General features: G+C 60.3%; 51 protein-coding genes and 4 tRNA genes. 32 read left to right on the forward strand and 23 right to left on the reverse strand.

What is annotated here, in order from left to right; translation table 11 throughout:
- Positions 1-103: 103 nt before the first annotated feature.
- Together DCC24_RS12675 and DCC24_RS10965 are read right to left on the reverse strand one after the other, a co-directional pair.
- A complete protein-coding gene (locus DCC24_RS12675) occupies positions 104-583 on the reverse strand; it encodes a zinc-ribbon domain-containing protein (protein WP_110099949.1) in 480 nt (159 codons plus the stop codon).
- Between the two features lie 99 nt (positions 584-682).
- Complete coding sequence (locus DCC24_RS10965) at positions 683-1,246, reverse strand: hypothetical protein (RefSeq protein WP_110099950.1); 564 nt, start codon at positions 1,244-1,246, stop codon at positions 683-685.
- 117 nt (positions 1,247-1,363) lie between these two features.
- On the opposite strand from DCC24_RS10965, the gene DCC24_RS10970 reads away from it, so the two are divergent.
- The gene (locus DCC24_RS10970) at positions 1,364-2,263 is read left to right on the forward strand and encodes an IS982 family transposase (protein ID WP_110099951.1); all 900 of its coding nucleotides are present in this window, start codon (positions 1,364-1,366) and stop codon (positions 2,261-2,263) included.
- Positions 2,264-2,283: 20 nt separating this feature from the next.
- Here the strand turns inward: DCC24_RS10970 and gabT are convergent, their stop codons facing one another.
- The gene (gene gabT, locus DCC24_RS10975; protein ID WP_110099952.1) at positions 2,284-3,585 is read right to left on the reverse strand and encodes a 4-aminobutyrate--2-oxoglutarate transaminase; all 1,302 of its coding nucleotides are present in this window, start codon (positions 3,583-3,585) and stop codon (positions 2,284-2,286) included.
- A gap of 104 nt (positions 3,586-3,689) precedes the next feature.
- Here gabT and DCC24_RS10980 point away from each other — a divergent pair, with 104 nt between their 5' ends.
- The 5 genes from DCC24_RS10980 (at position 3,690) to DCC24_RS11000 (ending at position 9,347) form a co-directional block, all read left to right on the forward strand.
- Positions 3,690-4,580: a LysR family transcriptional regulator gene (locus DCC24_RS10980; RefSeq protein WP_158278403.1), complete on the forward strand. Its 891-nt coding sequence runs from the start codon at positions 3,690-3,692 to the stop codon at positions 4,578-4,580.
- A 6-nt stretch (positions 4,581-4,586) separates the two neighbouring features.
- Positions 4,587-6,083, forward strand: a complete 1,497-nt coding sequence (gene lysS, locus DCC24_RS10985; RefSeq protein WP_110099954.1) for a lysine--tRNA ligase — start codon at positions 4,587-4,589, stop codon at positions 6,081-6,083.
- 2 nt (positions 6,084-6,085) lie between these two features.
- Complete coding sequence (locus tag DCC24_RS10990) at positions 6,086-6,277, forward strand: hypothetical protein (protein ID WP_110099955.1); 192 nt, start codon at positions 6,086-6,088, stop codon at positions 6,275-6,277.
- A gap of 158 nt (positions 6,278-6,435) precedes the next feature.
- Positions 6,436-6,738 (forward strand): Lsr2 family protein, encoded by a 303-nt coding sequence (locus tag DCC24_RS10995; RefSeq protein ID WP_110099956.1) that lies wholly within the window; start codon positions 6,436-6,438, stop codon positions 6,736-6,738.
- Between the two features lie 83 nt (positions 6,739-6,821).
- Entirely contained in the window at positions 6,822-9,347 is a 2,526-nt protein-coding gene (locus DCC24_RS11000) for an ATP-dependent Clp protease ATP-binding subunit (RefSeq protein ID WP_110099957.1), read from the forward strand.
- 33 nt (positions 9,348-9,380) lie between these two features.
- On the opposite strand, the gene DCC24_RS11005 is transcribed toward DCC24_RS11000, so the two are convergent.
- A complete protein-coding gene (locus DCC24_RS11005) occupies positions 9,381-11,141 on the reverse strand; it encodes an HNH endonuclease signature motif containing protein (protein WP_110099958.1) in 1,761 nt (586 codons plus the stop codon).
- A gap of 205 nt (positions 11,142-11,346) precedes the next feature.
- Between DCC24_RS11005 and DCC24_RS11010 the strand changes: the two genes are divergently transcribed.
- Positions 11,347-11,838 (forward strand): SRPBCC family protein, encoded by a 492-nt coding sequence (locus tag DCC24_RS11010; protein ID WP_110099959.1) that lies wholly within the window; start codon positions 11,347-11,349, stop codon positions 11,836-11,838.
- Between the two features lie 67 nt (positions 11,839-11,905).
- Here DCC24_RS11010 and DCC24_RS11015 read toward each other — a convergent pair whose 3' ends face one another.
- On the reverse strand, positions 11,906-13,090 hold the full coding sequence (locus DCC24_RS11015; RefSeq protein ID WP_110099960.1) for a glycosyltransferase family 1 protein: 1,185 nt from the start codon (positions 13,088-13,090) through the stop codon (positions 11,906-11,908).
- Positions 13,091-13,319: 229 nt separating this feature from the next.
- On the opposite strand from DCC24_RS11015, the gene DCC24_RS11020 reads away from it, so the two are divergent.
- The 3 genes from DCC24_RS11020 to DCC24_RS12105 all read left to right on the forward strand — a co-directional run bounded on the left by DCC24_RS11020 (position 13,320) and on the right by DCC24_RS12105 (position 15,828).
- Positions 13,320-14,645 carry a UDP-glucose/GDP-mannose dehydrogenase family protein gene (locus tag DCC24_RS11020; RefSeq protein WP_110099961.1) on the forward strand — a complete coding sequence of 442 codons (1,326 nt, stop codon included), beginning with the start codon at positions 13,320-13,322 and terminating at the stop codon, positions 14,643-14,645.
- Entirely contained in the window at positions 14,642-15,592 is a 951-nt protein-coding gene (locus DCC24_RS11025) for a UTP--glucose-1-phosphate uridylyltransferase (protein ID WP_110099962.1), read from the forward strand. Before DCC24_RS11020 ends, DCC24_RS11025 begins: the two co-directional genes overlap by 4 nt.
- Positions 15,593-15,690: 98 nt before the next feature.
- A complete protein-coding gene (locus DCC24_RS12105) occupies positions 15,691-15,828 on the forward strand; it encodes a hypothetical protein (protein ID WP_158278402.1) in 138 nt (45 codons plus the stop codon).
- Between the two features lie 95 nt (positions 15,829-15,923).
- On the opposite strand, the gene DCC24_RS11030 is transcribed toward DCC24_RS12105, so the two are convergent.
- Positions 15,924-16,682 (reverse strand): fructosamine kinase family protein, encoded by a 759-nt coding sequence (locus DCC24_RS11030; protein WP_110099963.1) that lies wholly within the window; start codon positions 16,680-16,682, stop codon positions 15,924-15,926.
- A complete protein-coding gene (locus DCC24_RS11035; RefSeq protein ID WP_233492074.1) occupies positions 16,679-17,146 on the reverse strand; it encodes a low molecular weight protein-tyrosine-phosphatase in 468 nt (155 codons plus the stop codon). Before DCC24_RS11035 ends, DCC24_RS11030 begins: the two co-directional genes overlap by 4 nt.
- Before the next feature lie 68 nt (positions 17,147-17,214).
- Here DCC24_RS11035 and DCC24_RS11040 point away from each other — a divergent pair, with 68 nt between their 5' ends.
- On the forward strand, positions 17,215-17,751 hold the full coding sequence (locus DCC24_RS11040; RefSeq protein WP_110099965.1) for an amino-acid N-acetyltransferase: 537 nt from the start codon (positions 17,215-17,217) through the stop codon (positions 17,749-17,751).
- 84 nt (positions 17,752-17,835) lie between these two features.
- Positions 17,836-18,051 carry a CsbD family protein gene (locus DCC24_RS11045; RefSeq protein ID WP_110099966.1) on the forward strand — a complete coding sequence of 72 codons (216 nt, stop codon included), beginning with the start codon at positions 17,836-17,838 and terminating at the stop codon, positions 18,049-18,051.
- A 56-nt stretch (positions 18,052-18,107) separates the two neighbouring features.
- On the opposite strand, the gene DCC24_RS11050 is transcribed toward DCC24_RS11045, so the two are convergent.
- Positions 18,108-19,004 (reverse strand): A/G-specific adenine glycosylase, encoded by an 897-nt coding sequence (locus DCC24_RS11050; RefSeq protein WP_110099967.1) that lies wholly within the window; start codon positions 19,002-19,004, stop codon positions 18,108-18,110.
- A gap of 32 nt (positions 19,005-19,036) precedes the next feature.
- On the opposite strand from DCC24_RS11050, the gene DCC24_RS11055 reads away from it, so the two are divergent.
- Positions 19,037-19,690 carry a hypothetical protein gene (locus DCC24_RS11055; RefSeq protein WP_146206323.1) on the forward strand — a complete coding sequence of 218 codons (654 nt, stop codon included), beginning with the start codon at positions 19,037-19,039 and terminating at the stop codon, positions 19,688-19,690.
- Here DCC24_RS11055 and radA read toward each other — a convergent pair whose 3' ends face one another.
- Entirely contained in the window at positions 19,691-21,172 is a 1,482-nt protein-coding gene (gene radA / locus DCC24_RS11060) for a DNA repair protein RadA (protein ID WP_110099969.1), read from the reverse strand.
- A 33-nt stretch (positions 21,173-21,205) separates the two neighbouring features.
- Complete coding sequence (locus tag DCC24_RS11065; RefSeq protein WP_110099970.1) at positions 21,206-22,357, reverse strand: aromatic acid exporter family protein; 1,152 nt, start codon at positions 22,355-22,357, stop codon at positions 21,206-21,208.
- A gap of 275 nt (positions 22,358-22,632) precedes the next feature.
- On the opposite strand from DCC24_RS11065, the gene DCC24_RS11070 reads away from it, so the two are divergent.
- From DCC24_RS11070 to pstB, 4 genes are all read left to right on the forward strand, one after another.
- Entirely contained in the window at positions 22,633-23,745 is a 1,113-nt protein-coding gene (locus tag DCC24_RS11070) for a phosphate ABC transporter substrate-binding protein PstS (protein WP_110099971.1), read from the forward strand.
- Between the two features lie 204 nt (positions 23,746-23,949).
- Entirely contained in the window at positions 23,950-24,951 is a 1,002-nt protein-coding gene (gene pstC, locus DCC24_RS11075) for a phosphate ABC transporter permease subunit PstC (RefSeq protein WP_369860306.1), read from the forward strand.
- Entirely contained in the window at positions 24,951-26,114 is a 1,164-nt protein-coding gene (pstA, locus tag DCC24_RS11080; protein ID WP_110099973.1) for a phosphate ABC transporter permease PstA, read from the forward strand. Before pstC ends, pstA begins: the two co-directional genes overlap by 1 nt.
- A 44-nt stretch (positions 26,115-26,158) precedes the next feature.
- The gene (gene pstB / locus DCC24_RS11085; RefSeq protein WP_110099974.1) at positions 26,159-26,938 is read left to right on the forward strand and encodes a phosphate ABC transporter ATP-binding protein PstB; all 780 of its coding nucleotides are present in this window, start codon (positions 26,159-26,161) and stop codon (positions 26,936-26,938) included.
- Between the two features lie 28 nt (positions 26,939-26,966).
- Here pstB and DCC24_RS11090 read toward each other — a convergent pair whose 3' ends face one another.
- The 4 genes from DCC24_RS11090 to DCC24_RS11105 all read right to left on the reverse strand — a co-directional run bounded on the left by DCC24_RS11090 (position 26,967) and on the right by DCC24_RS11105 (position 30,230).
- Positions 26,967-27,683, reverse strand: a complete 717-nt coding sequence (locus DCC24_RS11090) for a TVP38/TMEM64 family protein (RefSeq protein WP_233242770.1) — start codon at positions 27,681-27,683, stop codon at positions 26,967-26,969.
- A 198-nt stretch (positions 27,684-27,881) separates the two neighbouring features.
- Positions 27,882-28,904 carry an inorganic phosphate transporter gene (locus tag DCC24_RS11095; protein ID WP_158524671.1) on the reverse strand — a complete coding sequence of 341 codons (1,023 nt, stop codon included), beginning with the start codon at positions 28,902-28,904 and terminating at the stop codon, positions 27,882-27,884.
- Positions 28,905-28,908: 4 nt separating this feature from the next.
- Positions 28,909-29,535 (reverse strand): hypothetical protein, encoded by a 627-nt coding sequence (locus tag DCC24_RS11100; protein WP_110099976.1) that lies wholly within the window; start codon positions 29,533-29,535, stop codon positions 28,909-28,911.
- A gap of 56 nt (positions 29,536-29,591) precedes the next feature.
- Positions 29,592-30,230: a hypothetical protein gene (locus DCC24_RS11105; RefSeq protein ID WP_208392210.1), complete on the reverse strand. Its 639-nt coding sequence runs from the start codon at positions 30,228-30,230 to the stop codon at positions 29,592-29,594.
- 140 nt (positions 30,231-30,370) lie between these two features.
- Here DCC24_RS11105 and DCC24_RS11110 point away from each other — a divergent pair.
- Positions 30,371-30,446, forward strand: a tRNA-Lys gene (locus DCC24_RS11110).
- Between the two features lie 126 nt (positions 30,447-30,572).
- Here the strand turns inward: DCC24_RS11110 and DCC24_RS11115 are convergent.
- A complete protein-coding gene (locus DCC24_RS11115) occupies positions 30,573-30,908 on the reverse strand; it encodes a CHY zinc finger protein (protein ID WP_110099978.1) in 336 nt (111 codons plus the stop codon).
- A gap of 62 nt (positions 30,909-30,970) precedes the next feature.
- On the opposite strand from DCC24_RS11115, the gene DCC24_RS11120 reads away from it, so the two are divergent.
- Positions 30,971-31,978, forward strand: coding sequence for a siderophore-interacting protein (locus tag DCC24_RS11120; protein ID WP_110099979.1), 1,008 nt, complete (start codon positions 30,971-30,973; stop codon positions 31,976-31,978).
- A 5-nt stretch (positions 31,979-31,983) separates the two neighbouring features.
- On the opposite strand, the gene DCC24_RS11125 is transcribed toward DCC24_RS11120, so the two are convergent.
- Both DCC24_RS11125 and DCC24_RS11130 read right to left on the reverse strand, forming a co-directional pair.
- Positions 31,984-32,352, reverse strand: coding sequence for a branched-chain amino acid transporter permease (locus DCC24_RS11125; RefSeq protein ID WP_233492075.1), 369 nt, complete (start codon positions 32,350-32,352; stop codon positions 31,984-31,986).
- A complete protein-coding gene (locus tag DCC24_RS11130; RefSeq protein WP_110099980.1) occupies positions 32,330-33,064 on the reverse strand; it encodes an AzlC family ABC transporter permease in 735 nt (244 codons plus the stop codon). The genes DCC24_RS11125 and DCC24_RS11130 overlap by 23 nt, the downstream gene beginning before the upstream one ends.
- A gap of 165 nt (positions 33,065-33,229) precedes the next feature.
- Here DCC24_RS11130 and DCC24_RS11135 point away from each other — a divergent pair, with 165 nt between their 5' ends.
- The 5 genes from DCC24_RS11135 to DCC24_RS11155 all read left to right on the forward strand — a co-directional run bounded on the left by DCC24_RS11135 (position 33,230) and on the right by DCC24_RS11155 (position 40,236).
- On the forward strand, positions 33,230-34,159 hold the full coding sequence (locus tag DCC24_RS11135) for a DMT family transporter (RefSeq protein ID WP_110099981.1): 930 nt from the start codon (positions 33,230-33,232) through the stop codon (positions 34,157-34,159).
- Positions 34,160-34,204: 45 nt separating this feature from the next.
- On the forward strand, positions 34,205-36,097 hold the full coding sequence (locus tag DCC24_RS11140) for a hypothetical protein (protein ID WP_110099982.1): 1,893 nt from the start codon (positions 34,205-34,207) through the stop codon (positions 36,095-36,097).
- The gene (locus DCC24_RS11145; RefSeq protein WP_110099983.1) at positions 36,090-37,826 is read left to right on the forward strand and encodes an HAD-IC family P-type ATPase; all 1,737 of its coding nucleotides are present in this window, start codon (positions 36,090-36,092) and stop codon (positions 37,824-37,826) included. Before DCC24_RS11140 ends, DCC24_RS11145 begins: the two co-directional genes overlap by 8 nt.
- Positions 37,827-37,993: 167 nt before the next feature.
- Positions 37,994-39,307 (forward strand): endonuclease/exonuclease/phosphatase family protein, encoded by a 1,314-nt coding sequence (locus DCC24_RS11150; RefSeq protein WP_110099984.1) that lies wholly within the window; start codon positions 37,994-37,996, stop codon positions 39,305-39,307.
- Positions 39,308-39,342: 35 nt separating this feature from the next.
- Positions 39,343-40,236, forward strand: a complete 894-nt coding sequence (locus DCC24_RS11155; RefSeq protein WP_110099985.1) for a hypothetical protein — start codon at positions 39,343-39,345, stop codon at positions 40,234-40,236.
- On the opposite strand, the gene DCC24_RS11160 is transcribed toward DCC24_RS11155, so the two are convergent.
- Genes DCC24_RS11160 through pta form a run of 3 tightly spaced genes read right to left on the reverse strand, consistent with a single transcriptional unit; the run spans position 40,150 to position 44,678 of the window.
- On the reverse strand, positions 40,150-41,400 hold the full coding sequence (locus tag DCC24_RS11160) for a DUF445 domain-containing protein (RefSeq protein WP_233492076.1): 1,251 nt from the start codon (positions 41,398-41,400) through the stop codon (positions 40,150-40,152). The two genes, DCC24_RS11155 and DCC24_RS11160, sit on opposite strands and share 87 nt — an antisense overlap.
- Positions 41,400-42,581: an acetate/propionate family kinase gene (locus tag DCC24_RS11165; RefSeq protein ID WP_110099986.1), complete on the reverse strand. Its 1,182-nt coding sequence runs from the start codon at positions 42,579-42,581 to the stop codon at positions 41,400-41,402. The genes DCC24_RS11160 and DCC24_RS11165 overlap by 1 nt, the downstream gene beginning before the upstream one ends.
- A gap of 33 nt (positions 42,582-42,614) precedes the next feature.
- Positions 42,615-44,678 (reverse strand): phosphate acetyltransferase, encoded by a 2,064-nt coding sequence (pta, locus tag DCC24_RS11170; RefSeq protein WP_110099987.1) that lies wholly within the window; start codon positions 44,676-44,678, stop codon positions 42,615-42,617.
- 156 nt (positions 44,679-44,834) lie between these two features.
- On the opposite strand from pta, the gene DCC24_RS11175 reads away from it, so the two are divergent.
- Genes DCC24_RS11175 through DCC24_RS11190 form a run of 4 tightly spaced genes read left to right on the forward strand, consistent with a single transcriptional unit; the run spans position 44,835 to position 47,743 of the window.
- Positions 44,835-45,221 carry a thiamine-binding protein gene (locus DCC24_RS11175; protein WP_110099996.1) on the forward strand — a complete coding sequence of 129 codons (387 nt, stop codon included), beginning with the start codon at positions 44,835-44,837 and terminating at the stop codon, positions 45,219-45,221.
- Positions 45,222-45,827: a GNAT family N-acetyltransferase gene (locus tag DCC24_RS11180; RefSeq protein WP_110099988.1), complete on the forward strand. Its 606-nt coding sequence runs from the start codon at positions 45,222-45,224 to the stop codon at positions 45,825-45,827. It abuts the gene before it with no gap.
- Positions 45,820-46,770: a spermidine synthase gene (locus DCC24_RS11185; protein ID WP_199446279.1), complete on the forward strand. Its 951-nt coding sequence runs from the start codon at positions 45,820-45,822 to the stop codon at positions 46,768-46,770. Before DCC24_RS11180 ends, DCC24_RS11185 begins: the two co-directional genes overlap by 8 nt.
- The gene (locus DCC24_RS11190; RefSeq protein ID WP_110099989.1) at positions 46,763-47,743 is read left to right on the forward strand and encodes a universal stress protein; all 981 of its coding nucleotides are present in this window, start codon (positions 46,763-46,765) and stop codon (positions 47,741-47,743) included. The genes DCC24_RS11185 and DCC24_RS11190 overlap by 8 nt, the downstream gene beginning before the upstream one ends.
- A 138-nt stretch (positions 47,744-47,881) precedes the next feature.
- Here DCC24_RS11190 and DCC24_RS11195 read toward each other — a convergent pair whose 3' ends face one another.
- The gene (locus DCC24_RS11195; RefSeq protein ID WP_110099990.1) at positions 47,882-49,546 is read right to left on the reverse strand and encodes a C40 family peptidase; all 1,665 of its coding nucleotides are present in this window, start codon (positions 49,544-49,546) and stop codon (positions 47,882-47,884) included.
- A 298-nt stretch (positions 49,547-49,844) separates the two neighbouring features.
- Entirely contained in the window at positions 49,845-50,213 is a 369-nt protein-coding gene (locus DCC24_RS11200) for a metallopeptidase family protein (protein ID WP_233492077.1), read from the reverse strand.
- Positions 50,214-50,287: 74 nt separating this feature from the next.
- Between DCC24_RS11200 and DCC24_RS11205 the strand changes: the two genes are divergently transcribed.
- From DCC24_RS11205 to DCC24_RS11220, 4 genes are all read left to right on the forward strand, one after another.
- Positions 50,288-50,360, forward strand: a tRNA-Glu gene (locus tag DCC24_RS11205).
- 72 nt (positions 50,361-50,432) lie between these two features.
- A tRNA-Asp gene (locus tag DCC24_RS11210) sits at positions 50,433-50,506 on the forward strand.
- Between the two features lie 61 nt (positions 50,507-50,567).
- Positions 50,568-50,643, forward strand: a tRNA-Phe gene (locus DCC24_RS11215).
- A gap of 229 nt (positions 50,644-50,872) precedes the next feature.
- Entirely contained in the window at positions 50,873-51,865 is a 993-nt protein-coding gene (locus tag DCC24_RS11220; RefSeq protein ID WP_110099991.1) for a M23 family metallopeptidase, read from the forward strand.
- 154 nt (positions 51,866-52,019) lie between these two features.
- Here DCC24_RS11220 and DCC24_RS11225 read toward each other — a convergent pair whose 3' ends face one another.
- Positions 52,020-52,226 (reverse strand): hypothetical protein, encoded by a 207-nt coding sequence (locus DCC24_RS11225; RefSeq protein WP_110099992.1) that lies wholly within the window; start codon positions 52,224-52,226, stop codon positions 52,020-52,022.
- Between the last annotated feature and the right edge of the window lie 475 nt (positions 52,227-52,701).

The raw sequence follows: 52,701 nt of genomic DNA on the forward strand, positions 1-52,701 counted from the left end.
CAACGGACGACTCGAACACCTGCGCGGATCCGCCCTGGGCTTCCGGAATCTCACCAACTACATCGCCAGGTCCTTGCTCGAGAGCGGAGGATTCAAGCCCCGTCTACACCCTCGATTGTGAAGAGCCATTAAACCCAGGCCACGCCTTGCTGCCCGTACAATATGGGCACTTAGTGCCATTCCGAGTTCGATTCGAAGGGGTGGCTTTCCAGGTATGGCCGTGCTCTAGACAACGCCACCAATAGTTTTTCGTAGTCCCAGGGATGACATCACAGGCTCTTGTGTCACCATTCCATGTCGGGTGCCATTCTTTAGCAATCTCAGGGAACCTCAGCTCAAGGTCGTTGAATCCTGGCAACGCTTTTCGGCCAGCGCAATACGGGCACCCCGCGCCCTTGACCCGTGAAATCACATAGGCAGCCCACGCGTGTCCGTGCTCTGTGCACTTCCACCACGCTTTTAGTGCGGCACCTATATAGCATTCGCTAGCTGGAAAGCCATTTCTCTCCTCGTCCCACTCTGCGGCGACATCGGGGCAATGTCCCTCCAGATTGGGGTGCGTCCCCTTTTTGCCTCTTGGCACTGGTTTGCATTCCTCTCTATCCTGTAGAACTACACAGTGCCGGCGGCATGAGAAAACCCCCGACGCAGTATTGCTGCTTCGGGGGTTTAGTTTGGGGAGTTAAATCTCCTGGTCGATGTCAAGGTCGTATACCGTCATGCCGGCATTATCCATCCAGTCACCATCACCACCCGGGGTGATCAGGAAAACCCACTTTTCCGGGTCTTCCTTCGGCGGAACGGGATTGAAGTAACCGTCGGTGACGCAAACTACGGCGTCGTAGTCGTGGTTGAGTTCGTCCTCGAGGTATCGTTCCACGTCAACGATAGACGTGCCTCCGCCTCCACGGAAGGTATCGCCTGGCTGGAACGGGTAGCACTCACTGTCGAAGGCCACCCAGACAATTTCCAAGTCCTCCTCTTCTCCCACCAAGTCAGCGATGTAGTTCAGCACAGAGGTCTGCATGGAACCAGAGGTATCCACAGCAATTACAACCTTCTGTGTCTCTTCGTCTCCTACGCGTCCAAGACGAATATCCCACCAGATCGCAGTGCGAAGCTCGAGACGCTCTCCTGGGACAAGCCGCGTGTGCAGCGCCTCCTGGAGGTACTGCTTCCAGAACTCCACCTTCCGCGTCTCCGTGGCCTTACCACGAAGCTGGTTGGCACCGATGTCACCCCACATAGATGAGTAATTCCTAATTGCCATTGCGGTGCGGTGGGATGTTCATGCTCGGATAGTTCGTCGTGCTTGAGGCGGTGGGGCCTGTTAAAGCGGGTTGGAGGGTGTTAAGCATATGTTGTGAACAAACAACTCAACACCCTCCTGATAACACTGTACGTTTTTATCACCGATAAAGTCATCCCGGCCTATGATCCACCGGTTCGGCGTGGCCGCAAACACCAGCTCACGGATGCCGAGCTGTTGTGTTTGGCAGTGGCCCAGCACCTGACTCGAGGAGAGTCCTCGGAAGCCAAATGGGTCCGCTACGCCCGAGAACATCTGCGCGATATGTTTCCGTATATCCCCTTGCAATCTGGATATAACAAACGGATCCGGGCCGCTTTTGGGCTCATCCAGACCACCCTGGTGGCCTTGGCCAAAGACACCGACACCTGGCACGAGGTGCTGCGTCTGTTGGATGCCACCCCGATCCCGTGTGGCCGGTCCAAACAAACCGTGCAACGCTCAGGATTAGCCGGCCATGCCGGTTACGGATTTAGTGCGGCACATAACGAATACTTCTGGGGCATGCGCCTGGTATTGATCAGCACCCCCGACGGGATGCCGGTCATCTGGGGGCTGGGCAATCCCAAACTGGGCGAACGCGCCATCACTCAAACCCTGCTGGATGGCAGCCGCCACTTACTGACCGAGGGCCAAGTGATCCTGGGCGATAAAGGCTTCTCCGGCAAGGCCTTTGAAACCTTCATCACCGACGACTTGCACGCCAGGCTGCTGTGGCCAGACCGCAAAGACGAAACCCCACGATTCGGTAATCTTGGTGGCATCCGCCAATGGATCGAATCCATCTTCGACACGCTCAAAGGCCAACTGGGCTTAGAACACCACGGTGCCCGCACCATCCAGGGACTCTTAGCCAAAATCGGGGCCAAACTGCTGGCCATGGCCGCCGGCATCTGGCACAACTGGAAAATCGGAGCACCCAACAAACGATCCCTGATCGCTTATGACCACTAAAATCAATAGGAATTAATCATCTAGGCGTTCTTCAGCGCGTCGGCGACCACGCCCAGGCCTTCACGCAATAGGTCTTCATCAATCACCAGTGGAGGCAGGAACCGCAGGACATTGCCGTAGGTGCCACAGGTCAGGGCCACCACACCCTGCTCGCCGGCTGCAGTCAGCACCCTCTTGGCCAATCCGGCATCCGGCTCCCCGGTCTGCGGGTGCACCAGCTCAAGAGCCATCATCGCCCCGCGACCACGGATCTCACCGATCCGCGGATCATCGAAGAACGCGGTGATGATCTCCTCGATCCGTTGTGCCTTGGCGGCCAGCTGTTCCTCTTCGTACACCTCGATCGCGGCCAGCGCTGCTGCCACGGCCGGTGGGTTCCCACCGTACGTGCCACCCAGACCGCCGGCGTGGACCGAATCCATAATCTCCGCCCGACCGGTCACCGCCGACAGCGGCATACCTCCGGCAATACCCTTGGCCATGGTGATCAGGTCCGGCTCAATCCCTTCGATCTCCGAGGCAAACATCGCCCCGGTGCGAGCAAACCCGGTCTGCACCTCATCGGCAATAAACACAATGCCGTGATCCCGACACCACTGCACGATCCGAGGCAAAAAGCCCTCGGCCGGCACAATAAATCCGCCCTCACCCTGGACCGGTTCCATTATCACCGCGGCCAGATTCTTCGCGCCCACTTGGGTCTCCAGACGTGCGATAGCCTGCTCGGCCGCCTGGGCGCCATCGAGTCCATCCCGATACGGATAAGACCCGGGCACACGGTAGACCTCCGGGGCGAACGGGCCGAACGAATCCTTATAGGGCATATTCTTCGCCGTCAGCGCCATGGTCAGCGTGGTGCGACCGTGATAGGCGTGATCAAACGCCGCCACCGCCTGACGGCCGGTGTGCGCCCGGGCAATCTTGACCGCATTCTCCACCGCCTCAGCACCGGAATTGAGCAACACCGTCCGAGTCTGTCCCGCAATCGGCACCAGCTGATCCAGTTTCTCCGCCAGCTGCACATACCCCTCATATGGAGTCACCATGAAACAGGTGTGGGTGAAGTGGGCGACCTGATCTTGCACGGCGCGAACCACTTTCGGATGCGCAGCACCCACCGAGGTCACCGCAATACCGGCGCCCAAGTCGATCAAGCGGTTGCCGTCAACGTCTTCAATGATTCCGCCAAAGGCTTGCGCAGCGAACGTCGGGGTCGATGAGGCCACAGCAGGTGAGACGTACTGAGCCTGACGGGCAGCTAATTCTTTCGCCTTCGGACCGGGCAACTCGGTCACCAGACGACGGGACTGTTCAATAGACATAACACTTCCTTTCCGTGATGTGGTACTAGTTTTGTGTCTATTGTCACCCCGGGTAGCTATGCATGTCTAATAGATCGGAAACATATCAATTATGCTTAACGTGCATGACTGGTCTTGATCTGTCCCATGTCCACGCCTTTGTCGCCGTGGCCGATGCCGGCTCGGTCTCCGAGGCCGCCGACCAGCTGTCGATCACCCAACCGGCTCTGACGCGCCGGTTGCAGAAATTACAACGCGACCATGAGATTCAGCTGTTGGAACGCCGTGGCCCAGGCTTGGCACTCACCTCAGCGGGTCGGGCTTTCCTGCCCACCGCCCGTCACCTGTTAAGAGAACACGATCAGGCCGGACATCATCTGGCCTATCTGCGTGACGGCACTCTTCGCGAGTTGTCCGTGGTCGCCCCGGGCACCACACTGATCGACATCATCATTCCGTTTGTGGCCACCCTCGGCCCGGATCGCCCGCGCACCTCGGTCACCGAAGCCGCCCTGGATTTACGCATCCGTGAGGCGGTGGAAACCCACGACGTGGTGATCTTCCCGGCCGAACCCGATGACACTGTCACCAGTACCGAGTTGCTGAACCTGCCGGTCTGGGCCCATGTGGCAAGCACCCATCGGTGGGCCTCGCGCACCGAGATTGAGCTGGCCGAACTGACCGAAGAATCCCTGTCGGTCCCCACCCGGAATTTCGCCGCTCGCCGGAAACTCGACGCCGCCTTGGAACTGGAGAACCTCGTGCTCCACCAGGTACAAGAGACCAACTCGGGACAGGTCGCCCAAGCCCTGGTCGCCACCGGCGGTGGTGTCGCGGTCGTCACCGATGACCCAGCCTTCGGGCTGAAACCGTTGCGGATCATCCACCGGGGCCAACCGTTGTCGATGGAATTGTGTGCCATGGTGAAACCCGATCATTATGCCCGCCGAGAGATCGCAGAATTCGTTCACCAATTAGCCGTATTCTGCACACAGAAATACCCTTCGCTAGACTGAACACCTGTGAGCACCCCTTCAGATACCCGTGACCAGCGCCAGGTGCGTCGCAATAAGCGCGCAGAACTTCTGCAGGCCGGGGTTCCGGCCTATCCGCACCAGGTGCCTCGCACGCATACCCTGGAATACATTCGCGACCACTACAGCGACTTGGAAGCCGGTGCCGAAACCGGCCAGATCGTCTCGGTCGCCGGTCGCGTCGTCTTCCAGCGCAACTCCGGCAAGCTGTGCTTTGCGGCGTTGCAGGAAGGCGGATCTGACGGATCCGGTGTGCGCCTGCAAGTGATGCTCTCCCAAGCTAGAGTCGGCGCAGAAGCGCTGGCTGATTATAAGCACCTGGTCGATCTGGGCGATCACCTCGCGGTCACCGGTGAGATCATCTCCTCTCGCCGCGGGGAACTGTCGATTATGGTTGACACCTGGCAGATGGCCTCTAAGGCACTGAACCCTCTGCCGGTACTCTTCGCCGACCTGAACGAAGAGACCCGAGTCCGCCAGCGTTACGCGGATCTGATCGTGCGCCCCGAAGCCCGCGAAATGGTGCACAAACGGGCGGCGATTACCCGCGCGGTGCGCCGGACGCTTGAAGATGCCGACTACACCGAGATCGAAACGCCCATCTTGCAACTGGTCCACGGTGGCGCCCAGGCTCGCCCCTTCGAAACCCATCTGAACGCTTTTGATCAAAACATGACCCTGCGCATCGCCACCGAGCTCTACCTCAAGCGTGCTGTGGTCGGTGGTATCGATCGGGTTTTTGAGATCGGAAAGGTCTTCCGCAACGAAGGTGTCGACTCGACCCACTCCCCGGAATTCACCACCGTCGAGGCCTATGAGGCCTACTCCGATATGTATGGAATGGCCGAACGGATTAAGACCATCATCCTGCGTGCCGTGGACGCCGTCGGTCTGGGCCACCACATCGAGACCCCACGTGGTACTGCCGATCTGTCAGGCGACTGGAACTGGATCGAGGTCTACCCCGGCCTGTCTGAGGCCGTCGGTCAGCAGATCACCCCCGATACCGATGTGGCGACCTTGCGTGAGATCGCCGAAAAACACCAGGTCTGCATCGATGAGAAGTGGGACGCGGAGAAGCTGGTGATTGAACTCTTCGGTGAGATCGTCGAACCCACACTGATCAATCCCACCTTCGTCTATCACTACCCGCCCTCGGCCCAGCCACTGGCCTCCCCCCACCCGGAAGAGCCCCGCGTTATCGAAGCATGGGACCTGATTATCGGCGGGACCGAGATCGGCACGGCCTTTTCGGAGCTGATCGACCCGGTGATTCAGCGCGAACGCTTGACCGCCCAATCCTTGGCAGCTGCAGCCGGTGATGAAGAAGCCATGCAACTCGACGAGGATTTCCTGCGCGCCTTGGAATATGGTGCGCCCCCCATGGGTGGCTTGGGTATGGGCATTGATCGATTGGTCATGTTACTGACCGGTGCGGGAATTCGAGAGACAATTTTGTTCCCTCTGCTGAAACCTGAGGCCTAAAAATGGAAACTTTCTGGGAGTATTTCTCAGTTCTGGCCCCGTCGATCGGGGTGGGGCTGATTTTTTGGCTCGTCATGCATTCATTATTTCGTGGCGACGCCAAGGAACGCTCTGCCAAAGCGCGCGCTGAAGAAGAAGAGGCCCAGGAGTGGGCACGTGCTAAGGCTGAGAAATCCGATACCGGGCAGAACTGAGCCAGTCTTCGTCACGCCTGTCCTGGGAACGATATTCCATGTGAATCCGGTGAAATATTAGACATAAATTACTTTTCAAGGTTTATCCAGAGCAATAACTGCTCTAGACTTATTCTCAACAGCTGTCAAACACCATTTACGGCGAATTGAGGATACAAATGGCACGCAAAACCGAAGTTGTTTTGATCGATGATTTAGATGGTTCACCGGCCGATGAGACCTTAATCTTCGGATTTGACGGTCGCCATTATCAAATTGATCTGTCGAAAGAGAATGCCGACGCTTTCCGAAAATTGCTGAAGCCCTATATCCGCAAAGCGGAATCGATTGCGCCACCGGCTCCTGGAAATGAAGCAGCAAAAATTCGGGAATGGGCCAGAAAGAACGGTTATAACGTCTCCCGTCGTGGTCGCCTCCATCGGGATATTGAAGAGGCCTACCGGAACGCGCATAAACGTTAGGTTCCCCCACACGCGAACAGCCATCAACGAACTGGTTATTGGACAGTAGGATCGAGAGCAATAGTCAGCAAGGAGATGTGCACATGTTTGAGAGATTCACCGACCGCGCTCGGCGCGTGGTTGTGCTCGCACAAGAAGAAGCGCGGATGCTCAACCACAGCTACATCGGCACCGAGCATATTTTGCTGGGTCTGATCCATGAGGGCGACGGCGTCGCCGCCAAGGCCCTGGAATCGATGAGCATTTCCCTGGGCGCAGTGCGCGAACAAGTTCAAGAAATCATCGGCCAGGGGCAGCAAGCCCCTCCGGGACATATTCCCTTTACTCCCCGTGCCAAGAAAGTCCTGGAACTGTCTTTGCGTGAGGCCTTGCAGCTGGGGCACAACTACATCGGCACCGAGCACATTCTGCTGGGTCTGATCCGCGAGGGTGAAGGCGTGGCAGCCCAGGTACTGGTCAAGCTCGGTGCAGATCTGAACCGCGTACGCCAAACGGTGATCCAGTTGCTGTCCGGTTACCAGGAAGGTGGCCAAGGAAAAGAAGCCCAAGGCGTTGGTGTTGCCGGCCCCGGTGGCGGATCCGACGGATCCCCGTCCGGCTCGGTGGTGCTGGACCAGTTTGGTCGGAACCTGACCGCTGCTGCTCGCGAATCTCAGTTGGATCCGGTCATCGGTCGTGCCCACGAGATGGAGCGCGTCATGCAGGTCCTTTCACGGCGCACCAAGAATAACCCGGTCCTGATCGGTGAGCCCGGCGTTGGTAAGACCGCCGTGGTTGAGGGACTGGCCCAAGCCATTGTGCGTGGCGATGTACCTGAGAGTCTGACCGACAAGCAGCTCTACACCCTGGACTTGGGCTCACTGGTTGCCGGCTCCCGCTACCGTGGTGATTTCGAAGAGCGGCTGAAGAAGGTCCTGAAAGAAATTCGCACTCGCGGTGACATCATCCTGTTTATCGATGAGATCCACACGCTGGTCGGCGCCGGTGCCGCTGAAGGTGCCATTGACGCAGCTTCCATCTTGAAGCCCATGTTGGCTCGTGGTGAGTTGCAGACGATCGGTGCGACCACCTTGGATGAGTACCGCAAGCACATTGAAAAAGACGCTGCTCTGGAACGTCGTTTCCAGCCGATCCAGGTGGACGAGCCATCGGTCGCAGATTCCGTAGAGATCCTGCGTGGTCTGCGCGACCGCTACGAGGCACACCACAAGGTCTCCATCACCGAAGATGCGTTGCAAGCAGCTGCTACTTTGGCCGATCGCTATATTTCCGATCGCTTCCTGCCGGATAAGGCGATCGATCTGATCGATGAAGCCGGTGCCCGGTTGCGCATTCAACGGATGTCGACTCCTGACGAGATTAAAGAATTCGACGCCAAGATTGCAGAAGTCCGCAAGGAGAAAGAAGCCGCCATTGACGGCCAGGACTTCGAAGGTGCTGCCAGCCTGCGCGATAAAGAACAGAAATTGCAACAGGAGCGCAATGAGCGCGAGGATCAGTGGCGCAAGGAAGCAACCGACGGTATTGCCGAAGTCGATGAAGATCTGATCGCCGAGGTTCTGGCGAAATCCACCGGTATCCCGGTCTTCAAGCTCACCGAGTCCGAAACCGACCGGTTGCGCAATATGGAAGCCGAATTGCACAAGCGCGTCATTGGCCAAGACGAAGCGGTCAAGTCGCTATCTCGGGCGATCCGTCGCACCCGTGCCGGCCTGAAGGACCCCAACCGTCCGTCCGGTTCGTTTATCTTCGCCGGACCTACCGGGGTGGGTAAGACCGAGCTGGCCAAGGCCCTGGCCGAATTCCTTTTCGGTGACCAGGACTCGCTGGTTACTCTGGATATGTCGGAGTTCCAAGAAAAGCACACCGTGTCTCGCTTGTTCGGCGCCCCTCCGGGATATGTCGGTTACGAAGAAGGTGGCCAACTCACCGAAAAGGTTCGTCGCAAGCCGTTCTCCGTGGTGCTGTTTGACGAGGTGGAAAAGGCCCACGCCGACCTATTCAACTCGTTGTTGCAGATTCTGGAAGATGGTCGTCTGACCGACTCCCAGGGCCGGGTCGTGGACTTCAAGAACACCGTGATTATCATGACCACCAACTTGGGTACTCGCGATATCTCCAAGGGTGTGATGACCGGTTTCCAATCCGCCTCCGATACCACTACCGGTTACGAACGGATGAAGGGCAAAGTCCAGGAAGAACTGCGTCAGCAATTCCGTCCCGAGTTCCTCAACCGCGTTGACGACGTCATCGTCTTCCCACAGCTGTCCAAGGACGAGATCGTGCAGATCGTGGACCTGTTTGTAGACCGGCTCCAGGCCCGTTTGCTCGAGCAGAACCTTTCGGTCGAGCTCGATCAAGCAGCCAAGAACCTGTTGGCCGATCGTGGCTACGATCCCGCGATGGGTGCTCGTCCATTGCGTCGTACCGTGCAACAGTTGGTGGAAGATCAACTCTCCGAAAAGATCTTGTTCGGTGATATTCCGGCCGGATCCAAGATCATGATCTCTACCACCGGCGAAGGAGATGACGCAGAATTGACCTTCACCCCGGTGGAGGGAGATTCGGAGTTGGACGCCGCTCCCGAGCGGGAAGCTCTCGAAGCCTAAGCACTAAGGCCGTCACCGCACTCGGTGGCGGCCTTAGTGCTTCCGGTAGGCATTGCGTCGAGGGGATGGATCGGGATCCAGCCACGGCGCTGGAACAAACCACACTCCGTACTCGTCGATGCGGTCGATCGTCCACTTCTTGGTATGTACATCCACGTGGTGGGCGCTACACAGTAGCACCGCATTATTGATGTCTGTCTGCCCGCCGTTCTCCCACTCGACAATATGGTGAATCTGGCACCAGGCCGCAGGCATAGTGCACCCCGGGGCGGCGCAACCTTGGTCTCGGGCGATGAGAGCGCGATGCTGTGCCCCAGAGAATTCTCGTTTCTCGCGTCCTAAGTCCAACACTTCATTTTCTGCTCCCAGAACATGCGGGATGATTCCGGCATCACACACAGCCGCCCTGAGTCTTTGTGGGTGGACGGTGCCGATGAATTGTCCTTCGGAGCGGAATTTGTGGCCCTTCGGGGTGGTTGGAGTTCCTCGGTGGGTGGTGTAGAAGGCGTCTAAAGAAGATCGTCGCTGGTCGTCATCGAGCTGATATCGATGCGCCAGTTGGTGAGAGAACGTCTCGTAGTCCATCGTGATGTGGACCTTGGTGGCTTGGCCTCGCGTGTGGGGAAGTCCGGTCTTGTTTTTGCCCAGCGCAATTCCCGCCAGCAAGACGCCGAAGAGAGCATCAAAGCTACGCTGAGCCCGCGCTCGAGTATCGAAAAGAGCCTGTTCGGAATAGAGCCGCTCACGGTGTTGCTCGTCAATGCTGACGATGGTCGAAGGGTCCAACTCCGGGAAGTTTGCCTTGAGCGCTGTCAGAATAGGGTTCTCAGGTGCCTCAGTACCGGTGGTACCGACCTTAGTTTTCATCACCGCGAAGTTATTCGCCGCATGGTCGATGGTGGCCAGCAGCTCGGCATAGTGCCCGTAAGCAGTGCCACCGAAATCGACACCGCCATCATGACGAGGTTTAACCCAGAACTGATCGGTGCCTCGTTGGGGCTCCAGCACTTCTTCCGGTGCCGGTCCATCTTGGTCGAGAAAGAAGCACAGCTTGGGTTTCCAATCCTTACAGGTTTTGGCGAAGTCATTGACCGACATCTGACTCGCCTGATCAGTCAAAATCGGAATCGCTTCTTCGAGAACCTTCTCCACCAGCGTGGTTGGAGTTGACGTTTGGGCGCCGTAGCGACGAATCTCTTTGATCAGGCGAATGAGTCGATCCATGCTAGCGGTGGGGAGTTTTCCGGAGCGAAAAGCGTCACCAAGGGCGGGGAACTCCACTTTTGGAGCCGGGCCCCCGGAAATAGGTGGGGCTGGTGGGCTCAGATACTTGGAACGCTCGATATGTTGCTGAGCATCGGCGGACCCAACCCCGGTGCGATCGGTGAGGTATTTTTTCTCATTCTTAAACCCGCGAGCAGTGCGGGGAATCCCTAAAACAGCCTGTTGTTCCTCCGCCGTGGCCGTCGCGCGGGTGGTGAATCCAGTCAAGAGCGCATGAACATGATCCAGGCTTCTGGCGACCTGCTGTGTGGTGTGGTGCAAGGTCGGCAAGGAATCATGCATATTGGCCGGTGGAATGAGCGTGGTCGGTGTTTTCTCAGCAGCCAGATGGGAATTCCATTCCGCATAGCCATGATCTTCGCGCCATCTGGCCAACTGCTCATAGGCGTCAGGAGCTTGGAAATCTGTTGCCAATTCAGTCATGACGAGTTTGACCAGCTCAGCCTTCTGTCCAAAGGTGGCAGCGCGCAACTGATCGAGATCGACGAAGCTCAGATCCGGTGTCGGCATGGCCACCTCCTCGGTTCGTTCGACGATGGATCTGCGGGTGTCATCCGCAGCGCTGATCGATTGCTTTCTAGACTATCGAAACTGTGTTCTATTACGTGGTGCAGATGCCAACTGTGGATGAGAAGATGACATCGAGCTGGTGATCCGCTGTGAATCCACAGTCCACGTCTCGACATTGACCGATGAGCTCGTTAACGTGAGAGATATGACGACAAATCAAACCGCACATGGTGAAACTCAAATCCAGGTCAGCCGTATTATTGATGCACCGAATAAGGAAATTTTCCAGGTGCTGACTCTGCCGGATAATCACGCTCGTATTGATGGCACCAGCACCGTCGTCTCCGAAGATAAGACCGACCGAATTCAGCAGGTCGGCGATGTGTTCCGCATGAACATGACTGGCGATCACATGGGTGGTGACTATAAAACTGATAACCACGTGGTGGCCTACGACGAAAACCAGCTACTAGGCTGGAAGACCGCTCCGGCAGGAACCGAGCCTCCAGGTTGGCAGTGGATCTACGAGCTCGAGCCACTCGACTCAGATCAGACCCGCGTGACGCTAACCTACGACTGGTCGCAGGTCACCGACCAGGACCTGCTGGCCAAGAACTTGTTCCCGCTGTTCACTGAGGAACAGCTCGAGGGCTCGCTGAATAATCTGGCCGCGATCGTCGGGCCAGAATCCGAGTAAAGAAACTCCTCGATACACGACGGCGCCCGGTGCCTGCTGGCCTGGGTGCCGTGCTGTGTGTTGCGGGCTAGCACTCCGAGGTGATCGAGTGGCCTTTGGTGGCGGATCCTGAGCCCCGATATGATCGGTGTTCAATGGCCTGGTGGTAGTAGCCCATGAGCTGTTCGGCCAACACCGGCCAGGACCGCTTGCGGACGGAATCCTGGGCGGCATGGCCGAAGTAGGCGCGCTTCGTGTCGTCGAACAGCAGATCGTAGGCGTAATCGCGCAGCTGGTTCAGATCGCCCGGGGTGTACAGCCACCCGGTGTGGCCCGGTGTGATCAGATCGACCGGTCCGCCAGCGCGGGGAGCGATGGCTGGTAGTCCCGAGGCCATGGCTTCCTGGATGGTCTGGCAGAAGGTCTCCAGCTCGCCGGGGTGAATGAATAGATCGGCGGTGGCCAGCAGTTCACCCAGTTCCTTTCCGGATTTGAAACCCGGGAAGTAGGCGTTGGGCATCAGCTTCCGCAACGTGGACTTTTCCGGACCATCGCCGACGACAACCAGCTTCACGTTTGGCATATCGTGGATGATCTTCAGGTCCTCGACCTGCTTCTCCGGGGCCAGACGGCCGATGTAGATCACAATGCGCTGGTCCGGATCGTCCCCGGTGAGCTTGGCTCGCAACTTCGGCTTGGCTAGATCGGGGGAGAAATTGGAGAAATCCACACCGCGACGCCAAAGGTTCAAGCGCTGGAAGCCGTGGTCGTCGAGCTGCTTCAGCGTGGCAGTGGAGGGGGCCAGGGTCAGATCAGCGCGGTTGTGCAGATCGCGCAACACCTGCCAGGCGGTATGTTCCAGCAGGGCCAACCCGTACTTGGCCGTGTAGCCGGGCACGTCGGTCTGGTAGACGGCCACGGTGGGGATATCGAGCTTGTGGGCGGCGATGCCGGCGGTGCGTCCCAGCACGGCGGGGGAGGCCAGGTGGATGACATCTGGGTCGAAGTCCAGGATCCGGCGCTTGAGTTGAGCGACGTTGGTGGTGGCAATGCGTACGCTGGTGTATCCGGCCAGCGGGATCGAGGAGACGTGGCGAATCCGGATCTTTCGGCCGTTGGAGGCCTTCCAAAACTTCTGCGCCCCGCGTTGTTTGGGGGCGATGATCGACAGATCATGGCCGGTGGCCGCGTAGTGATCGGCGACCCTGAGAATTGAATTGGTGACCCCGTTCATCAGGGGCAGAAAGGACTCGGCAACGAACTGAATTCTCATACCTCCCAGGATGACGGGCGCGAACGACCGCGTAGTCACGATGAGGTAGCCCAAGGCTGACGGGTATGTAAATACTCGATGAACCCGGCCGGTCGTTAACCCGATGGACACCTGACAGTTGCTTTGAGATCAACCGGGACTTGATCGTTGGTGACCGGCAGGGGCTTTAATCGTGTGGCACGGCGTGACCGCGCCGGCTGATGAATCGTGAAGAGAGGTCGTCAAACCCGTGAAAATTTCGGTGATTGGCTGTGGCTACCTGGGGGCGGTGCACGCTGCGTGCATGGCCGAGCTGGGCCACGAGGTCGTCGGTATTGATGTGGACGAGCGCCGTATTAATGGCTTTGTCAGTGGGAAGCTTCCGTTCTACGAGCCCGGGCTGAGTGAGCTGGTCGCCCGCCAGCTAGGCGACCGTCTGAGCTTTTCGACCGATCCCGCTGAGATCAAGCAGACCGAGGTGCACTTTATTTGCGTGGGCACCCCGCAACTCAGTGCGGGACGGGGCGCGGATTTAAGCTACGTCAATCAGGCGGTGGACACTGTGCTGGAACAAGCCCAGCCCGGTAGCTTGATCGCCGGTAAGTCCACGGTGCCGGTCGGGACGGCCGAGGAACTGGCCGAGCGGGTGCTACCGGCTGGATTCGGTCTGGTGTGGAACCCGGAGTTTTTGCGGGAAGGATTCGCCATCCAGGACACGTTGCACCCGGATCGGCTGGTGTACGGGACGATGACGCCCGGGGCCGAAGACACCCTGGATCAGGTGTATGGACAGCTTTTGGCAGACGGCGTGCCGCGGATGATCACCGACGCTGCCACCGCGGAGCTAGTGAAAGTCGCCGCCAACTCGTTTTTGGCCACCAAAATCTCCTTTATTAACGCCATGGCCGAGATTTGCGACGCCACCGGGGCCAATGTGACCACCCTGGCCGAAGCGCTGGGCCACGATGACCGGATCGGTCGGAAGTTCTTGCGCGCCGGGATTGGGTTTGGTGGAGGCTGTTTGCCCAAGGATCTTCGGGCCTTCCAGGATCGGGCCGAACAGCTCGGATTACAGGACGCGCTGGGCACCCTGTCGGAAGTGGATGCGGTCAATCAGCGTGCTCGCACCCGGGCGGTGGAGAAACTGGCCGGGGTGCTCAAGCTCAACGGCGCTCGCATCGCGGTGCTGGGTGGAGCCTTCAAGCCCGATAGCGATGATGTGCGGGATTCGCCGGCCGTGGCGGTGGCTCAGCAGCTGATCGATGCCGGAGCGCGGGTGAGCATGTATGACCCCCAGGCCGGGGAGAATTTGCGCGTTGCACTGCCACAGGCTCGAGTCCTCGATGATCTGGCCTCGTGCCTGGTGGAGGCCGACGCGGTGGCGGTGCTGACCGAATGGAAAGAATTCACCGAGGTGGATCCACGCACGATCGCACGGTCGATGACCGGCCGGATCGTGCTGGACGGTCGCAATGCGCTGGATATGGACGCGTGGACGGCTGCAGGATTCCACTACCTGGGGATGGGCCGCAGCGCTCAGACCCGCGAGAAGACACCGAAGGAGGTTACCTCGTGACCAAGCCCGTGATTACCGCGGTGATTCCCGCGGCAGGATTGGGAACGCGATTCCTACCGGCCACGAAGGCCTTGCCCAAAGAGATGTTGCCGGTGGTGGATCGTCCCGCGATCCAGCACGTGGTCGAAGAGGCCGTGGATGCTGAACTGACCGACGTGTTGTTTGTGGTGGGTCGCAATAAGGACCCCCTGGTCAATCACTTCGATCGCGTGGCGGAACTCGAGGACACGCTGGAGCGCAAGGGGAAAACCGAGATGCTCGCACAGGTGCAGGCCATTACCGATCTGGCCACCTTCCACTATGTGCGACAGCGTGAACCGGCCGGGCTCGGGGATGCGGTCGCTCAGGCCGCTCACCACGTGCGCGGTGCGTCCTTTGCAGTGTTGCTCGGTGATGACCTGATCGATCAGGGCGGGGCGCTGTTGACCGAAATGTTGCAGGTCCACGAGCAGACTGGCGCCTCGGTGGTGGCGGTCCAGCCGGTTCCGGCCGAGCAGGTCAGCTCCTACGGTGTGATTGCTCCGGCCACGGAGGCTGATCCGTTGCTCACCCGTTATGGGCGGGAAGCACTGTGGGTGGACACCATGGTCGAAAAACCCGCCCCGGAGCAGGCGCCGTCTCAGTTGGCGGTGATTGGTCGGTATGTGCTCTCGCCGAAGGTCTTCGAGGTGCTCAAAGAGACCGGCACCGGTGCCGGTGGCGAGATTCAGCTGACCGATGCGCTGGTGACCATGGCCGAGAATCCCGCCGCATACGGAGGAGTGGTCGCCGTGGTGCACCACGGTCGGCGCTATGACACCGGTAATAAGGTGGAATATGCCAAGGCGAACGTGGAATTATCGCTGAAACACCCCCAGTTGGGGCCCGAGTTGCGCGAGTGGTTGGTGGACTACGTGCACCACTTGCAGACACCGGAGGCAGACAGCAACGGTTCAGGAAACTCATAGGACGTTGTGGCGCGAGCCAAGGTGTCAGCGGTAGACAGTGCCGGCGACGGCATGTTTAGCATGACACTATCCTTGATAACCAATCTTGAGGAGTGATCATGGGACTTGGAGATAAATTGAACGACCTGAAGAACCAACACGGCGATAAGATCAACGACGCTGTCGACAAGGCTCAGGACAAGTTCTTGGGTGACGACAACAACAACGACGACAAGAAGGACGCCAAGAAGAAATAAGTGATCGCGCGTTTCGGAAGCCGGCGAGAGATCTTCTCGTCGGCTTCTTGTTTTAATGCGGTGCTGCGTTGACCACGGCGGTGGCCACGAGCGGGTTAGTGGCTAGCTTCGAGCGCTCGCAGGGTCGAGGGCGCATAACCGGAGCCAAACAGCACCGTGTGAACCAGTAGCGGAACCAGCTGGAAGACCGGGATGAGGTCCTCATCGACCGGAAGATAGTCATAGGACTCCCAGCACTCGGGGCCGAACCCTCCAAATAGCGCCATCATCGCCAGATCTTCCATCGGGTGACCCCAGTGCGCGGACGGATCGATCAACCAGGAATAGCCACGGCTATCCACTACCCGATTTCCAGCCCAGAGATCACCGTGCACTAATACCGGGATGGTGGCCGGGCCCAGACAGTCCTCGGTGATGCTGGTGGCCAACTCGAGTGCTCGATCTGGAAGTAGCCCCGCGGTGACGGCTTTCTGGGTCAGTGGAATCACCCGGCGGGTGATCAACGAGTCGTACAGCGTATCGCTGGCGGTCAAATCCACTGGTTGGTCCCCCAAGAATCCTTGGGGCTGACGGTCCAGACCGCCGAAGTATCCCGGGGCGTCGGCCGCCGAGGTGCGGTGCAGGGTGGCCAGTTCACGACCGAACTGCTTTTCTGGCTCGTCCACCGGTGGCCCGGCCACGGTCGCATCGGTAATGCGGGTGATGGTCAATGAGGTATCGGTCAGCTCGAGGACATCCGGCACCCGCGCACCGTAGGAGGCGAGTGCGGTGAGTCCGGCAGCTTCACGGGCGAAGAAACCTGCCGGGGCATCCGGACGGGATTTGGTGAAGACCTCGGGGTCTGATGTGCTCATTCGGCACCCTCCCAGATCTCGTCGATGCGGTCCTCGGCCAGCAGTGCGACGAGATGATCGCAGGCATCTTCAATGACGTCATACATGTGCTCGAAGGCATCGCGCCCCTGACCGTAGGGGTCATCGATATCTCCGGGCTGGCGTCGGGCCAGTGTGCCGAGCCGAACCACGCGGTCAGTGTCGGCCAGGGCGTGAATATCGGCGACGTTCATACCGTCCATGGTGAGAATGAGATCGGCACTGGCGACCAGCTCGGCGTTCAGCTGAGTTGCGGTGGTCGTAAACTCGTAGCCACGCTCGGTGCCGACGTCCTGGGTGAGCACGTGTGGTGGCTCGCCGATGTGATAGCCAGCGGTGCCGGCAGACGAGACGGTGACGCCAGTGAGCCCCGCCTTGTCAATCTTGTCGTTCAACACGGCTTCGGCGGCCGGTGAGCGACAAATATTTCCGAGGCAAACGGTCATGATGTGCATGGCACCATCCTAAGACTTGAGGTCTGCCGGGTGGTGAGAGCGATCTTTATACTGGTGTGATGACTGCTGAACTGCGCATTCGCCCGGCCCGGACCTCTGATGTGTCGGCTATTCGTGCCATGGTGACTCCCTTGGCACACCAAAAAATCCTGTTGGATAAAGAGGCGGTGGCCTTCTACGAGGCGATTCAAGAATTCGTGGTCGCCGAAGATGCGAGTGGCACCCTGCTAGGTTTCGGCGCCTTGCACGTGATGTGGGAGGATTTGGCCGAAGTCCGGACTCTGGCCACGGCCCCGGAGGCTCGCGGTCGCGGGGTGGGATCACGGATCCTGGGGCAGTTAATTGAGCGCGCCACCCGACTGGGTGTGGACCGGATCTTCTGTTTGACCTTTGAGACGACGTTTTTTGCCTCCCACGGGTTCGAGGTGATGGCGGATCAGAGCACGTTGGATCCGGAGATCTTTGCCGAATTGTTGCGCTCAACCGATGAGGGCGTGGCCGAGTTTCTGGATTTGGCGCGGGTGAAACCCAATACGTTAGGCAATACGCGCATGATTCTGCACCTGGACCGCACAAATGATCACGCTCAAGGCTAAAACTGCCGGTGAATACCCGGTAAAAGCTTGTGAGCGTGGAATTAACTTGTTCTACTAAAAAATAAGCGATCGAAAGGAGAGATCATGAGCGCATCAGATAAGTTTGAAAACGCTGCCGAAGACCTGAAGGGCCAGGCTAAAGAAGGCATCGGTAAGGCCACTGGCGACTCCAAGACCCAGAACGAGGGTACTGCCGAGCAGCTGAAAGCCAACGCCAAGGACACTTTCGACAACGCCAAGGATAAGGTGGCCGACGGCTTCTCCTCGGCCAAGGACAAGCTCACCGGTAAGGACAAGTAAGCTGCGGATGCCTGACTTAGTGGCCGTTTCCCCATCGGGGAGACGGCCACAGGTATTTAAGGGAGTGAGAGGTGCTCTCTGGTCGCGACGATCAGACCGTCGTGGAGCAGCCCGGAGACGCAGCGTTCCCACTGGCTGTCATCGGGGCGGTGGGCTCCCAACTTGCCGGTTGCCGTCACCGCTGACCGTAGCTCGGCGCGGTCAACACTGTCGCGGGCGCGCAACAGACCCATAATGGCGCCACGCACCTGTCGGTCGGTGCCGTGCCAGGCTTGGGCGGTGGGCTGGTAATCGGGATCGGGTTTTCCCGCTGCGATCCAGGCACATTCGGACAAGACCGGACAGGCTGCGCAGGAGGGCGAACGAGCGGTGCAGACCAGGGCGCCAAGTTCCATCACCGCTTTATTCCACTGATTCGCGGTGCTGGTGTCGTCGGGCATTAGCTGTTGTGCGAGCCGTTTTTCCGCGGCCGTCAATGAGGTGTGGGGTAGCCCTTTGCCGTTGACCAGTCGGGCATGGACGCGACGGATATTGGTATCGATCACGGTTTCAGGGATGCCGAAGGCGAAACTGGAGACTGCGGCGGCAGTGTAGTCACCGATGCCGGGCAGACTACGTAGCTGTGCTGGGTCGGCCGGTACCGTGCCATGGAAACGTTCCACGAGAGCGGTGGCGGTGGATTGTAAACGTAGCGCCCGTCGTGGATAGCCGAGATTTCCCCAAGCGCGTAGCACCTCGGCGGTGGGTGCTTGAGCAAGGTCGGCGGGGGTGGGCCACCGGTGCATCCACTCGGTCCAGACCGGTAGCACGCGGACTACGGGGGTCTGTTGGAGCATCACCTCGGAGACCAGCACGCCCCAGGGAGAGCAGTCGGGTCGTCGCCAGGGCAGATCACGGCCGTGGTGATCAAACCAGCGGGTGATCTTGTGGTGGAGAGCCGTGGTGTTCATCATCTTCTTTTTCTTGCCTCACTACAGTGGGTGCTATGGCAGAATCCTCCCGTCCGCATCCTCCCCAAGTGTATCGGCGTCGTCGCATCGTGGTGGGAACTATTATGCTGCTCATCTTGCTGGGACTGGTGGCTTTGGGCGTCTGGATTGGCAACCTGCTGTTTGGTGGGGATGATGAGCCGCAACAGGGTGCTTCGCCCCCTCCGAGTGCCTCGGCATCGGTTAGTGGTTCACCGAGTGCCTCGGCGAGTACTTCGGCCAGTGCCTCCGGCGATACTCGCGAGTGTCGTTCCGGGGATGTGGCCGTGGAAGCGGTGACCGATCAGGACAGTTACGCTGCTGATGAGGATCCGGTTTTTGAGTTGCGAGTCACCAATACCTCGGACTCGGCGTGTCAGACCAATGTGGGATCCAGTCAGCAGGACTATGTGGTGTCCGAGGTGGCTGATGACGAGACCTCACCGGTGTTTGCGACCTCGTACTGTCAGGTCGAGCCCGATGACCAGGTGGAAACCCTTCAGGCTGGTCAGGCGGTGTCGTCGACGTTTACCTGGGAACGGATTGCCGCGGATTCGGAGTGCTCTGAGGTGGAGGACGATGTGCCCGATGGCACATACCAGCTGGTGGTCTCTCTCGGTGAGACGAGGTCTTCCCCCGCGACGTTCACCTTGACAGCAGAGGATGACTGATCATCCGGTGGGTGAGGCGCTCATCCCGTTGTCAGAGAGTTGCTGCGGGGTCACCTGCTGAGAGGCGGGCATGGCCTGTTCGAATTCGGCGCGGGTCGCGAAAATCATGCCCAGGGCCTCTGGGAGCGTGGAGGCCTGGTAGACCAGGAATCCGGGTTCGGGTTGGAAAACGGTGTCTCGGCTGGCTGGGATGACCGCGCGGTTGAAGCCTAACCGGGTCGCTTCGTTAATGCGACGCTGGATCCCGGGCACGGCGCGGAGTTCGCCGGTGAGCCCGACTTCGCCAAAGGTCACGAGCCCGGGTTCCACAGCCCGGTCGGTCGCCGAGCCGGTCAGCGACGCGGCAACGGCCAAGTCCGAGGCCGGTTCGCTAATGCGGATCCCGCCCACGGTGGAGACATAGACATCCCGTTTGGCAGCGGTGATGCCCATCCGGCGTTCGAGTACCGCGAGCAACATGTTGATCCGAGACGTCTCCATACCTGAGACGGCGCGTCGGCCGGAAGAGGTTTCCGTCTGTGCCAGAAGCGCCTGGATCTCGGTGAGCAGGGGACGATGACCTTCCAGGCTAACGCTCATGGTGGTGCCTGCGATGGTGGAGTGCCAGGAATTGGTGAATAACCCCGAGGGATCGGTCACGGAGGTGATCCCGTGGTCATCGAGCTCGAAGCACCCGACTTCGTCGGTGGAACCATACCGGTTTTTGACCGCCCGGACCATGCGCAACCGGGAGTGCCGGTCCCCTTCAAAAGTGCACACCACATCCACGAGATGCTCCAAGACGCGGGGGCCGGCGATCGAGCCCTCTTTGGTGACATGGCCGATCAGGATGGTGGCGATGTTGCGGGTCTTGGCCATATTAATCATGGCAGATGCGACCTCACGGATCTGGTTGACCCCTCCGGCGGTGCCGTCAACGTCGGCCGATTCCAATGTTTGCACCGAATCGAGAATGACCACGTCTGGGTCGACCGTTTCAACTTGTCCCAGCGCGTGGCCCAAATCTGTTTCCGCGGTGAGATACAGGGTCTCGGAGACCGCAGAAATTCGATCGGCACGCATTCTGACCTGGGCGGTGGATTCTTCGCCCGTAATATAAAGGACTCTGGCCGGGTGGCCATCCGGCCGGGTCATCTGGGTGAGCTGGTGGCCGAGAGTTAGCACCAGCGTAGATTTGCCGATACCGGGTTCACCGGCCAGGAGCACCACACCACCGGCAATCAGGCCACCGCCGAGCACCCGATCCAATTCAGGCAAGCCAGTGGGTTGGTGACGGGCCAGCGTTGCGTCAATATCCGAAATTTTTCGGGCTCGTTGTGTGGTAGAGATCGTACTGGCCTGAGTGCGCGGGGTGCTGGTTTCCGCTCCAGATTCCACCACGGTGCCCCAGGCCTGGCACTCACCACAGCGGCCCACCCATTTGGCGGTCATCCACCCGCACTCGGTGCAACGATACGCTGGCTTACGTGTCTTGGAGCTCATAGGCGCAAGCCTACTGGGCCCGAGGGGACAAGATTAGAGCTTGGGCAAAAACTCCGAGGCTTCCCGTTCGGGCACCCCGGTGGCTTGAATGAAATCGACCATCATGGGCCGAGCCAACATCACGAGCGCTTCGGCTTGGAGATCTCCGCCGGCTAGGTCGGAAGGCACGAGTCGCTGGGTGGCGGAGACAAAGGCCTCACGGGCGACTGCTAAGGAGCGACGCCTGCCGGGTAGTGCCGGTTCGGAGAGGCAACGCCCCATGATCGCGACGGCTTCTGCGGCTTCATCAAACCAGTCGGCTAGTTCCGTGAACTGTTCATCGGTGAGCGAGGATTCATCGATGACGGTGATCAGTCGTCGGGTCACCAATCGCAACGAGCCCAGAGCCAAGTCGGTCTTGGCGGCGGTGTCTTGGGTGCCAGCTAAGAGTTCACGGGAGGTTTTCGCGGTCGGAGAGTAGGTTGCCAACTCTTGGGATGCCCGCAACGATTGGTAGACGGCATTCATCTGGGTTTGGGTATTGCGGGCGGCCACCAGCGTCATCCACGCTTCGCGAGAATCCTGGGCCCTCAGGGCCTTGGAACAATTCTGGAAAATTTCCGTGACCGTAGAGTACAGCGTATTGAAGTCCTTCACCGTGGCTCCGCGAAGATTCTTGGGCATGATCATGGTGACGACCAAGGCAAATACGCCACCGACCACCGCGTCGAGACTACGGGTAAATGGCCCACCCTCTGGTAGCGGTAAGAGCACCACCAACACCGCTTGCAGGGACATCTGGGTGGTGAAAATGACCCCGTTATCCAGAAAGCGGGCAATAATGATTGACACGAAGACCACCAACAGTGCCTGCAGATATCCCTGCCCCAGGAAAATCTGCATCAGATCGCCAATCAAAATGCCCAGGGTGCACCCGATGGCGATCTCCAAGACTTTGCGCAGTCGGGTATCGCCTCCAAAACCGAGCGCGATCAAAGTCGCAGTGGAGGCAAATAACGGGTTGGTGTGACCCAAAACCACGCTCGCGAACGCATAGGCGGCCACCGCAGCAATCGCTGAGGTGGCTGCCGGCATCACGGCGGCCCGGGACCGGGCGAATCCGGCTACCGCGCGACGGCGTAAAAAACGCCCCAGCGACCGCAGAGATTCGGAGAACCGTTCGGGAAGCTGGGACACAGATATCATGGACTCTAGGGTATCGGTATTTCGTGGCCCGGCGATATCACCCACAGCACCCCGTCGGGTGGCCTATCACTAGGGACTATGAGATTAAGACCACGTCCGAAAGCCCATATCTCCGGAATAGTTTACCTATTGTTCACTCAGTTAGATTTCGCATGTAACTTCCGGGCGGTAGCTTGATCGATGGTTCGAGGGTCGCACTCTAACTCTTGTGACCTATGCGTCGCATAGACGCGAATCATCTCGAAACATGTCATCGACTCGAAAGAGGCATAGAAGTGAAGCTTCGTCGTTTTGGCCGCGCAATGGCCGCACTGTCCATTTCCGCCCTCGCTCTGACCGCTTGCGGTGCTGACAACGAAGGCGATAATGAGAACGCTGACAACGGTTCGTCTGAAGAAGGCGACCTGCTGACCATCGGCTCGGGTGAGCTGATCGGTGGTGGCGCTTCCTCGCAGGAATCCGCTATGACCGCTTGGTCAACCGGCATCAACGAGACCAATTCTGACCTGACCGTCAACTACGACCCAGTGGGCTCCGGCTCCGGTCGTGAAGGTTTCCTGAACGGTCAGTACTCGTTCGCTGGCTCCGATGCTGCTATGGATGCTGATGAGCAGGAACAGGCAACGGAGATCTGCGGTGACGCTGGGGTGTTCCACGTTCCGGCCTACATCTCCCCGGTTGCCGTGGCCTTCAACCTGGAGGGCGTCGACACCATCAACATGGACGCTGACACCATCGCCAAGGTCTTCACCGGTGAGATCTCCAACTGGAACGACCAGGAGATCGCTGACCAGAACGAAGGCGTTGACCTTCCTGACACCGCGATCACTGTGGTGCACCGTTCCGATGACTCCGGTACCACCGAGAACTTCACCGAATATCTGGCTGAAGCTTCCGACAGCTGGGACCAGGAGCCCTCCGATGCATGGCCTTCGGACTACACCGGTGAATCCGCTCAGCAGACCTCCGGTGTTGTTGACCTGACCTCCAGCACCGAAGGTGCTATCACCTACGCCGACGCTTCTCAGGTCGGTGACTTGGGTACCGTTGCTGTCGGTGTTGGTGACGAGTATGTGGAGTACTCCCCGGAAGCCGCTGCTAACGCTGCGGAAACCGCTGAGGAAGATCCCGATGCTGAAGGCGCACTCGAACTGGACCGCGAGACCGAAGAGTCCGGTGTGTACCCGATCGTGCTGATCTCCTACCACATCTTCTGCCACGAATACGACAACGAAGACACTGCTAACCAGGCTAAGAACTTCGCTGCCTACGTGGTCTCCGAAGATGGTCAGAACACCGCTGCTGACTCGGCCGGTTCCGCTCCGATCTCCGACGCCACCCGTGATGACGCCATGTCGCGCATCGAAGGCATCGGTGTTCAGGGCTAAGTTCCTGCCTCTCTGAGCGGGTACCGCTGAGAGACATATCTTGAAGTGTGCAGTCGTTGGTGGTTGTCTCAGCCGATGTGTGCCTGGGAAACCAGGGCGCATTGGTACGACAACCGCCGACGACTGCATCATTGTGTGCACCGGAAGCTTGTGATTCTCGTCTCCGCCACCACATATCACTAACCACCACAATTCAGGAGAGGTATCGTGTCCACCACTGCACCTGAGAAAAACCAGGATGGACCGGGCCCAGAGAAGCAGAATGAACCACGAGCCACGAATTCGGGCTCAGTCGCCGGGGATAAGGTCTTCTTTGGGCTTGCTATTGCCGCCGGTATCATCATTCTTCTCGTTCTGGCCTTCGTGGCAACCTTCCTGGTCATTGAAGCCCTGCCGGCTCTGTGGCCTGAAGTTTTCTCTGACCAAGACTCCATTCAAAGCGCTGATAACTTCTGGGAATATGTCTGGCCGTTGATGGCCGGTACCCTGATGGCATCGGCTCTCGCTCTGCTCATCGCCACCCCGATCGGCGTTGGCGTTGCGCTCTACATCTCCCACTACGCACCGCGTCGTATCGCTACCACCGTCGGTTACGTCATCGACCTGCTGGCCGCTATTCCCTCGGTTGTCTACGGTGCCTGGGGCATGACCTTCTTGGCACCGTTGCTGGTTCCCATTTACCAGTGGCTCGACGAGTATCTAGGATTCATCCCGCTGTTCGCCGGTGATGACAATGTGACAACCACCGGTCGTACACTGGCGACCTCCGGTGTTGTGTTGGCGGTGATGATTCTTCCCATCATCTGCTCGCTGTGTCGTGAAATTTTCGTGCAAACCCCGACCTTGCACGAAGAAGCCGCACTGGCTCTCGGTGCGACCCGCTGGGAAATGATCAAGATGACCGTGTTTCCCTTCGCCCGTGCCGGTATCGTCTCCTCGGTCATGCTGGCGCTGGGTCGTGCCCTTGGTGAAACCATGGCCGTGACCATGGTGCTGTCCGCTGGTGGGTTCTCGTGGTCGATGGTCACCTCGGGCAAGAACGCCACCATCCCCTCGGAGATTGCGCTGAACTTCCCCGAGGCCTTCGGAATGCGCCAGAACGAGCTGATCGCCGCCGGTTTGATGCTGTTCATCATCACCCTGATCGTGAACATGACAGCCCGCTGGATCGTCAACCGTCACAAGGAATTCTCGGGAGCTAACTAATGAGTACTACACAATCCCCTGATACCCGAAAGAGAAAGTCCTCGAAAAACGCACTGACGAAGGGTCAGAAGCCGTCGTGGACCTGGCTGGTTGTTGCGGCGGCCGCCCTGGTTGTGGGTGCGGCACTGTCTGCGTTGCTCTTCGAGAACTTTAGCGTAGTCGCGTGGATCATTTTCGCAGCGATCGTGTACGTGATCGCCATGTATTTCACCACCTACTCGTTGGAGAATCGCCGAAAGGCAACCGACGGGTTGTGGACCAACTTGGTGTGGTTGGCCTTCCTCATTGCGCTGGTGCCGCTCATCTCCGTGATCGTTACAGTACTGGGCAACGGTCTGCCAACACTGATCAACAATCCGGAAATCCTGACCAATGACATGAAGGGTGTTGCCGGGGCCGACGATATTGCAGCCGTCGAAGAGGGTGCCTCGATCGCCGGTGGTATTCTCCACGGTCTGGTCGGTACCTTGATGATCACGCTGGCCTCGACGATCATTTCGGTGCCGATCGGTTTGCTGGCTTCGATCTACCTGGTGGAGTACTCCAACGACAACTGGTTCGCATCGTTGATCCGGTTCTTCGTAGACGTGATGACCGGTATCCCCTCGATCGTTGCTGGTCTATTCGCTTTCGCTGGTATGACGCTGTTTATTCAGACCTTTATCTCCCAGTCTCCCTCAGCGTTGCAACAGGCCAAGACCGGTTTCACCGCGGCCATCGCGCTATCGGTGCTGATGATCCCGGTTGTGGTCCGTTCGACCGAAGAGATGCTACGTGTGGTTCCCAACGAGCTACGCGAAGCCTCCTACGCGCTGGGTGTGCGTAAATGGCGCACCATTGTCAAGGTGGTGATCCCCACCGCGATCTCGGGTATTGCTTCGGGTGTCACGCTGGCAATTGCTCGCGTGACCGGTGAGACCGCACCGATCCTGGTGACCGCAGGCCTCGCGACAAATGTCAACTGGAACCTGTTCGATGGCTGGATGACCGCACTGCCGGTCTACATCTACCGCCAGCTGATGAACCCGACGGCTCCGTCCCACTCCGACCCCTCGCACGCTCGTGCGTGGGCCGGCGCGCTGGTGCTGATCGTGATCGTGATGCTGTTGAACCTCATTGCCCGCATTGTTGCCAAGGCCTTCGCCCCGAAGACCAGCAAGTAATACTGACCTTTAGACTCGTAAGTCTTCAAGAGAGGACCACAAACATGGCAAAGCGTCTAGACGCTATCGATGTGAACGTCTACTACGGCGACTTCTTGGCCGTGGAGGGCGTGAACATCAACATTGAACCCCGCTCGGTAACTGCGTTCATCGGCCCTTCCGGTTGCGGTAAGACCACCTTCCTGCGCACCATCAACCGGATGCACGAGGTGCTGCCCGGCGCTCGCGTTGAGGGTGAGATCCTGCTCGATGGCGACAACATCTACGGCAACGGTGTTGACCCGGTGACCGTTCGTACCATGGTTGGTATGGTGTTCCAGCGCCCGAACCCGTTCCCGACCATGTCGATTCGGGAGAATGTGCTGGCCGGTTACAAGCTCAACGGTTCGCGACTGTCCAAGTCCCGCTCCGATGAAATCGTGGAGCGCTCGTTGACCGGTGCGAACCTGTGGAACGAAGTCAAGGACCGTCTTGACCGCCCCGGTTCCGGTCTGTCCGGTGGTCAGCAGCAGCGTCTGTGCATCGCCCGTACCATTGCGGTCGAGCCCGACGTGATCCTGATGGACGAGCCCTGTTCAGCTCTGGATCCGATCTCCACCCTGGCTGTGGAGGATCTGATCAACGAGCTGAAGAGCGACTTCACCGTGGTGATCGTGACCCACAACATGCAGCAGGCTGCTCGTGTGGCTGATAAGACCGCGTTCTTCAACATCCAGGGCACCGGCAAGCCCGGTAAGCTTATCGAATACGATGAGACGAACGTGATCTTCAACAACCCGTCCAATAAGCAGACGGAAGACTACGTCTCTGGTCGCTTCGGCTAGAACGCACTGTGGTTAGTGAGCATCGGCGTCAGGAGGTTTCCTCCTGGCGCCGATGTGCATCCCGCTCCTTTTTCCAGCGACGCAACGCCACAATGGTCAGCACGATGACCACGATCCACGCCACGACCACCAAAGCGCCGTGGAGGAAATCCGGGGTGGCAATAAAGCCCCCGATGGCTGCCAAAGAAACTTGGCCGGGAATCAGCGCGAGCCCGGAGGCCGTGACAAACACGCGCTGACTAATGCCGAAGACCCCGGCTCCATAGTTCACCGGCCAATAGGGGAAGCCGGGCATCAGGCGTAACGTAAACACCGCTTCAAAACCGGCACCATCGAGATGACGTTGAATCGATTCCGCCCGGGACCCCAGCAGTTTCAGCACGGTGGAGCGTCCTAAACCGCGGGCAATCCAGTAGGCGCCCCAACATCCGAGCATCGCGCCAATGATGGACAGGATACTGCCGAGAATTCCGCCGAAGAGTAGCCCTCCGGCCACCGCCATAATGGTGACCGGGATCGGGGTCAGTGCCACGAGGGCGTAGGCGCCGATAAAGATCACGATGGCCGCCCAGCCAAAGGAGGAGATCTGGGCTTGGAGTTCTTCCAGGTCTGGGAGCCGAACGTTGAAGGCCAGCCAGGTCATCACCAGGATGACAACGACCAGGGCGCCGTTTTGGAGCCAGCTTTCCCAGGGCGGACGGTCCGATTGACCGCTGGATTGCTGTGAGGTGTCGTCAGATGCCACAGAGAGTACTCTACGGAATTTCTGGATAGTGCGAGTGGATTCACCCAGAAGAGTTGGAGGATGCCGGGTCGGGAACGCCTCACGGCGCGTGGCCGCTCGAAGCGGCAAAATGTTTGGAGCCCGGGGGTTACCGCGACCCGACATCTAGTTAACATTCTGCCCCTTCGGCCCAAGGGTTGTCCAATACTGCTGTGGTTCTTAGTCCCACAGTGGGGAGAAACCTGCGGTGACCAGTAAGGCGGTGGCGCCACAGAGCACGACCGTCAGGACGTAGTAGATCCCGATGCGACCGGCTTGAGGCCAACGGACCGAATGGTGGCGTTGGTTGTGGCCGGCACCGACAACGGCACCGGCGGTGGTGAGTGAGGATGACAGTGGTAGTTGCAGGCCGAAGGCACCACCGATCAGCAGTGCCGCGGAGGTTAGTGAGGCGATCGAGGAACGCAACGGGTCAATGGTGACCAGACGCTCGGTGAGCGTATGGGCGATACGCCAACCTCCCAGGAAGGTGCCAGCGACCATGCAGACCGCGGTGGCAACGGGAATCCACCACGTGGTGCCCACCTGTAGCCCAGCCAGGGGGAGAGCCACCACTGTGATGGCGTAGATCCGGGCTCCGTATTGGATCCCGTGACCCAGTGCGTTGGCCGCGCCGGTGACCGCCAGAGTCATCCGTGCGCGGGGATTGACGGTGGACGGATTCACGTCGCGGGCCAACCATAAGGCCGGAAACGTCAGTACCCAGGCCAAGAGGCCACCGGCCAGCGGTGAAGCAACCAGTGAGACTAGTAACGCCCAGGTGGTCGGTCCCATGGCTAACCAGGGGATGTCATGGTTGCCGGTGAGCACCATGGCGAGTCCGGCGCCGAGGAGTCCGGCGGTGAGTGCGTGGGATGAGGAGGATGGGACGCCACGAGACCAGGTCAAAATGCCCCACGCTAAAGCGGTCGCCAGTGCAGCGGCAATGCCGAGCAACCCCAGCGGGCCTTCGGGGAAGTGGACACAGAATTCTTCCACCGCGAAGTCGATCAGTAAGGCCCCGAGAATCACGCCGACGACACGCATCGCTGCGGTGAGTAGTAGCGCACGGAAGGGGGTTAGGGCCCCGGAGCGTACCGGCAGGGCAATGGCATTGGAATTGTCGTGGCCGGAGAGCATGACCAGGAAACTCGCACCCAGTAGGGACACGAGGATGAGAAAGAAAACGGTATCGGGACTCAAGGGTTTAGGACTCCCGAACCAAAACTTGGCCGAGTGCGACGATGACCTGACGCACTGCTTCGAAGGCATCGCCCAGTCCCAGGGCTACTTCGCGTTGACGGTAGTAATGCCGCGCCAGCAATTCGGAGGCATCTTGGAGTCGCCAGCTCAGTAGCACTCGTTCGGCACGGTGGCCGAGGCGCTCCAGTTGAATCCAGGTGACCTCGAGCTGATCAAAATCCGTCAGTTGTGCCATGGCTGCTTTGAGCAAGTCGGATTGGCGGTCCAAGATTTCGAGGACATCCATGGCGGCGGTCGGCAGACGGTAGGACCGCGACTGATGAATGATCGATCCAACCAGGCAGGTGCGTTCGATGGCTCTGTTGAGGCCGTTAGAGATCAGGTACAGGTCTTGGCGGGGCAACGGTGTGACGAACGCGGAGCGCAAGCTGGTCAACAGGGCCATATGAAGGGAGGTGGCCCGTGAGTCGAGGGCTCCGAGCTGGGTATCGAGCTCTTCGGCGGCGTCGTGGCTGGCCCCGAAGAGCTGAGCTAATACATCCACCGACTGTTCAAAGGCGTCGGCCATGGACTCGAGATGGTCCAGTGCCGCGGATTGAGGAGAGAGCAGTCGAGTGAGAGAAGGCTTCATGTCGGCTGAGGATACCCTGTGAAGGTAAACAAGCTTATTGTGAGGCGGTCATGACGCTACGAGCGGTCATCATCGTCGAAGGCGCCGGCTCGATACAGTGAGGCCGAGGCGTCGAGTTGTTCGGCGGTGGTGAGCATTCTGCGTGAGCGTTGCACCATGGCTCGGGCCTGGGCCGGGTGACCGGCGTCCAGATGCTCGGCGTGGTGTGCCATGCCCAAACTAATAATGCGCGCGTAGGCGGCCGCACGGTTGAGAGCGACGGCAAAGTCGCCGGAATACACCCCGGTCAAAATCTGGGAGGTCAGCGTCGACAGATCCTGGGCGGTGGGTGGTTCCACGGCACCGGCAATCACCCGGGAGACCTGGGCCTGATAGCCCGCGCGGTACCAGGCGGCCCATTGTTCCCCGTGTTGCTGGGTGCCTTGCTGCAGAGCATAGAGTCGCCACAGTGTGCCACCCAGGGTATGAGCCGGAGCATCCGACCAGAGCTGGGCCAGGGTATCCATGCCCACCTCATCGACGAGATCCACCAGGTTCTCCACTGACTGGTCGTCGTCGGCGTCCGTGTCTTGCCCGCCGGTCACCAGCGCGTGGGCGAGGGACTCGGCGGCTTCAGCCACCTGTTCGGCATCCGGGCCAGCGTGAATCCGGTCAAATATCTCTGGCGAATACAACACGGGTTTATGGAATGACACCGTAGCGATCCATCCTTTCGATCAGATTGACGAAACTATCGGAGGGCAGTCAGGGGCCTTGCCGAGAGTGCAACGCCGAAACCAGTTTAAAACTCCCAGACACTTTGCGTTAGACTATTCTTCGGTCTTATCCAAGACCCGGGCCTTTAGCTCAGTTGGTAGAGCATCGGACTTTTAATCCGCAGGTCGAGGGTTCGATCCCCTCAGGGCCCACCAACCTCGGCACCGAATGCCACAACAAGAGGGGTGGCTCCCCGGAACCGCATGTCCTCAGCAAACTCAGGCACCGTGACCGGCATGCTTGGGAGTGAAGTGGCCCGCCAGTGACGAATGATGGGTACCCTAAAACCCGTCAAAATACACCGCATAGTGGGAGGCGCACCCCGGGTTGAACAGCGACCCACAGTCCGGACACCGGCTGGCTTCGGTATATTGCGCGACGGTCATCAGCTTCGCGCAGACACCGCACAGTACGGCAGGTTCGTCGAAACGGTTGCGCGGCCACGGTTGCCGGGCGTGATCAACGGTGTCGTCGTGGCACTGGAAGCACGGCCAGAAGGCCTCGTCGCAGCACCCGAAGCGTAGTGCGATGATGTCGAGGTCGGTGTGATAGTGCACGCACCGGGTTTGTTCGTCGACCATCGGACCGCGGACGTGCTCACGGGGATCACAGGTCATGTTCTGACCCTAGGGGCGAGACTCTTGCAGGGTCAACGTGCCAGCGGGTAAATCTTGTGAGCATGACCAACTCGCCCCAGTCTGTGACGGTGTTCTTTCCGGTGGTCGTCTCCGGTGTCGCTCGACTCAGTCCGTCGTTTGTGCGCGTTAGTTTCAGCGCTGATACGGATCCGAGGGCACTGGCCGGGGGGTATCGGCTAGCCGAGTATGGCGACCCCGGTTTTGACCAGCGGATCAAGATTTTCTTCCCGCAAGAAGGGGTGGCAGATCCCCGGGAGTCCTTGGCAACGATTCCCACCGGCGAGGGGTGGTTTGCCGCCTGGCGCCACCTTGATCCGGACCATCGTACGACGATGCGCACCTACACCACCCGTGCGGTCCACCGCGATGCCACCACGGGTGAGGTCGTGGTGGATGTGGACATGGTCTATCACGATCCGCTCGGGCCAGCCGCCCGCTGGGTCCGTGACGTGGCGGTGGGGGACCCGGTGGTATTGCTGGGGCCGAATACCGATCACCCGGGGCCATTGACCGGCATGGATTTTGTGCCGCCGGCCCAAACCGACCGGTATCTGATCGCCGGGTATGAGACCGCGGTTCCGGCCATTGCTCGCATTCTGGAGGACCTGCCGTCTTACGCGCGCGGTACTGTCGTGGTGCAGGTCCCGCATCCCGAGGATGCGGGTTGTGTAACCTGTCACCCCGGATTTCAGGTGCACCTCGTCACTGTGGCGGAAGAGCAACCGGCTGGGTCTTCGCTGTCTGATAAGACGGTGGCGGTAGCTCGCGAGCTGGTAGAGCAGATCGGGGACCGGACGGCGGTGGAACTGACCACTTCAGACCTCGTTGACGACGCGGACGAGCTCACTGGTGATGAGCCGGTGGTATGGGTGGTACCGCGTACCGCCAGGGGTGGGGCGGCGCTGAAATATACCCCACTCTACGTCTGGTTGGCCGGTGAAGCCGGCACCATCACCACGATCAGACGTCAGCTGGTCACTGAGCTGGGCATTGACCGACGTTCGGTGGCCTTTATGGGCTATTGGCGTCGCGGACGAGCGGAGAGTTGAGCCTGCTAGACAAAGTTGACCAACAGCACGTAGCTGATGGTCCCGCACGCGATCGAGATCAGGGTCTTACGCCCAAAAAGCAGGTGGGAGGCCACCGTTACCCCAGCTGCGATGGTGGGTTTCCACCAGCGCGCCGGGTCATCGGTGATGGTTCCGGTGAAGATGGACAAGGCCAGAATCAGCAGGATTCCGGCCGGCATCCACAGGGCCATGATCGCCACCAGCTGGGAATTGCGCAGTGGCCTCAGCAATGCGAAAGGCAGCGCTCGCAGGGTGAACGTGATCGCCAAGATCACCACGAGGAGCCCGATGAGGTATCCGGCCGGTGGCATCGCCTCGCCGGTAAGGAGGTTACTGGCTAACAAAGCGGTCACCTCGTCGGGTTTTTTCCACTAGGTAGCGGATGATCAGTAGCACCATGAACGTGATCAGAGCCGTGAATAGCATCTGGTCGGGGGTGATCAGCATCGCGACGGCGAAGGAGGTCCCGGCCAGTAACAGTGAGGGCACCTGGGCGGTTGAGCGCACCGCATCCAAGGTGAGCGTGATGAACAGCGCACACAGCGCGAAGTCGAGTCCGGCAATCTGGCCGGGAATCAGAGCACCCAACAGGGCTCCGGTGAGCCCACCGACAACCCAATAGACCTGCAGGCATACTTCCAGAGCGATCAGTCGTGGCCCGGTCCATCCGGTGGGATGGGCGACGGTGATGGCGTAGGCCTCATCGGTCATCGCATACATGGCATAGATCTTGGCCACCGGATTTTTCACCACGTGCAGTGGGAAGGAAAAGGCGTAGAACACGTGCCGAAAGTTGACGAACAGGGTGGTCAGCCCCACGGTGAGCAGTGCGGTGGTGTTGACCAGCATCTCGATCATGAGAAATTCCAGCGACCCGGCGTATCCGGTCAGCGACAGCGCGGGGGCGACCCAGGCAGCCAGACCGGATTGGGTCACGAGTAACCCGAAGGCCATGCCCAGCGGAAACAGGCCGAAGCCAACCGCCACCGAGAGTCGGGCACCCTGGATGATCTCGGCCCCGGTGCTCGGGTTCGAGTCAGTGGATTCGTGGCCGGTGGTGCTCATTCCAATATCGTGTCACATTGACCACATCCGATACCACCGTTCCCGGGTAGGCAAGGGGACATAATAGGTCATCTAGCGGGGTGGTTTCGCGCTCGTGCGAGGGCTTCGATAGATTCGAGACGCACCTATGACGCCGCAGGCTCACACCGAAGGAGGAAATCGACCGTGCCCGTCTCCCCACGCAATGACGCTGTTCGTCCCTCGGGGATCCTCATGGTGTTGGGGTCGTGCTCCTCCCTGCAGTTCGGTGCCACCGTGGCGATGCAACTGTTCCCTGCGATCGGCTCCTGGGGCACGACCACCGTCCGCTTGGCGCTGGCCTGTGTCATTCTGTTGCTGGTCTTGCGCCCTCGGTTCTGGGGGTGGACGAAGACGCAGTGGACCTCGGTGATCTGGTTTGGGCTCGCCCTAGGCGGGATGAACGGCTTCTTTTACTCCGCGATCGATAAAATCCCGCTGGGTGTGGCCGTGGCCTTGGAATTCACCGGCCCCCTGGTGCTGTCAGCCATCATGTCGCGGGCCCGCCGCGACTTGATCTTTGTTGGTGCCGCAGCCTTGGGCATGGTGCTGCTCGGGGTGGAGTCCAGTTTTGGTGCGGCAAGCTTCGACCCGCTCGGGGTAGCCTTCGCGTTGATCGCCGGTGGATTCTGGGCGTTTTACATTATTTTCTCGGCCCGCACCGGCCAACTGGTGCCCGGTGGCGGAGGCTTGGCCGTGGCGATGGGGATCGGTGCGCTGGTGGTGTTGATTCCGGGTGCGCCCGGAGTCGCCGAAACCGCGGTTCGCCCGGAGCTGTGGCTGTTGGTGCTCGGTACGGCACTGTTGTCCTCGGTGGTGCCCTATTCGCTGGAATTGGCCGCCCTGCGGCGGATTCCGACGCCGGTGTTCTCGATCTTGCTGAGCCTGGAGCCGGTGGTGGCTGCGGTGATCGGTTGGTTCATGCTGGACCAAACCTTCGGCTGGTTGCGCGCGGCTGCCTTTGGTCTGGTGATTGTGGCTAGTGCAGGCATTACGCGCAGTCAGGCCCGGCCCCGCCCGGAGTCCTTCGATGAGGAGAAACCGGTATCGCGCCATCGCGGTGGTGAAACAGCCTAGACTAGTGCTGGAGTATGCCGTGACTGTGCCCATCGAAAGAGCGCTATGACTGCCACTTTGCCACCTGCCCGCTACCATCGCGGCGCTTTGTGGGCTCTGGTGGCCGTGATGACGCTGTGCACCATGGTGCTTTCCGCTTGCGGGGTGAGTGTTGAATCCCAGCTGGAGTATCGTCAGGACGGGAGCGGTCAGCGCATCCTCCAGGTCGAGATTCCGGACGAGGTGTTTGACGAGACCGACCCAAATCAACGACAGGTCATCGAAGATAGTATTGAGACCCATCGCCCCGACCCGCTGATCTTTGACGGGATTGCCCACAACACTGGCACGAATGCGGTGGCAGAATTCCGCCTGGAATTCGCTTCCCTGGATGACTACCAAGGCCAGGTCAATCAGCTCCTGCACGCCTCTGACTACGCCGGTAGCACCGAGATCGAGGCCGAGATCTCTCACGGCACGCTCACCGACACCTGGGACATCAACGAGCCCTTTACGGTCGCGGATCTGCTTGGCTGGCTACCGGCTGGGCTGGAAGCCGATGGCGTGGTGACCGGCTCGCAACGCCAACAACTCGCCGACGGGTTGCAAAATGGGGCCACCAATGAGCTGGTGATCAACGGGGAGCAGTACGCTTCCGAGGATGACCAACGCCTGCAGGTCAGCGGGGAAGAGTCCTTCGGCTATGACCGGGTCGAGGTGGATCTGACGGTGACCGAATCCGGACCCATCGTCGGTGAGATCCGGCTACACGGTGGCTCCGGGGGAGAAACCGGCGACCAGCGACGCGCTGAGTTCCTCGACCAAGCGCCCGAGCGGCTCGCCATGGACGGGGTCTCTGATGTGCATCTCGAACACGGCCACGACCAGCTACGTTTCACCGCCGCGGACTTGTCGACCGCCGGTGAGTTGGTGGCAGAGTTCGTGGGTAACGCCGAACTGGGTCTGCAGGTCAGCGACGAGGCTGTGGGTGAAAACCAGTCTGAATTCACGGTGACCGGTCAGAACATACACTGCGGCAGCACCTGTCAGGACTCCGAGAACGCACTGACGCTGTCGTTGCGCCTGCCGGCCGACTACCGACTGCAGTCCGAGAGCTCCACCTCGGCCAGCAGCACCGAGCTGTCGGGAGACTTTACCCAGGTCTATCTGCGGGAACGCATCGTGGAATCCCTCCACGTGGAGACCTCACTGGGCATGACCGGGTCGGTGGACCAACGCTACGAGCTCACCTTGGTCGAGGACCCCAGCGACTCCGGGGTCCAACACCTGAAAGAGGCCCTGGAAGCCGTGGCGCTGGACGAAGAACACCGAGACGGCCAGACCCTGCTGAGCTTTAGCCTCGCCGGATCCGACGCCGCACAGCTGTCGGAACGGCTCGAAGAGATTGCCCCGGGTGCCCACCTGTCCCGCCAGAACGACGCCGGGCTGATATGGCCCAACTACACGCTGCGCGCAGACCTCCGCCCAGTACTGGGCAGCATTCCGGCCGGGGTTGAGCAACCAGTGACCCACACTGTGAAGCTCCCGTGGATGCACCGTAGCGTGACCGTTGATGACCAGGGATCCGAACAGGGGGCCGAGATCGAGCTGACCGGTGACCAGGCGCTGACCTTCACCGCCGGGCTGACCGGCCCCACAGTCCTGGGGGCGACGTTGCTGGTGGTGATTGCGATCCTGGTGCTGGTGGTGGCGATTCTGCCACTGATCATCACCACCATCCGGTCACGTCGCGCCCGCCGAGCGGCCGAAACCCGCCCCATGGTGGATCCTGGTCCACCGCTGATGGCAACAGCGAATACGACCGGGCCGACCAATGCAGGCATCACCACACCGTTGGTGCAACGGCCCTATCCGGACGAACAATATCCCGACACTTCACTACCCGACCCCGCGCGGCTCGAGCAGTTCGACGATGAGAAGGGCGACGATCGTGGCTAAGTCTCCGCAGTTGGTGCCGGAAGCACTCGAAACTCCCGGCGAGCTCACCTCCCGCCGGCCACTGAAGGACCCCGCAGTGATCATCGCGATCATCACCGTCGCACTCGCGGTGCTGGCCGGCGTGAGCCAGCTGATGGCCGAAGTCACCGCAGCGTCCGGGTGGAACGTGGCCAGCATCGTGGCCTCGGTGGCCGGCATCCTGCTGGCCGCGACCCGTTTTGCGGTCTCAGCTGCCGCCCATGGTGTGGTGGGGCGACTTACCGACGATGTGCTGGCAGCCCTGGCGGTCATCCTCTGCGCTGCCGCCGGTGAGTCGGTGGGTGCGGTCTGGCTGACTGCCGGCTATTTGGTGGTCCGGACCTTTCTCTTACGTCGGTGGGACCACGTGCTGGTGCACTTCCAACGCCTTGCGGACCTTGAATCCCCGGGTCCGGATCACACGGTGGTCACTCGGGCACAGCTCAAACGTTCCCGCGTGGTGCGACGAGTCGACCGATGGGCCGAACGCGCCCGTCGGGTGGCCGTGATGCTGGCGGTCGTCATCGTGCTGTGGGGATTCTGGATTGAACACCCCACCTTCTGGGCTCCGGTGGCCAGCGTCGTGCTCATCGTGCTCGCCCCGGCGACGATCACCGCTGCCAGCTGGCTTCCCGCCCTGACCTTCATGGCCCGGGCCGCCGAAGCCGAGGTCCTGGTCCGCTACCAGGCGGCCGTGACCTCGCTGGCCACCATCCGTAACCTGGGGTTGGATAAAACCGGTGCGCTGACCTCACTGGAACCCACCGTGGTGGAGGTTGTCGGCTCCGACCGGGCCGAGGCGGACCGAGTGCTGGCGCTGGCTGCCGCGGTGGAACAACACTCCGTGCACCCCCGCGGTGCCAGCATTGTGACCCACTTCCGTCAGACCAGCTCTGCTCTACCCAGCACCAACGCCCAGCCCGAGCTCTGGCCGGCTACAGAGGTGGTCGAGCACCCCGGCCGCAGTATTGCCGGCACCGTAACCACCCCGGAGGGCTCCTCAGTCTTCGTCCAGATCTCCTCACCACGCTGGGTGCGCGCCGGCGCGCTCGGGGCCGACATCGACCGACTGCAACACGCCAATTACACCGTCGCGGTGGTCTCGGCCGACCAACGCCCGATCGGGGTGATCGCCCTGACCGACACATTACGAGAGCACGTACCGGAAACTGTGGCCGAACTGCACGAGCTGGGCTGTCAGCTCACGGTGCTCACCGCCGATAACCAACGGGCGGCCCAACAACTGGCCAGTGCTGCCGGAATCACCGACGTTCGTGCCCAGCAACGCCCCGAAGAAAAAGCCGTCACGATTGCGGCCTTGCGCGAACACGCCCGCACCGGAATGATCGCAGCGTCGGTGACCGATGCGCCGGCCCTGCGGGCAGCCGAAGTAGGACTCGATGTCGCCACCGACCCGATTCGCCCTGATCCCCACGCCCCGGTGTCTGAGGGCATTGATATTCACCTGGGGCCCAGCAACCTGCGATTGGTCCCCACCCTGATCCGCATGGCGCGCGCCATCCATCAACGGACCCTGCGGAATCTCACTGCGACGATCGTGGGTGCGGCGCTGTGTCTACTGGGGGCCGTGAGCGGGTTGGTGCCACTTCCGGTGATCACGGTGGTCTATGTGGCATATTCCGTCTGGGTCTCGCGTCGTAGCTTAAAGATCACAAATTGGTCACAATATTCCGGAACCACAAGACGCTAAAGAAGTGTTGTGAATGACAATACGTGTATCGGAGGTCTGTGCATCGGCATGAGCATGCCTGAAGTATCTCGTACTGCCACATGAGCTGAAAAGTCACAGATTTAACGACAGGTCACAACTTCATCACTGCCCCTTGCACGCTCCTGGTGGGTCCGTAGACTGAAACGGTGCCTACCCATCACGCCACCAAATTCGGCCGAGTCATCAGCGCTACTGTCGTAGCGGCTGGGTTGACTCTGTCTGTTGGCCTGCCCGCGTCCGCGTCCTATCAGACGCTCGAGGCCGAAGATCTAGGTACCGGATATGTTCCGGCCCAGGATTCCTCCGATGTGCGGGTGGCAACCTTTGACGTCAATCTGGTGGGCTCCTCCTCGGGTGAGCTCACCGAACGGCTGTCCACGCCCGGGGATCGGGATGCCGCCCAGGTGGCTCAGATTATTCAGCGAGTCCGCCCCGAAGTCATAGTCGTGACCGGTTTCGACACCGATGCCGATCAGACCAATGCGGAGGCCTTTAGTACCAATTATCTCGCGGTGGGCTCCGGCGAGTACGACGGCATCGACTACCCCTATAGCTACGCCGGGCCGGTGAACTCCGGCGTGGACTCGGGCGCAGATTTGGATCAGGACGGCACTATTGGTGGCCCCGGCGACGCGTTGGGCCATGGTGAGTACCCCGGCCAGGGCGGGATGGTCATCTACTCCCAGTACCCGATCGACACCGACAATATTCGCACGTTTAATAACTTGTCCTGGACTGAGGTTCCCGACTCGAAAATTGCTCAGACCGGTTACAGCGAGAACGAAAAAGATCTCGTGCCCTTAACATCGGTGGGCGCCTGGGATGTACCGATCAGTGTGCACGGGCGTCCGCTACACGTGCTAGCCTCTGCTAGCGCCGAGGCCAGTCGCTCCGAGACGCATGCCTACCGTCAGGACGATCAGGTCGGCTTCTGGGCTGATTACGTCGGTGACGAACAGCCCGATGAGCAAGCTGATGACGCCAACGCCGGTGCTGGTGCAGACGATCAGGACTACATCACCGACGATGAGGGAACCTCCGGTGGGCTCGATGACGGCGCGCGCTTCGTGGTGGCCGGTCAGCTGACCCCCGGAACTGAAGAGGCTCGAGCCCAAGATTCTGAGACGATGTCCCAGCTGCTGGATGTCGACCGTGTGACAGACCCGGAACCCACCTCCGCTCAGGGTTCCCACCAGGCCACCGAGGCGGCCGCTACGCACACGTGGTTGAACCCTGAACCGGCTCCGGGTGAGCCCCGATCGGCTCGCACCGATTACATTCTGCCTTCGGAAGAACTCCCCGTGACAAATTCCGGCGTCTACTGGCCGGCCTCCGGACAAGACGGGGCTGAACTGGTCGGTGGTACCGCCTCGTTGTCCGGTCTGCTCTCGAAACTGTCCCGTCAGCCGGTAGCCACCGATCATCGCCTCGTCTGGACGGATATCAACCCCCAGCCCTAGTTTTCACCGTTACCGACAGTCGGTAAGCTACAAGAATGATCAAGTCCCGCGTTGCGCGCACCGTCGGCACTACATTCCTCTCCGAGAAGGCTCTCACTTCCGCGGTCCATCGCGCCGTGGACCGTCAGGGCAATCCCACCCCGGGTTTTCAGCGCGCTGTGCTGGCAGCCCTGACCGTCCAACGTCCGGTGGTGCTAGCCAATCTGCGCCGATTGCGTCGCCGGTACCCCGGGGCCACCCCGGCCGAACTGGCCGATAAAATCACCGTGTTGTACCTGCGGTCACTGACCACTACCGGAGCAGCTGCCGGGGGAGCCGGGGTGATCCCCGGTATCGGGACCCTGGCCACGTTGGGGGTCTCGGCTGCCGGTGCCTTAGGTTTCATCGAGCTCACCGGGCTATACGCCCAATCCATTGCCGAGCTCAACGGTGTGCCGACCGGCGATGATCAGCGCGGTCAAGCACTGGTGATGGCGATCATGCTCGGCAACGACGGCCGCCGCATTTTGGCCGCCTCCCTGCACCAGCAATCTCCGGAGATCGACGCCGGACTGAGCGGGATGGCCTCGGCCTCCTGGATCGTCACCAGCCTGTCAGGGCTCACCGAGGGACTCTTCAACCGGTTGCAGAAATCCTTCTTCTCCTGGACGGTGAAATCCCAGTCCTCACACCTGTTGGGGCGGCTGGTGCCCTTCGGCATTGGCGCCGTGATCGGCGGGCTGGGCAACCGCAAGCTGGCTATCCGCGTCGCCCGTCATGCCCAGCTACTCTTCGGGCCCATGCCGAGCTGGCATCAGCTGGAAGCCTGGGGACACCCGCTGGCGTTGCCGGCTGACAAGAAGCTAGCCAAAAAGCGCGGTGGCCAGGGTAAAGATGACCAATCCGGCCAGCGCGCCGATGATCGAGCCGTTAATGCGGATAAACTGTAGGTCCTTGCCCGCATAGAGCTCCATGGTGTCGGCGGCCTGTCGCCCATCCCAGCGGTGAATGGTCTCCTGAATGACATCCACCAGCTGGGGTCCATACCGCTCGGCCGCGGTCTGGGCGGCCTGTACCGCCCACTGATCCAGCGTGGTGGCCAGATGCTCATCGGTTTCCATCCGGTGCCCAAAATCGGCCACCGCTTGCACTAGTGCCCGATGCAGATCCGAGTCGGGATCGGCCAGCTGATCCAGGAGCGCCTGTTTGGCGGTCACCCAGGTGTGAGAAGCCAACTGTGCGACATTCGGGTCGGCAAACACTCCGGCCTTCAGGTTTTCGACCTTGGCTCGCACCTGGTCATCGTGTTGCATGTCCTGGGCGAGCTGTTCCAGCCAGCCGGTGACCTGCTGGCGAAGCTGGTGGTTCTGAGAGGCCACCACCTGGCGGAGATACCCCAGCAGTTCACGGTGAATGCGCTCACCCAGCAACCGGTCAACGACCCGGGGCACCCAGCCGGGGGAACGGTCCGCGACGGCATCAATAAAGAACTGCGGATTCTCTGCCACCCAGTCGGCGGCCCGAGAGGCCACCAGTTCCACGGCGGGCTGGTGGTGGTTTGCAGAGACGACTTCCTCGAGCACCGATCCCAAGGTCGGCGACCACTGAGGAGCAATCATGTGATCGCGCACCAGATCCGCGATCAGTTCTCGCACCTTGGTGCCATCGGTGGCCCGCAGCGTGCCCACCGCGATCTCAGCCAGCTGGGTGCCCACATCGCGGGCGTGATCGGGCTCGGCCAGCCAGGCGCCGACCTTGCGGGCCGGGCGCAGGTTGGCCAGCTTTTCGGTCATCACCTCGGATTCCAGAAAGTTCTGCTGAAAGAAAGTACCCAGCGAAACGGCCAGCTGGTCCTTTTTGCGCGGAATGATCGCGGTATGGGGGATCGGTAGCCCCATCGGACGCCGAAAGAGCGCGGTGACCGCAAACCAGTCGGCCAACGCGCCCACCATGCCTCCCTCAGCCGCAGCGCGCACATAGCTGAAGGCCGGGTGGCGTTCTTGCAGGATGAAGGCGATCACGAACACGATCGCTAACACGACCAGCACACTGGTGGCCACCAGTTTCATCCGGCGCAATCCGGCTCGTCGGTCGGCTTCGGTGACTCCAGCCACTAGAACCCGGGGCCCTGACCCCAGGCCTGTGCTGTATCGACGACCTGGTAGGTCTTTTGGGCGATCGCCATTTCCTCATTGGTGGGGATCACCGCGACCTTGATCGCCGAATCCTCGGCCGAGATCAGCCGCGGCTCGGAACCGGTGACCAGGTTCAGCTCGTGGTCGTAGGTGATGCCCAACACTTCCAGCCGGTCCAGCACGCGGGCGCGGAACGGGGCAGAGTTCTCGCCAATCCCGGCGGTGAAGGTGATCGCCTGGGCGCCGCCGACGGCCACGTGATAGCCACCGATGTACTTGGCCAACCGATAGCTGGCCACATCCAGGGCGGCTTGGGAGCCACGGTGACCGGCATCGGCGGCGTGGAGCACTTCGCGCATATCGGTGTGGCCGCTGATTCCGTACAGTCCGGATTCGTTATTGAGTACCCGGTCGACTTCCTGGGCGGTAAAGCCGTGGGAGGTCATCAGGTGAGTCACGATCGAGGGGTCGAGATCGCCGGAGCGGGTTCCCATCACCAGACCGGCCAGGGGCGTGTAGCCCATGGAGGTATCCACCGATCGGCCCCCGCGGATTGCGGTGGCCGAGGCACCATTGCCTAGGTGCAGAATAATGCCGTTGAAGTTGTGCCGGGGCACCCCGATCAGCTCGGCGGTCAGGCCGGTGACCAGATCGTGGCTGGTGCCGTGGAACCCGTAGCGACGAATACCGTAATCGGTGTACCAGGATTCCGGGACCGCATACCGCCAGGCCTCGGCTGGCATCGAGGTGTGGAAGGAGGTGTCGAAGACCACGACCTGCGGGATATCCGGCCACTTCTCCCGCATTGCGCGCAACCCGGCCGCCGAGGGCGGATTGTGCAGCGGAGCCAGCGGGGCGAGGGCGTCAATGGCGCGGATGACTTCGTTGGTCACCAGAGCCGGGGCCTGGAAACGCTCACCACCGTGGACCACACGGTGACCGGCGGCATCGATGGTGCGACCGTCGAGGACGTCCTCGAGCTGTCCCGAGACGATATCCAACGCCTGAGCATGATCGGAAATTTCGGAATCGGGCTGGCCGATCCGTTCAATAATGCCCTCGGCCAGCACCGGCTTCTCGGTATCCGCGCCGGACTCATCGAGTTCACGGACCTGGTATTTCAGGGAGGATGAGCCAGAGTTAATAACCAAAATCAGCATGGTGGGGTCTTCTCCTATCGGGCGCGGGATGAGTTAGTCGCGAGCCTGTGCTTGCACGGCGGTGATAGCGACGGTGTTGACAATGTCCTCCACGGTGGTGCCGCGGGAGAGGTCGTTGACCGGCTTATTCAGGCCTTGCAGTACCGGGCCGACCGCCACGGCACCGGAGGACTGTTGGACGGCCTTATAGGTGTTATTCCCGGTGTTCAGATCCGGGAAGATGAACACCGTGGCCTGACCGGCCACATCCGAATCCGGCATCTTGGAGGCCGCCACCGAGGCCGAGACCGCAGCATCGTACTGCAGCGGGCCGTCGACCTTCAGGTGGGGAGCATGGGCGTGGACCAGATCAGTGGCCTCACGGACTTTATCCACGGCCTCACCGGATCCGGAGGTGCCGGTGGAGTAGGACAGCATCGCCACCCGGGGCTGAACCGAGAATTGCTCGGAGGTGGTCGCCGAAGCGATGGCAATATCGGCCAGCTGTTCGGCGTTCGGAGTGGGATTGACCGCGCAGTCGCCGTAAACTAACGCCCGGTCGGGCAACAACATGAAGAATACCGAGGAGACGATTGAGACCTCGGGGCGGGTCTTGATGAATTCCAAGGCCGGACGGATGGTGTGGGCGGTGGTGTTGGCCGCACCGGAGACCATGCCGTCGACCTCGTCGAGGTGGACCATCATGGTGCCGAAATAGGCGCCATCGAGCATGACTTCTCGAGCCCGGTCCAGATCTACGCCCTTGTGGGCCCGCAGGCGCGCGTATTCTTCGGCATAGCGTTGCCGGTCCGGGGATTCGGTCGGGTCGATCAGCGTAATCTCATGCAGGTCCACGCCCTCGGTGGCGGCCAATTCCTGGATCTGGTCGACATCGCCGAGGATCACCAGATCACACACATTGCGACGGTGCAGGATCTCAGCGGCACGCAGAATGCGGGGATCGTGTCCTTCCGGCAACACGATGCGTTTGCGGTCGGCCACGGCCCGTGAGATCAGCTGGTGCAAGAACCGCACCGGGGTCATTGCCGAGGAGTTGGTCAATTCCAGTCGCTCCAGCAACTCGTCACCATCGACGCGTTCGTGCCACGCCCCCAGGGCGGCAGCGATTTTGCGCGGCTGGGCGCTGGAAAGCTCGGCGCGGACCCGGGAGACCGCGGTGGTGGTGCTGAATGTGTCGCCGAAGGAGGCAAAGATCGGGAAGGGCGCGTTGGCGTACATCTTCTGGATCTCAGCCCGTGGCAACATCGAGTTGGTCAGGATCATGCCCGAGGGGACCGGGAATTCGGGCACCAGCGCGGAGGCCATGGTCGCCAGAATGGCATCGGAGCGGTCCCCGGAGACGATCACCAAAGCCCCCTCGTTGAGAATGCTCAAAAAGTTGCCGCCTTCCATTGAGACGGCCTTGACCTCGGAAACATCGCGCTGGAACTGATCAGACCCGCTAATGTGCTCGAGGTTTAACGCCTGGGCGATCTCAGCGATCGAGGGCAACGTGAGTTCGGGAAGCTCCGGGACGAGGTAGACCTTGGCCTGGGACTTCCCCGGACGGAGCGAGGACTCGATGGCTTCCAGTTGGTCGGGGTTGGCGCGGTTGACGATCACCGCCATGGGCTCGGCGCCAGACTCGTTGATGGTGGTCCGGGTGAGCTCCACCGCACTGGAGACGCCCTCCGGGCTCAAGTCGGCGCCAGAGACCACGGCCAGCACCGGGATGTTGAGGTTCAGTGCCAGCCGGGAGTTCAGTTCGAGTTCGAGGGCGGAGTCCGCCTCCACGAAATCGGTGCCTTCGACCACGACCACGTCGGCGGAGATTTGCTCGAAAATATCGACGCACCGAGCGAAGATCTCGTCTTCTTCTCCGGTGGCGACCAGCTCACGGACTTCAGCCGAGCTCAAACCGGCCCGGGCTTGTTCTTCACTGAGATCAAAATTCTCGCGCATCAGGTGCACCATGGGGTCCCGCTGTGGGTCTGGGGAGATGGGGCGGAAGTAGCCTAGTGAGCCGGTGCGCTTATAGATGGAGTCGGCCACCCCGAGGCTGACCAGAGATTTTCCGGTGCCGGCGGTGGTGGTGGAAATGAACAAGCCTTGGGACATACGCATCCTCTCGACCGGTGAAACGGAGATTGGTGTGGGTCACTTCTAACTATATCGACAACACCGCCCACGCCTAAGGGGCTGGTACACAGTGCTCACGTGACGCTTCTAACGTTAGAGATGAGAAAACCTGGGGTTGTGGGGCAGACTGGAACCATGATTATTGCATTTTCGATCACAACCTCCGGCACCGGATCGCTGGGTGCCGATGCTGCCTCCGGGTCTCCGGAAGCCACCGCTGCCGGGTCGGTCTCGCGTGCTGTGGCTGAGGCCATCGCCGTGGTGCGCGCCTCCGGATTGCCCTACCGCACCTCCTCGATGTTCACCGAGATCGAAGGTGAATGGGATGAGGTCATGGGGGTTATTAAAGACTGCGTGACCGCCCTGGAACCCTACGGCTCTCGGATCTCCTTGGTGATGAAGGCCGATATCCGCCCCGGATTCACCGGTGAGCTCGATGGCAAACTGAACCGGCTGGAACACCTCCTGCAGTCGCGGGGTGAGAGTGCGCACCACTCGAGTGCACAGGGCACTACCGAGTAGATGAAACGGTTCTTCCACCGATCAGCACGCACCGAGACCGGGGCACGCTACTACGTGCGCTCGGCGGCTGAGGCCGACGTTGAGCGGGTCATTCCGGTCAAACTTGCGGTGTGGGAGGAGATATATACCCCGGTATTGGGCGCTGCATTTAGTGCCAAGGCCTATGCCAGCGCTGAGGGCCAGGTGGCTTTCTGGCGACGTCGCGCTCGAGCAACAGCCGATGACCCGCGGTTGTTTTTGGCCGAAGACCTCCGCGACCGGGTGCAGGGTGTCGCCACCGTGGACGAGCTGGCTGACACCACTCGCACGTGGTGCCAACGTCTGGCAGATCAGGGTGAACTACCGGAACTGGACGAAAACCCGGGCGCCTGGCCGGTGCGAGAAGTTCGGGGTGTTTATGTGCTGGCCGAATCCCGGCGTCGCGGGTTGGGCACCGCGCTGGTACAAACCGCGCTCGGCCCGCGACCCAGCGTGGCCAGGGTGTGGCGTGACCACGAGTTCTTTAGGGCTCTGGGGTATCGTCCGGTGGGGGAGCCGGTAACGGTCACCGAGGGAGACTGGGCCGGAATGACCGAACAACTCATGGTCAGGGGTGCTGATGGCTAAACGAGGCGGGCGCTCGCAGAAAACATCACCGGCCGATATCACCCCCGGTTACTACCAGATCGACAGCGGAGTCGCGGTGATCACCGAGGACCCTTTTACGGCTGGCGCCTGGCTGTTAATGATTAATGGTGCTGAATCCTCGCAGATCAATGTGGACCATCCCACCGAGCTGGGCTTTGAGTACATGCGGTGGGCGGCCGCGGTGATCACCCACCGGTTTTCGACTGACACGCGGTTACGGTTTCTGCACTTGGGCGCTGGCGGTTGCACCATGGCCCGGTGGGCGGCCGCGGTTTATCCGGACTCGCGCCAAACAGCGGTGGATGATGATGTGGCCCTGGTTAACCTGGTCCGAGAACACTGTGGCCTGCCGCGAGCACCGCGGTTGACGATCCGGGCCGCTGAGGCGGGCGAGGTGTTAGCCACCGGTGCTACGGGGTCGCGGGACGTGATCTTCCGCGATGTGTTTGCCCAGGATCAGGACGACGGTCACCAGGTCACGCCCGAACATCTCACCGGGCTGGAAGCCACCGAAGAAGCAGCTCGCATTCTCGGCCCCGACGGCGTGTACCTCATCAACTACGCAGGCCCAACCGGACTAGCCGATGCCCGGAGTGAAGTGGCGACACTCCGAGAGGTGTTCTCGGAGGTGATCCTGATATCCGATCCGAGTATGTTCAAATCTCGCCGTCGCGGGAACATGATCTTTGCTGCCAGCAACGCCGAGATCCCGCGCGCGGAACTCGGCGGGCTGGCTGGACTCCAGCGCGCGGTATTGGCAGATCCACTGCCGGCCCACCTGCGCTGGAAGGCCCGAGAACTGGATGACTTTTGCGCCGGTGCGGCACCGCGTACGGCCCCGTTGCGGACCAAAGTCAGTAAGCTGGAGTTAACCACAGGCAGACGCTGTGGGGATCAAGAGAAGGGTGACAATCATGAGTGACCAGAACACTGCATATCAGGGAAAAACTCATGGCGTGGTGGTCGGAGTTGACGGCTCGAAGCGGTCACTGGCCGCTGCCACCTGGGCGTTGCGGGAAGCAGAACGCACTCACCGCCCACTGACGCTCATCTCCGTCTATAGCTTGCCAATGTTTCCGTCGATGGTGATGGATTCCGCAGGCGGATCCGAACACGATAACGCGCTGGCCGATTCCGCGCGCAAGATTTTAGAAGCAACCGCCGAAAAGCTCGGACCCACCGATGTGGAGATCCGAGCAGCCACTGAGCTCGGCGATCCCGCCACGGTGCTGGTCGATTACTCCGAACACGCCGACCTGCTGGTTGCCGGCCCCCGCGGTCGAGGCGGTTTCCTCGGTCTGCTGGTGGGATCGGTGTCGCGTGGGCTCCCGGCACGCGCTAAGTGCCCGGTCGCGTTGGTGCCGAAAGGTGCTGAAGAATCCCGCGCCGGAACTGATGCACCGGTGGTGGTTGGTGCCGACGGGTCGAGGCAGGCACGACTGGCCATGCTCCGCGCCGGCGAGGAAGCCATGAATCGTGGAACCTGGGTGCGGTTAGTCACCGCCATGGCCCCGGTTTCTCCGGCCGTGGAATGGTTGCCTGCTCCCGTGGATGAAAACGCTCTCCTCGAAGAGCTTCGCGAAAAAATGGAGTACGGTCGCAACTGGTTGCAACACCATTTCCCGCAGTTACGGATTGAAGCGGAAGTCATCGACGGCGTTCCGGTTGATGTGATGGTCAAAGAATCAGAAACCGCCCGCCTGGTCGTCGTCGGAACTCGTGGACTGGGTGGCTTCACCGGGGCACTGCTGGGTTCGACCTCTCAAGGCATCGTCTCTCACGCCAAGGGGCCGGTGCTGGTGGTGCCGGCCTACGACGATCCTCGGTTGGAAGACCGCACCGACTTTGGCCCCACCCTGGATGAGCACAAAGACAAGCGTCCGGATCATTCCTAAGATATTGTCGTTACCAGTCCTTTAACGTCTGACAGGGCGGTTGCCACATGACTGGCAACCGCCCTGCGGTGTGTGAGATGAGGTAGTAACCCCCAAGGATCCGGAGAACTTCCCCGGACTCCGGACCCCCGAGGGAATCTAGTAGCGTCCCGCTTGAGGCAGGATGTTGTGCATACCGCCGTAGTTCAAGGCAGTCACTGAAATACCCATCTGCGGGTTGCGGGCGTGGACAATCTGGTTATTACCCATGTAGATCGCCACGTGGTACACACCGGACCCAGATCCATTATTGGACCAGAACACCAGGTCACCGGGCTGCATCTGGCTCAGTGGCACGTACTGCTTGGCGGCAGCGTACTGTGCCTTCGAGCTACGGGGCAACGACTTTCCGGCGGCATTGAACGCAGCCACAGTCAGACCCGAGCAGTCATAGCCTTGGGGGCCGTTGCCGCCCCAGGAGTAATAGGTGTTGGGGTCATTGGCCTTGCCCACGGCAAACTGGATTGCAGTGCTGGCCCAACCGGAGGACGAGGAGGACCCTGCCGTGCCGGTGGACGGGGATTTCGACGGAGCCTTAGACGGAGACTTCTTCGGGGCAGACTTCGTCGGCGACGGCGAGCTTGACGCGCGACCGTTTGAGGAGGAACCTGAGCCCGACCGAGACGGTGCCGAGGAGCTCTGGGTGGGAGACGGGCTAGCCGGTGCGGAAGAGCTCTGGGTGGGAGACGGGCTAGCCGGTGCGGAAGAGCTCTGGGTGGGAGACGGGCTAGCCGGTGCGGAAGAGCTCTGGGTCGGCGATGGGTTGGCCGGTGCCGAGGAGGTCTGGGTGGGAGACGGGCTAGCCGGAGCCGAGCTAGGGGTCTCGGACGGGGTTGCCGACGGCGTCGGTTCTTCCGTGGTCTCTGACGGGGTGGGTTCTTCGGTGACCGGAGTAGGTTCGGCCTCAACGGCCGGCTGTGTCGATGCGGGGGAACTCTGCTCGGTCTCCCGCGCGTCGATTTGCCCCAGAACGCGGTCTAGCTCGGCGGCCCATTCTTCTTCCTCGATCTCGTCAATTCTTTCGGCAGCCTCTTCTTCCGGGATGCCCTCTAGCTCTGCCCACGCCTTGATGAGATCAGAACGAAGTTTGTCGAGCTCTTGGCGCTCTTCTTCGTAGCGACGGGCTTCCTCTTCACGTTCTGCCTGAGCGCGAGCTTCCTCTTCGGCCTTTTGTTCGGCGTCTGCTTCCTTCGCTTCGGCGTTTGCCAGCAGGCTGTCGGCCTCATTGGCTTGGCGGACAGCTTCTTGTCCTTCACGAGCTTGACGATTAGCGAGGTTTTCGGCGGTCGAACGCTGGCTGAGGCTATCTTCATCGCCCAGCATCAGGTCGCTCGCCGAACCGTTACCGTTGCGGTACATCTCACCGGCGGCTGCGCCGACAGCTTCTTCGGAGTCAGAGGCTTGCTCAGCTGCATTTTCCGCAGCCTTTCGGGCATCTTCAGCGTCACGACGTGCAGCTGCCGCCGCTTCTGACATCGAGCGGGCGTTCTCATTAGCTTCCAGAGCGGCTGCCTCGATATCGGCGAATCGCTCGGAGGTCTTCAAGATGGAATCGATGAGTCGCTGGCGCATCTGATCCCGATTGGCATCTGACGTTTTGGCTTGGTCGATCTCTTGCGAGCTCGGAACTTTCGGTAGATCAGCGGCGTCATGCTGGCGAGAGGCGTCAGCATCCAACATATTTGGTACTGCGGCCGCGGCGACTGCGGTTGCGGTGACAATGGCCACCGAGGCGGTAACCCCAATTAGACGGCGAGATTTCACGACAACGTCCTCATTCTCTGGCAAGTGATTCGGGCAGTGAGGTCGAGATCATTTCTTCACCGTTGTGTCACGAGATCATTACGATTCGGATCTGTCACTGCGACACGCCGAAGAAATGCCAACTTCTTGGTCCAGAATAGTTGCACAATTGTCACAAATGCAACAAGAACCCCAGGAATAACATAAATAACAACGGTGTAATTTAGGATTGAATGACCGTGGAATTCGCGAGTTTCTGCGGTTTTGGCATCGTTTCGTGACCTTTTGCACGCCAGGCAGAAACGGGGAGAGCAGTGGTCTATCCCCAGCCCCAGGCGTGCAGTTGCTCGTCGCTAATACCGAAGTAGTGGGCGATTTCGTGCATCACGGTGATGCGGATTTGCCGAGCGAGCTCTTCGTAAGATGAGACCATGCGCTCGAGCGGATTCTTGAAGATCGTCAGATGGTCAGGCATGCCCAGTGGGTCGTCGCCACGCTCATCGAGCGGTACCCCTTCATAGAGTCCGAGGAGTTCGGGCTGTGGCTCTTCGTCGGGGAGTGGCTCGTATTCGTCGGCGACAAAGATCACGATGTTATCCAAAAGACTGCGCACTTGCTCAGGGAGCTCCTCGAGGGCAGCTTCAACGATCGCGTCGAATTCGGCGTTAGATAATGGCTCGATTTGCACACTGTAGAGTTTTCGTCGTAAACTCATGGAGGTCAAGTTCACGGGACATCTGTGGAGTCTCACGAATTTGCCAGGCCCCCATCGTCTAGCGGCCTAGGACACCGCCCTTTCACGGCGGCGGCACGGGTTCGAATCCCGTTGGGGGTACGACTGAAAGACTGTTGATTGACACGATTTCAGTGAGTGGGAAATCTCTGATACTGTAGGTTCCTGTTCAATGGCCCTGTAGCGCAGTTGGTTAGCGCGCCGCCCTGTCACGGCGGAGGTCGCGGGTTCAAGTCCCGTCAGGGTCGCGGATGCGAGAGCCTGTCCAATCGGACAGGCTCTTTGTCCAAGAGTGAATACCACTCAACAGGCTCTGTAGCTCAGTTGGTAGAGCGTTCGACTGAAAATCGAAAGGTCACCGGATCGACGCCGGTCGGAGCCACCAAAACCCTCGCCTAGCGCGGGGGTTTTGCTTTTACCCCGTATCTCGGATCGATCATCGCGCCCTTACCGCATTGGAACTGGTGGAACACATACGGTGCGTTTCGACCGTTTCTGGCTGATCGCTGTCACTCGGGCCCGGGGCAACGTGACTGATGTCGCCAGGTGGACCCTGATGGTAGGCTTCGTCGAAGAGTGGCGCGCATCACGACAGAGAATGAGGGCTGGTCGAGATGAAACGGGGTAAGGCCGTCAGCACAGACGGTACCGAGGCGGACCACCATTCTAGGGGCGCCAGTGCCCCAGCAGTGCACCGGCTGCGTCGGATACTGTCCACCCTGCGTCCGTTGTGGCGGATGCTGATACTAGCGGGGCTACTACTGATCGTGGCTGACCTGACTGGCTTGTTTAATCCACCGGGCGGTTTCGGCTGGGTTCTCGCTGTCATGATGCTGGTTCTTACCGGGTGCCTGCTGGCCGGAATTGCCCCGGTGACGCCGGCTCGTGCACCCGTTGTGGTTCAGCCTCCAGTGCGCGGACGGTGGCTGGCAGTCAATAGCCCCGGTCAGCAACTGCCCAGTCACGGTACGGCGACACGTGGACAATTCAGCGCCGTGGATCTGGTCCATCCCTCCGTTGCCGAAGACATGACCACAACGATCAACCCGGCCGATGTACGTTTGGTCGGACGTGGAACGCGCCCCGAGGAGTTCACCTGTTTCGGTGAGCCCGTGTACGCGATCGCGGATGGAACAGTGCTTCAGGCGGCTGATCGGCAACGCGACAAGCGGGCGCGCGACACCTGGCTCGGGCGGACCTTGATGCTCCTTCTTGAGGGCCCGGCCAGCGAATTTTTTGGCGGATATCGAGCCATATTCGGCAATCGCGTGGTGGTTCAACACGATGACGGAACCTTCGCAGCGTACGCGCACTTGCGCCGTGACTCCGTGGTGGTGGTTCCGGGACAGCGAGTGAGAGCCGGGGAACAGCTGGCCGAGGTGGGCAATACCGGAAACACCACCGAGCCGCACCTGCATGTACAACTAATGGATCGGGGGTCAGTGGATGCGGCTGCGGGGTTACCCTTCGTTTGGTCGAGTGTTGAGCTGGGCGATCTGGATCCAGCATGGAAGCCCTTTGCTAAAGACCGCGCGGCAAATGCCGTGACCGAGATGCCTCGAAACGGGCAGATTTTTCAGGTCGTCGAATTCGGCTCGGTCGGGTAGGGTGGCCTCCACGACCCATCGCCGATCGAGCATTCCCGCAAAATACGCAAAATCAACGGTTGATCATCGATCACGACCGCCGCAGTAGCGTTCTCGTTGTACGGGGGGTCGCCTCGTGGTCAGTTCCGGGGCCGTGGTGTCGGCCTCGGAAAACTCAGCGTTCTGTGCTACTCAGCAACGGTATGACTGCTTTGAGCACGCACCATGTGGCCACCATCATCCCAACGAACCAGGCAATAGCGCTCACCATCATATCGCTGAGAGCACCAGATAGCTGGAGCCCGATCAGAACCACCATGTGGATGCCTGCCAGGATGAACAGACCGATGCTTTGCTGAGTTGATTCGCTCTTTTCTTCCAAGCGTTTCTCCCGTTGTTTCTCATGGACGCATCTCGCCCTGTCATCTTGTTAATCGATCGTAAGTTGCGCGAGGACACCGAGGCAACGGTCAGAGCAGGGAAACGCTCGAATACCTCCAGAAGCTCTCGGGTGGCGTTCTCGCGTTGAGCGGTGAGCACATCCAGTTCATAGGGGCCTAGCTCATCTGGCTGTTCCAGGTCGATGGACTGCACGCGTTTCAAGAGGAACGAGTGGTGACCGGATCGTGCAACGATTTAGAGATCCTTCCAATGCATGTCCCTCTAGTCAGCGCTCGCCACCGGTCCCGTGCCCACGGTTCGCTTGTTAAACGGCGAAGCGAGGGCGGGGGGCGTAGTGCCTCATGTCAAACTGAGCGCGAAGGGTAAGTCGTGCCTCACAGATCGTGAGCGCGAGAGGTCGCGTGGCTGCAGTGTCGTGCCTCAGCTAGTTTGAGCGCGAAAACTTGGGTTAGCTG

The organism is Auritidibacter sp. NML100628 (assembly GCF_003185985.1).
In the GTDB taxonomy this organism is placed as follows: domain Bacteria; phylum Actinomycetota; class Actinomycetes; order Actinomycetales; family Micrococcaceae; genus Auritidibacter; species Auritidibacter ignavus.

Excerpts from the sequence above, each read along its gene's own strand:
- pta (WP_110099987.1), bottom strand. The coding sequence starts at position 44,678 with ATGTCCCAAGGCTTGTTCATTTCCACCACCACCGCCGGCACCGGAAAA.
- DCC24_RS11140 (WP_110099982.1), top strand. The coding sequence starts at position 34,205 with ATGACTGCCACTTTGCCACCTGCCCGCTACCATCGCGGCGCTTTGTGG.
- DCC24_RS10995 (WP_110099956.1), top strand. The coding sequence starts at position 6,436 with ATGGCACGCAAAACCGAAGTTGTTTTGATCGATGATTTAGATGGTTCA.
- DCC24_RS11185 (WP_199446279.1), top strand. The coding sequence starts at position 45,820 with ATGGCTAAACGAGGCGGGCGCTCGCAGAAAACATCACCGGCCGATATC.
- DCC24_RS11005 (WP_110099958.1), bottom strand. The coding sequence starts at position 11,141 with ATGCCGACACCGGATCTGAGCTTCGTCGATCTCGATCAGTTGCGCGCT.
- DCC24_RS11120 (WP_110099979.1), top strand. The coding sequence starts at position 30,971 with ATGACCAACTCGCCCCAGTCTGTGACGGTGTTCTTTCCGGTGGTCGTC.
- DCC24_RS11220 (WP_110099991.1), top strand. The coding sequence starts at position 50,873 with ATGAAACGGGGTAAGGCCGTCAGCACAGACGGTACCGAGGCGGACCAC.
- DCC24_RS11115 (WP_110099978.1), bottom strand. The coding sequence starts at position 30,908 with ATGACCTGTGATCCCCGTGAGCACGTCCGCGGTCCGATGGTCGACGAA.
- DCC24_RS12105 (WP_158278402.1), top strand. The coding sequence starts at position 15,691 with ATGGGACTTGGAGATAAATTGAACGACCTGAAGAACCAACACGGCGAT.
- DCC24_RS11190 (WP_110099989.1), top strand. The coding sequence starts at position 46,763 with ATGAGTGACCAGAACACTGCATATCAGGGAAAAACTCATGGCGTGGTG.
- DCC24_RS11180 (WP_110099988.1), top strand. The coding sequence starts at position 45,222 with ATGAAACGGTTCTTCCACCGATCAGCACGCACCGAGACCGGGGCACGC.
- pstA (WP_110099973.1), top strand. The coding sequence starts at position 24,951 with ATGAGTACTACACAATCCCCTGATACCCGAAAGAGAAAGTCCTCGAAA.
- DCC24_RS11035 (WP_233492074.1), bottom strand. The coding sequence starts at position 17,146 with ATGACCGTTTGCCTCGGAAATATTTGTCGCTCACCGGCCGCCGAAGCC.
- DCC24_RS11100 (WP_110099976.1), bottom strand. The coding sequence starts at position 29,535 with ATGAAGCCTTCTCTCACTCGACTGCTCTCTCCTCAATCCGCGGCACTG.
- DCC24_RS10965 (WP_110099950.1), bottom strand. The coding sequence starts at position 1,246 with ATGTGGGGTGACATCGGTGCCAACCAGCTTCGTGGTAAGGCCACGGAG.
- DCC24_RS11000 (WP_110099957.1), top strand. The coding sequence starts at position 6,822 with ATGTTTGAGAGATTCACCGACCGCGCTCGGCGCGTGGTTGTGCTCGCA.
- DCC24_RS11165 (WP_110099986.1), bottom strand. The coding sequence starts at position 42,581 with ATGCTGATTTTGGTTATTAACTCTGGCTCATCCTCCCTGAAATACCAG.
- DCC24_RS11055 (WP_146206323.1), top strand. The coding sequence starts at position 19,037 with ATGGCAGAATCCTCCCGTCCGCATCCTCCCCAAGTGTATCGGCGTCGT.
- DCC24_RS11130 (WP_110099980.1), bottom strand. The coding sequence starts at position 33,064 with ATGAGCACCACCGGCCACGAATCCACTGACTCGAACCCGAGCACCGGG.
- pstB (WP_110099974.1), top strand. The coding sequence starts at position 26,159 with ATGGCAAAGCGTCTAGACGCTATCGATGTGAACGTCTACTACGGCGAC.
- DCC24_RS11155 (WP_110099985.1), top strand. The coding sequence starts at position 39,343 with ATGATCAAGTCCCGCGTTGCGCGCACCGTCGGCACTACATTCCTCTCC.
- gabT (WP_110099952.1), bottom strand. The coding sequence starts at position 3,585 with ATGTCTATTGAACAGTCCCGTCGTCTGGTGACCGAGTTGCCCGGTCCG.
- DCC24_RS11015 (WP_110099960.1), bottom strand. The coding sequence starts at position 13,090 with ATGAGAATTCAGTTCGTTGCCGAGTCCTTTCTGCCCCTGATGAACGGG.
- DCC24_RS11030 (WP_110099963.1), bottom strand. The coding sequence starts at position 16,682 with ATGAGCACATCAGACCCCGAGGTCTTCACCAAATCCCGTCCGGATGCC.
- DCC24_RS11175 (WP_110099996.1), top strand. The coding sequence starts at position 44,835 with ATGATTATTGCATTTTCGATCACAACCTCCGGCACCGGATCGCTGGGT.
- DCC24_RS10990 (WP_110099955.1), top strand. The coding sequence starts at position 6,086 with ATGGAAACTTTCTGGGAGTATTTCTCAGTTCTGGCCCCGTCGATCGGG.
- radA (WP_110099969.1), bottom strand. The coding sequence starts at position 21,172 with ATGAGCTCCAAGACACGTAAGCCAGCGTATCGTTGCACCGAGTGCGGG.
- DCC24_RS11065 (WP_110099970.1), bottom strand. The coding sequence starts at position 22,357 with ATGATATCTGTGTCCCAGCTTCCCGAACGGTTCTCCGAATCTCTGCGG.
- DCC24_RS11040 (WP_110099965.1), top strand. The coding sequence starts at position 17,215 with ATGACTGCTGAACTGCGCATTCGCCCGGCCCGGACCTCTGATGTGTCG.
- DCC24_RS11010 (WP_110099959.1), top strand. The coding sequence starts at position 11,347 with ATGACGACAAATCAAACCGCACATGGTGAAACTCAAATCCAGGTCAGC.
- DCC24_RS11050 (WP_110099967.1), bottom strand. The coding sequence starts at position 19,004 with ATGATGAACACCACGGCTCTCCACCACAAGATCACCCGCTGGTTTGAT.
- DCC24_RS11045 (WP_110099966.1), top strand. The coding sequence starts at position 17,836 with ATGAGCGCATCAGATAAGTTTGAAAACGCTGCCGAAGACCTGAAGGGC.
- DCC24_RS10980 (WP_158278403.1), top strand. The coding sequence starts at position 3,690 with ATGACTGGTCTTGATCTGTCCCATGTCCACGCCTTTGTCGCCGTGGCC.